A 57,671-nucleotide genomic window follows, 5' to 3' on the forward strand; every position below is an offset into this window, starting at 1 on the left:
GATGGAGCTTATCAACAACATCGCCAAAGCCCACTCAGGTCTCTCTGTATTTACCGGTGTTGGTGAGCGAACTCGTGAAGGTAACGATTTCTACTACGAGATGAAAGAAGCTGGCGTATTAGACAAAGTTGCCATGGTTTACGGTCAAATGAACGAGCCACCGGGAAACCGTCTACGTGTTGCGCTGACTGGCCTGACTATGGCTGAACGCTTCCGTGATGAAGGTCGTGACGTACTGTTGTTCATTGATAACATCTACCGTTACACGCTCGCGGGAACAGAAGTATCAGCACTGCTAGGTCGTATGCCATCAGCAGTGGGTTACCAACCAACATTGGCTGAAGAGATGGGTGTGCTTCAAGAACGTATCACATCAACCAGACAAGGTTCGATCACATCTATTCAAGCGGTATACGTACCTGCGGATGACTTGACCGATCCATCGCCAGCAACAACCTTTGCTCACTTAGATGCAACCGTTGTACTGTCGCGTAACATCGCTGCATTAGGCCTCTACCCTGCAATCGACCCATTGGATTCAACATCTCGCCAATTGGATCCTCTTGTCGTTGGTCAAGAGCATTACGACATTGCACAAAAAGTCCAAACAACGCTGCAACGCTACAAAGAGCTAAAAGACATCATCGCGATTCTTGGTATGGATGAGCTATCGACTGAAGACAAACAGACGGTATCTCGCGCTCGTAAGATTGAACGTTTCTTAACTCAGCCTTACCACGTAGCCGAAGTGTTTACAGGTCAGAAAGGTGTATTCGTACCGCTAAGCGAAACACTAAGAGGCTTTAAAGGCCTGTTAGGCGGTGAATATGACGATATCCCAGAGCAAGCATTCTTGTACTGTGGTTCTATCGACGAAGTGCTTAACAAAGCAAAATCACTCTAAGAGGCAGGTGCACCATGGCTATCGGAATTACAGATAATACATTTCAACTTAATATTGTAAGTGCGGAAGGTACGCTGTTTTCAGGTCCAGCGTATGCCCTAGCTGTTTCTGGCGCTGATGGTGAGCTGGGGATCCGCCCCGGTCACTCCCCGCTTCTCAGTAAAATAAAGCCGGGCGTCACAGTGTTTGTCACAGACCCTAAATCAGAAGGGCAAGTGCTTTATGTCTCTGGCGGGATGCTGGAAGTTCAGCCAGATGTGGTAACGGTGTTAGCCGATACTGCCCTGCACGGCCAAGATATTGACCGCGCTCGCGCAGAAGAAGCGAAATATGCAGCTCTAGAAAATATCAATAAGGGCAATGTAGACATCAACTTTGCACAAGCTCAGCTTGAACTCGCAAAAGCCGTTGCTCAGCTTCGCGCATCAGAACTGACGTCTTCTCGCACTCGTCACTGAGAACAGACTTAGAGGCTTGATGCTTAGTGCTTAGTGCTTAGTGCTTAAATAGTCTACCCACTTAAACATGATTTAAGTGGGTAGACTACATCAGGAACCCTTCTCTCCCTTCCAACCTCCCCTCCCTTTCAACCGTCTCTAGTGCATCCTTTTTCACCAGCGCTTACACCATTATTTCTCAGCAAAACGCGCTTGGTGCGGATCAAGTTCATGACCAAGAGGTTGTGTGAGTGAATGATATAACTCTGGCTTACGTCCACGAATCCAGCGTCTGCCAGTACACATATCTAACTCTTCTGTTTTTAGATCTGCAATCACCATATCGTTATCAACACTATCGGTCTCAGTAATGATTTCACCATAAGGGCTGAGGATCATCGCATTACCTGTTCTTACTTCATCCATATCAACACCGACACCATTACTAAACACCACGAACATACCGTTGTCGTGTGCTCTTGCAGGCAACCAACGCATTAACCACTCGCGGCCATTCTTGCCCTGCATTTCAGCACGAATCGCTTCTGGGTTTTCATCTCGGTTAAACCATAACTCTGGGTCAATACGCTTCATCGCATTCGGGCTTCGTGAATGACAACCGCCCGTTTGATGTGGCGCAATCAATATATCAGCCCCTTTCAAAGCAGTGATCCTGACATTTTCGACCAAGTTGTTATCCCAACAAATCAAGATACCGACTTTGCAGCCATGTGGCGTATCGAACACCGTGTATTGGTCGCCGCTGCTCATGTGTGGGCTAACGAAGGTATGCAGTTTACGATGCTTCTGAACTCCTCCATTTGGCATCGCGAACACATAAGTGTTGTATAACTCGCCATCCACACCCTGCTCTATCAAGCCTGCGCCAACACTGATTCCAAACTGTGTTGCCAGTGCAATCAGCTGTTGAGTGGATTCACCGTTCGGTACAGGTTCCGCTAGCACTTCAATTTCATCGCGAGACAAAGCAGACACATGCCAGTAGCCAGTGATGCACATCTCCGGGAAGCTGATGATCTCCACGCCACTCTCCGAAGCTTGTCGAACATATTCTTCTATCACAGATAGGTTATACGCCTTGTCACCTGCATGGTGGTTGAATTGAACCGACGCTACTTTAATATCTCTCTTCATGATTCGTCCTCAAACTTCGCTTTTTCTGATTTGGTCTGGACTCAGTATAAAAAATCGATTCAATTCCATATAATGAAAGATATTCTTAGTTCAATGAGCATTTGGAATGGAATTTGATCTACTGAAGGCATTTTGTCAGCTCGCTAAATCGGGCAATTACCGTTTGGCATCAGAGCAGCTCTACATCACTCAATCGGCACTCACTAAAAAGATTCAACGACTTGAATCCAACATTGGGGCATCTCTGTTTTCTCGTGGCAGGAATGGCGCAGAGCTCACGCACGCGGGGAAAACGTTACTAGCAGAAGCACAACGTTTGGTTCATTCAATGCAAGCGTTTGAGCAGCTGTCAGGCTCTGTGGTCAAAGGGACTCAGGGACATTTGAACATTGGCTTTGGCGTGTCTACTTATCATGAAGCACCCAAGCTTATTGCGGCTTATAAACAACAATACTCAGACGTTCATATCACGTTAAATGACACACCTTCCAAGCAACAAACAGATGAACTGTTAAACCATGAACTCGATATCAGCTTCAATCGGATACCAGAATCATCGGATTTAGAAAGCCTAACACTGTTCAATGATTCGCTTGTGGTCGCGATACACAAAGATCTTCTCAAGCAAGCTCCCGAGTTGAGTTCTAACCCAAATCAGGCAATATCTGAACTATCGAAATGGCCTTATCTAAAGCTCGCCCAACATCGTGGCCCCGGACTAGACAAGCAGATCCAACAATATTGCCTCGCCAATAATATCGACCTATCCAAGGCACAAGAAGCCGATGATATTCTCACCCTACTTGCCTTGGTTTCTGCCAATATCGGTTTCACCATTGTACCCAGCAGTGCGCAGTTCATTAGTAATACCGATGTGGAATTCATTGCGTTAGAAGGTGAATACGCCACTTGGCCAGTCGGCCTGATATGGAATGGAAATAGCGAAAATCCACTCAGGGATCGATTTGTAGAGTTTGTTGTCGAACAGAAAGAAAGCTAATCGTTAGTTGGCAAAGGTTTTCATGTTTAAGTAGAGTGACAAGACACTCTACCCATGAAAAACCTGCTTCTACCGTTAACTATAAAGATTCAGGCAGACTTGCTTCGAACCAGCTACAAATATGACGAGCGACAACCTTAGGCTGTTCCATTGTCGATAGATGGCCACAATCAGGAATGACGTGAAGCGATACCTGTCTAATGTGTTTTGCCATCAATAAATGGTTATCTATCGAACACAACAGATCGTCTTTACCTGTGATGATCAGAGTGGGCACCTGAATATCACTCAGTAACGGCCTCGCATCAGGGCGAGTCGCTAATGCTTGAGCATGCGCTTCAAACCGTTCAACACCAATGTTGTTCGCCATTTGAGTGATTTTCTGGGCCAGTTCTTGATTCGCTAACTGGTTAGGATGAATGAGAAGTGGCATCAAAATATCAGGGGTTATCGACTCAAACTCCCCTGCTTTTGCCTTATCGACCAACGCGTTTCTTTTTTCGGAAACCTCAGGCTTTTCATCAGCGGCATTGGTATCCATTAAGATCAAGCCTTTGACCCGCTCAGGAGCTTGCCTAAAAACTTCAAACGCTAGAATTCCGCCCATGGATAATCCACCCAGTACAAAACTCTCAGGGGCATTTTCTAAAACATTACTTGCCAAAGCTTGCATGGATGTTTGCGTTCCTAAGTCACAAGTAAAAGGAGCCACCCAGTTGGGCAGCTCTTTATTCACGTCTTGGAACAACGTTTCATCACACAACAAACCAGGTAGCCATAACAGTGGTACTTCTGGTTTCATCATTCGTTATCCTACAAAGCTTGTGGCTGGTCAGAACCAAGAACGACGTAAGTAAAGCTAGTACCACGTAGGTTTTCAAGGCTGTATGACGCACCATCTGGCACACTGAACACATCACCAGTGGTCAGGACGACTTGCGCCTGCTCACCGTCTTGGACGATGTTTAACAACGTATCACCTTCGAAGTTAATCAGTACCTGCTTTTCACTGCGTTTGTGTACTGGGATGCTCTCACCCTCAGTAAGTTCATAAGCCATGATACTCACGTCATCTACACTTTTAACTTGGAAGTCATAGCCAGATGATGGGTGTCCTGTTAGCGCAAACTGCTTAACGCCAGGCTTGTCAAAATCACCCGACACTTCTCGGTAATCCTTTTTCAGCGCAACAAATGGCATCATCTGTTCGGCCGTGTAGGTATCAAATTGACCAAGCTCATCAACCGTTAACAGTGGCATCAGATCAGAGTCATTTGGAACCGTATCACCGTCAATGGTATCAACCAGTGTGCCGTCTGCTTTCAGGTACAAACCGTAACCTTGGCTATCAGTAATCACACTCGGGTGCCAAACTACTCCACCACCGGAGTTATCACCACCTAACACAGAATACATAAAGCCGTAATCGCGCCCTACCACCTCAAAGCCTCTGAAAAGGTTAGTAGGAATAGAGATAACATCACCATGCGACAATACAGCTTCATTTTCACCCTCATTGCCCCAGTAAAATCTGAATTGACCTTTGAAGACAACGAACAGTTCTGCGGTATGGTGTGAATGCAGAGAGTTCTTGATCCCCGGAGGCTGACCAGCTGCGCCGATGTTAAAACCAGCCGTTTCACGAATATGAACATGTTGACGACTGCTTTCCGCGACTCCTGCCCCAATAATGCAGAAGTTATCTTTTAGATCGCTGCCTGGCGTACGCGCATCGATGAATGCACTGGTACCAGGAATCAGTTCCATGTAGCGGACTAAATTGTTATTAATTTTATGTTGTAGGGTCATTCTAAATTCCTTCTTACCTAACCTACGCTCTAGTTAATTCCCCCCAAAGCGCTGATGTTAGGTGCGTAAGCCGCGAACCGCAGCTTTACATTAATTACCTAACGGCCTGCCACCATCGACAGCAATGGTGTTTCCGGTTGAAAATGTCAGTAGTTCTGCTGCTGCATAAACGGCATTCGCAACCTCGAGATCACTCGCCAATCGTTTTAGCGGTGTTGATTGCTCTTGCGCGTTACGCCACTCATCATCGAGACCTTTAACAAATTCGGTGTCCACTAGGCCTGGAGCCACTGCAAGCACACGAATATCGGGAGACAAAGCGCGTGCTAAAGATCGTGTCATATTCTCGACTGCAGACTTACTCGCGCAGTAAGCCACGTTACTGCCCATTGCCGTTTGTGCCGCAATCGACGTGATGTTCACCACGCAGCCTTTGCCGCTTCGAAGTAAAGGTTCGAATGCGCGTACCATTGCAAATGGAGCTCGCACGTTTACACGGAAGATTTTGTCTATCAGCTCATCATTGAGTGACTCTAAATCATTGTGTGCAACAAACTTAGTCATACCAGCACAGTTCACTAACAAGTCTAAAGAAATAGAAGACTCTTTAACTTGTTCAGCTAACGCACCAATTGCTGAGCTGTCTTCAACATTCAGCTGATACATAGCGTGGCCTGAGCCTTCCAATGTATCTAAGATCGTTTGAGCTGCACTTTCGTTGCTGTTGTAGGTAAACACGACACGGTAGCCAGATTGCGCGAGCTTGTGACATATGGCGGCACCAATGCCGCCACTGCCGCCTGTAACTAAGGCGAGTTTTGTCATGTTATGCCTCTACCAATTTTTCTTTGTAACGACGAACACGGATATCAGCTTGCTCTTTATGGCCAGCGAAGCCTTCTAATGCACATAAGCGAGAGCAGTATTCACCGACTTTCAACGAAGCTGATTCCGTTACGCGCTGGTAAGTACATGTTTTAATGAATTTACCGACCCAAAGACCGCCCGTGTAACGTGCCGCTTTATTCGTTGGCAATGTGTGGTTAGTACCGATACATTTATCACCGTAAGAAACATTAGTCTCACGACCTAAGAACAACGCACCGTAGTTAGTCATGTTGTCTAAGAAGTACTTAGGATCTTTTGTCATAACTTGTACGTGCTCAGAAGCAAGATCATCGGCCACTTCAACCATCTCTTCATAGCTGTCACACAGGATAACTTGTCCGTAATTTTCCCAAGCCTTACCTGCGATTTCAGCGGTAGGAAGAATAGTCAGCTGACGTTCAACTTCTTTTACTGTCTCTTTTGCAAATGTTTCACTGTTCGTCAAAAGAACCGCTGGAGAGTTATAACCGTGCTCAGCCTGACCCAATAGATCCGCTGCTGCTAATTCAGGGTCACAACCTTCTTCATCAGCAATAACCAATGTTTCTGTCGGACCAGCAAACAAATCGATACCAACACGACCGAACAGTTGGCGTTTTGCTTCTGCAACAAAAGCATTACCTGGACCAACAATCATATCGACTGGGGCAATCGTCTCGGTACCAAGAGCCATCGAACCCACCGCTTGAACGCCACCGAAGCAGTAAATTTCGTCCGCACCCGCCATCGCCATCGCAGCAACAATCGCAACGTTTGGTTGGCCATTAAAAGGAGGAGCGCAAGCAATAACGCGTTTCACACCAGCAACCTTTGCAGTAAGAACACTCATGTGCGCAGAGGCTACTAGTGGGTATTTACCACCTGGGATGTAACAACCAACACTGTTTACCGGAACATTTTTGTGCCCTAGTACCACACCTGGCATCGTTTCAACTTCAACATCATGCATTGAGTCACGTTGGATCTGTGCAAAGTTACGTACTTGTGTTTGTGCGAATTCAATATCGTGCTTAGTTGATTCATCCAATGCGTCCACACATGCCTGAATTTGCTCATCGGTTAAACGAAACTGCTCCGGAGACCAGTTATCAAATTTCTCTGAAAGTTCACGAACTGCACTGTCACCTTTCTTTTCTATGTCAGAAAGAATGTTCTCAACCGTTTGACGTACTTGCGCGTTGTTTGATGCCGATGCTTCTTCAGTGATGCCGTGTTTTAGAATGCGAGCCATGCGTAATTCTCCTTGTGGCGTATGCCGAGTATTTGTTAATTGCTATTAATTTCAGAGGTTATTTTTTGTTTTTGTATACTTTTGGATACGAATGCAAAATAAACATAAACATTTTTTTAACACTTGGCAAATCACTATTTAACATGAATAAGTAATTACTAAGCACTTGTTTTAACGGGTTAAAATCACAAAAAACGATTAAATCACTACATGGTCGGGTTGAAAAACAATTAATTAATGCCGTATTGATCACATTGTTTTTACTCTTTTTTTACAACAACACATGTTAAGTTTTGCATACCTTTGCAATGGAGAGTAAAACAAATGGATAACTTCAAAGACATACTGAAAAACACAGACCGACTCGGAACGTTCGTCAAAACACCCCATCCGCACATCATTGAGGTGCTTGCATTAGCTGAGCTGCCTTTCGTTGTTTTGGATGCTGAACACGCACCGTTTGATCGAGCGTCATTGGATAGCTGTATTCTTGCCGCTCGCGCCAATCAACTGCCCTGCATAGTTCGAGTTCAAGATAGCCAGCCATCAACCCTATTGAATGCTTTAGATTGTGGTGCGACGGGGATTCAAATCCCTCATGTGTGCAGTGCCGAACAAGCTGAGAAGTTAGTGAAGATGTCTCATTATGGGGAAGGAGGACGTGGCTATGCAGGCTCGAGTCGCGCTGCGAAATACGCAACCAAACCGATGGCTAACCACCTAAAAGACAGTAAGAAAAACACGGTGGTGATCGCCCAAATTGAGGACCCAGAAGGCGTGGTCAATGCTGAATCGATAGCAAAAGTAGAAGGCATTGATGCACTGTTTATTGGACAAGTCGACTTAGCCGTGTCTTATGGTGCTGAGAGCGTAAATGACGAATGTGTGCGAGAAGCAAGCATAAAAATAATCAAAGCAGGTCAACAAGTTAACAAACCTGTAGGCATGTTTGTTGCGAATGCTCAAGCCGCTCGCAATTGGAAAGAGCTCGGAGTCAGTTTCTTTTGTGTGGGCTCTGAACACAAAATGATCATTGATGGCTTTCGAAATGAGCAAAGCGTCATGAATTCATAAATTTTCGTTGTGATTTCAAATGTTACACGTATTGTAATTATCAAACCGAGCTCATTAAGTATCGTGCTGCTCTTGGATTTATCGCGATATAAGGAGATTCCCCATAAAAGCGAAAGTTACCTCTATTGATGTCGCCAAAATGCTCGGCGTTTCTCAATCTACCGTTTCTAGGGCATTTAGCCCAACCGCAAGTATTAGTGAAAAGAAACGCAAAATGGTTATGGATGCTGCAACCAAACTTGGTTACACACCGAATGCCATCGCTCGTGGGCTCATTTCCAATCGCTCAGGATTGGTCGCAATCGCACTTGATAGCGAGTCGAACCCAATGTACGACTTGCAATCGCGTGCACTTGCAATGGAAATTCAAAAGCGCGGCGGTCAAGTTGTACTTTGCCCTATCGACAAAGATGACTTAGATCTCGCCATCTCACGAGCGATTGAGTACCAAGTTGATGGTTTGATCATCGCCACCAGCCGACTGACTTCACGTGCGTTTGCACAATGTGAGAAGTTTGGCGTTCACTTGAGCCTAATTAACCGATATACCGAAGGCATCAACGCGAATAGCGCTGGCTTAGATAACCAAAAAGCCGGCATGCAAGCCGCAGACTACTTACTTGATAAAGGCTATAAACAATTAGCTTACGTGAGTGGCGATGCCGGATCGATGACCAGTGACAAGCGTTGGTTAGGCTTTGCTGAAACCGTGAAATCACGTGAGGCAGCTTCACCTATCTTCATCAATTCCAAGTACAGTTTTGAAGCAGGATTAGAAGCGGCCAAAGAGTTGATAGAACACACGTCAAAACCTGACGCAGTCTTCTGTGCCAATGATATCCTCGCGATGGGCGTCATGGATGGCCTAAGACAATTAGGCTTTAGTATTCCTGGGGACTTTGCTGTTATGGGTGTCGACGATATACCAATGGCATCATGGCCTAGCTATGATCTCACCACCATCGCGCAACCAATCGACAAAATTGTTCAGAGTGCCGTTGAAGACTTAATGCAACGTATTAATGATAATGAAGATGCGAAGGGCGAGTACCTACTTGAACCCGGCACCATTATAGAGCGAGGAAGTACTGCACTTAGCCAATAAATCCTTTCTCGTTCACACCAATTAAATCCGATGCGATTGGTGTGCTATACAGCTTGTTTTTCGGCATGTTTGTCGACAAAGAGCTAGGTTACAAAAAAGGTCGTGATACTCGTCAACCTAGCTATAGGGTTTGTCACTCCCCCACTCGTCGCCAACTTATTTATGGCAAGCCAAGTGGTTAATGTGCCCATTGAATCCTTGTCTTGAGCCATAATAAGATGGATAGACGCTCTACTCGTAGCTTTGATGCCCATCACCTTTATTACTGTATCTTCCAGAGTTATTGTCTTAAGCGTTCCCATGAACAAAGCCACTTGATATTCACCTTTGAGTGGCTTTTTCAATCCAACCATTCCCAAAATTATTGTTGCATGCGAACCCATTAGAAGCCAAACAAGTTCGAACAAATAATTAACAATTCAAATCAAACCCCATCGTACAAGAATCATTACTCTAAATTTTCTCTCGTCATCACTTCGACATGACAAATCGTCACAGAGTATTCTCTGATTTCACACACTTCTCCTCAAATTTAAATAAATAACAATAAAACAATAACTTAAACAATAAAATACTATCTTCAAACCCAATCATGTTGTTCATATACACTCGATAAATAGTGAACCATCACTTAATCACCTTAAAGAGAACCGTATTTGGAGAGTTGTTAAAAAACAGATCTAACCCACAATAAGGAAACATATGCAAAACACCTCATTGACACGGTCGTAACAAAAAGCAATATTGGATACGTAACCAAAAATAATCCAATAACTAATTTTATGACGCATCAGGAGATGATTAATGGCTATGGTTGGCTTTGATTCAAAATGGCAAGATTTTCCAGACTACATATTAGGTATCACTAAAGAAATTTGGGAAGATCGAGGTCTAAGTACCCTACATAATTATTACTCACCTGACATTATCGTCCGTACACCACTCTCCATCACAAAAGGAAACGAACAGGTCATCAGCGCGACCATGGGCACGCTAGCTGAGTTCCCGAACCGTACTTTATTGGGTGAAGACGTTATTTGGTCAGGAACTCCTGAACAAGGCATGCTTTCATCACATCGAATCATTTCAACGGCCACTCACACTAATGATGGTGTATTTGGTAAAGCCACGAATAAAACACTTAAGTTTCGAATTATCGCAGACTGCCATGCCATCAATAACCAAATCAATGACGAATGGATGATCCGAGACATCGCTGCGATTTCAAACCAACTAGGTATGACGTCAGAAGAGTACGCTCGTCAACAAATTGAAATGGAAGGTGGCGTTGAACAATGCCCATACCCTTTCACTCCCCAAGTCGACATACAAGGCCCTTACCTTGGCGTGGGTAACGACAATGAATACGGTCAGCGCTATGAAGACATACTGCGACGTGTAATGAGTGCTGAGTTCTCAGTAATCCCAAAGGAATATGACCGAGCTTGTATCGGTGAGTACACGGGTGGTCAAACTGCGCTCTCTCATAATGAGATCGACCAGTTTTGGATGTCACTACGATCTTCCTTTCCGAACGCTGAGTTCAAAATTCATCACCGTATTGGTCGCAATGACGAAATGATGTCCCCACGTGCTGCTATTCGTTGGTCGCTACAAGGCAAGCATGAAGGTTATGGCATGTTTGGAAAGCCTACAGGAAAAGACGTCTACATCATGGGAATCAGCCATGCAGAGTTTGGGCCTTGGGGCCTACGCAGAGAGTTTACTCTACTTGATGAAAGTGCTGTCTGGAAACAGATTTTAGTCCAAATCGGTTAACTATATAAGGAAGTATTATGTTGAACAGCTTGATAGAAAATTTCTACAAAACCTATTTTAACGCTCACTCATCAGAACGGACTCAAGTAGCCCATGAGATGCTAAATGCTAACGTTAAATGGTGTGTCGCTCATCCGATAAACGACGTGTCTGGTATCGGTGCGACTGAGCAAGCATTTCTATTGCCGCTAATAAACTCGCTACCTGATGTTGAACGACGCCCTTCAATCAGTATGCAAGGTGAATACGAAGGCCGCACTTGGGTAAACTCTACGGGTTATTTTGTTGGCACATTTACACAACCGTTATTTGGTATCCCAGCAACAGGAAAAACGCTCTACTTGCGCTACACCGAAATGGTCTGCATCCAAGATGGTCAAATTACTGAATCCTATTTAATACCTGATTTTATTGATGCAATGAACCAAGTTGGCGTTAATCCGTTACGAAAAAGCCTAGGTCATACAGGATTAGTTCCAGCTCCAGCGACTCAAGATGGAATACAGACAGGTAGCATCGAGACGGAAGAGAGTGAGAAAAGCCAAAAGCTAGTACTAGACATGCTGGCTTGCTTGGGTCGATTTGACGGCAAGCGTCTTGATTCAATGGATCTAGAAAACTACTGGCATGACGATTTTATGTGGTACGGACCTGCTGCGATTGGTACGACACGTGGTATCCAAGGTTTCCGAGACCACCATCAAGGACCGTTTGTCTTTGCCTTCCCTGATCGGAGTGTCGATATAGAGCTCAATATTTTATCCAAAAATGACTACGTATCCACAGGTGGTTGGCCACACATGCACGGTACACATACTGGCACCAGTGGCTGGTTAGGATTAGCACCTACAGGCAAGCACATCGAGCTTCGTGTTATGGATATCTGGCGACGAGAAGGAGAGTTACTTAAGGAAAACTGGGTCGCTATCGATATAGCACACATATTGAAACAGCTTGGTTACGATCTGTTTGAGCAAATGGAAGAACAATTAAAAGGACGTGAGCATGTATGAGTTTGGAGCTTTAAACTGGACAATTCTCGGTACTTATATCGTCCTTACTTTAGTTATGGGTGCGCTAGTTGGTAGACGTGTTACTTCCGCTAACCAATTTGCATTAGGCGATAGAAATATCCCATGGTGGGCCATCGGTATTTCCGTTGTGTGTACCTATGTCAGTGCTATGTCTTTCTTGGGTGGGCCGGCTTGGTCTTACAAAGAAGGCTTGTCGGTGATCGCTATTCACCTAAACTACCCTTTAGTGATTTTCTTTATCGTTGCTGTGTTTATGCCGTTTTTCTACAACAACGGTCTAACTTCAATTTATGAATATCAAGAACGACGCTTTGGTAAAGCCTCGCGTATCACTCTGTCTTTAATTTTCTTAATTAAACAGGCGATAAGCTCAGCGGCGGTCTTATATGCGACCTCATTAATCCTTGAGTTCATTACGGGTATCGACGTTACTTATTGCATCGTCATTGTCACTGTTATCGCGCTGATCTATACCGTAATGGGGGGAATTGCCGCCGTTATTTGGACAGATGTAATTCAAGCGGTCATTTTGTTTCTTGGTGCATTCATCATCATCGAAGCCGTTTGGAATGGCATGCCACAACCCATGACCGAAGTGATGCAAGGTCTCAAGTCACAAGGCATGACGAATGCATTACAAACTAATTTAGATTTGAGCCAAGTTACCACCGTATGGGCTGGCGTTATCGCAATGACAATGTTCCACACTACTGTGTATGGCGGTAACCAAATGATGGTTCAACGCTGTATGGCGGCTAAAAGTATGGGTGATGCGAAAAAAGCGATGTTAATGATGGGTTATGTTGCTTTCTTCATCTACTTCGTATTCATTCTGTTAGGCGTGTTATTTAACGCTTATTACGATGGTAAAGAGTTTGAAAACGGCAACACCATTATCCTGCACTATGCCAGCGAATATGGTATGCCAGGGCTGATGGGTATCATCGCTGCGGCTATTCTTGCAGCAAGTATGTCAAGCCTAGATTCCGCTTTTAACTCTATGGCTACCGTCTCTGTTACTGACTTCTATAAACGCTTTTATAAGAAAAACGAGTCAGAGGAACATTACCTCAAAGCATCGCGTTTCTTCACGGTTATGTGGGCGTTATGTATCATCATTCCAGCCTTCATGTTTGCGACCAGCACCGGCTCAGTTTTAGAAATATTAAGTAAAGCGGGTTCATATTTCGTGGGTGCAAACTTCTGTATGTTCGTGCTTGGCTTCTACTCTAAACATATAACAGAAAAGGGGCTATTAATTGGTGTCGCTGCAGGCTTCTTGGCTATTTGGTATGTTGCTGTTGCGACTGATATTGCTTGGCCTTGGTACTGTGTTATCGGTGTCTTAGTTAATGCTATTGTCGCGTACGCTGCAAGCTTACTGCTTACCGGTAAACAAACAAAAATGCACCTCTACACAATCAAAGGTCAACAAGCAGAATATGCACGTTTGAACAAACCGCTCAAAGAAGATGGTTGGTATGTTGTTCCGGGTAAAGTCGATGCACCTTGTTGGGGGCTACTCGTCATGTTTGTATTCTCTCTCGTTTTACTTTGGGGGATTAACGAGTTTATTGAAAACGCACCGATGTTGATTAACTTTATCCGAATCTGCTCTGTTATTGTTGCGGCAAGTGTCATCGGTTATATGATTTACTCATTCAAGCGATCTAAGACGTCAAATGAAGTAGAACAAACCAGCTAGAGTTACCCTCAAATTAAACTAGCTCCAACAAAAAAGGCCCACTAGATAGTGAGCCTTTTGATATCTGCTTAACGCAAAACCGAGATTTAGCGCTGCTTGATTTTCAAACGAATAGTTCTAAAAGAATAGTTTTAGAGCAGCAGTTTAGAGCTGTAGTTTAGAAGAATTCAATCGAGTTACGGCCGCTTTTGTCATCACGTTGTGGCTTAGGCGTATCCGCTTTCTTTTTCGCTTTGTTATCTTTCTTCTTCTCTTTTTTCTCTTTCTTCGGTTCAGCCTTCGCACTCAACATTTCTGCCATGCTTTTCTTAGACTCTTTCTTTTTTGAGTCCTTACTTGGCTGGTCTTTTTTAGCTTGCGATTTTTTAGACTGAGCTTTCTTCGCCTTGTTGTCTTTTTTAGGCGCATCTTTCTTTTTCGGCTTGTCTGATTCTTCCTGTACTGGCTGATCACACACCACTACATAGTACTCTTGATTGAATTCAAAGAAGTCACCATCGTACATTTTACGACGTTTACGAGTTTCTAATTCACCATTAACCGCGACATAACCTTCAGAAATGATGTGCTTAGCTTCACCGCCACCACTCACTAGGTTAGCAATTTTAAACACTTTGTAGAGCTCGATTGGCTGTGATGAAACATCGATACCAATTGCTTCAATCTCAATCTCTTCGCCTTCTTCTCCAAGCTCTTGGCCTTCGTAGTCAGCGTCTTCGTAATGTTCTTGGTCCATGGTGACCTCTACCTAAGTATGTACTTCTGAAATATTGGGCGCAGTGTAATCTTAAAACAACAAAATGACCATGTTGAATTTATAACTCCAACCTAGGAAACGACAACGCAAAACACGCACCGTCCATGTAACTTTCTCCAACCGTGACGTGTGCTTGGTGTCGGTCACACACTTGTTTGACGATAGCCAACCCTAGGCCATGACCCGTTTTTCCCTTATTCCTAGCGGCATTAGCACTGTAAAAAGGATCAAACAAATAAGGCCAATGTTCCGCTTCAACACCTTTACCATCATCATGAACTTCAATGACAAATTCGTTGTCGGTATACCATAATTCAATCACGATTTTGGTATCAGCAAACTTAAAAGCATTCCGCACAATGTTATCCACGGCTCTATTGAATAATTTTAGATCGACATAGAAAGAAGCGGGAACTTTTAATGGAACCTTGATGATATCTAGTTTTGTCTCTTTTTCCCAAATACTACAACGCTCATTTAACCATTCATTAGCATCAATAGGTTGTCTGAGTAACTCAAAGCCACCCCTTTCCAAACGAGCGTAATATAATAACTCATCAACCATGTCTTCCATTTCTTCCGTATCTGCAAGAATACGAGCTATCGCTTTAGATTGTTGTTGAGTTGGCGCTAAATCACTCAGCAATTCCGCTTGCCACTGAATCCGAAATATTGGTGTTCTCAATTCATGCGCAACAGCATTAGTCAGTGATTTATTACTATTGATTAAGTCCCTTATCTTGTCTGCCATGACATTAAAACTACGATTCAACGTGCCCAATTTTATGCTATTTTTCTCAGATGCTCTCTCTAACAACTCACCATGAGAAAATGCAACAGTCGCCATTTCAAGGTTGTTTAATCGCCGCTTAATTCTCCAAACTAAAAATAGGCCACTAAACGCAAAACCAGTTATGGCAAAAACCCAAATAAGCCGGTTTTCAAACTTAATTTGCTTCCTCAGATAGGAATCTTTGTTCTTAGATAACTCATATAACTCATCACTTCCAACCAACCTTAACCAAAGGAAGTATTCGTCATGGTAGTAAACATTTCGGCCTTGTTGCTGAAACGCTTTTCTCACTAATTCGGGAGCGTTATCAAAAGGCATGATTCGTAGGTTCTGCCGAGTCTTGTCCGCATAACTTTTTAATAGATTCTGCGTTTCAAGCAAACCTTTTTCACGGTAAACCACATCAATCAATTCTTGATAAGCTTCTGCTTCATGGTCTCGTAAAATATATTCATAGTCAGTGCTTAGCTTGTAAACAATAAAGGCGTAGGAATATATACTGACTAAGAAAATGACAGTAAGTCCAGCTAGGTATTCAAAATAGATACGTCGCATATTATTTATTCAGCTATCGTTACCAACGTTCTGGTACAAACAAATAGCCTTTGCCTCTTACAGTAATGATCTTTTTAGGTGGGATGGTTATATCATTGAGTTTCTTTCGTAATACTACGATTTTGTTGTCGATAAAACGGTCAATACCATCATAGTCGACACCTCTCAATTCTTGAGTAAGAAAGTTACGAGAAAGTACTTGCTCAGGAGAAGATGCTAACAACCAAAGTAGCTCAAATTCGCTTTCAGCAATTGAAATATCCTGATCTGCATGTCTACAACTTTTAGTCGTTCGATTTAAACTCAACTTACCAAAAACCAACTCATTTTTACTACTCACCTCAGCGCTTATTGAACTTTCAGGAGAGCGGCGCAACAACATTCTCACTCTTGCAAGTAAGACTCTTTGACGAATTGGTTTGCTAATAAAGTCATCGGCGCCAGTTTCTAATGCGGCAACATGGTCAAAATCATCATCACTAGCTGTCAGAATGAGTATTTTCCCGTTAAATTGACTTCGAACTTGCCTGCAAATAGTTAACCCGTCAACCTCGGGGAGCATTAGATCTAACAGCACAATGTCAGGCTGAATCGTTAAAATTTGCTCGCACGCTAATGCTCCATCAGAAATAGTGACGACTTCAAAAGATTGGCTTTCAAAGTAATCCTGTAACATCTCTCTTAGGATGGGATCGTCTTCTACGATCACGAGTTTCGGGTTGGTCATAAATCCTTTTCACCATGCCTTCTGCTAGCTTGCGAACCGCTTCTTTATATCAAAATTCAGCACATTCTTTTTACATAGCTTCTATTTATAAAAATAACAAAAACATCTATATAACATATAAATAAAAGATAATGCAGCTAAAAATAGATTAAATACTCTTAATTTTATACTCAAAAAAACCGATTACCTTAACAAGGTAATCGGTTCGATTTACGAGTTTATCTAAGCGTTGCCTGTTTAGTCATCGTAAACGGGAAACTGTTCAAATGCGCGACGATAGTTTGTGTATTCGTTCGTACTCCAAAGTCTTAACTCTTCAGGGTCATAGTTGTACACTTCTTTGTGAGCAGCGTTCGTTGAACTGGTGTTGTTATCCGCTATCTGATCACCAAAGATTTGTGCCAAATTAAATATACGATCGTGATCTTCATCTTCGAATTTACCAATCGAGTTATTTTTTACCGTCTCTAAGCTAGATTGCGGGTTACACTTACGTTTCATGTGATCTTCAGTGGACTCTCCGTCTACTTTAAATCGTAAACATTTCTTACCATCTACTTCATATTTTTCAAACTGCTGATTAAATATAAACCAACTTGTGGTATCTCGAAGAGCTATAAGCGCCTCTCTATCACCGACGGCAATAATACGAGCTTCGTTGCGATCTCGCGTATTCTTAAACACAGATAGCGCGTTACGGACTCGGTACGGCAAACCGTTCAGTTTCTCTACACGCGCTTTCTGTTCTTCTGTATACAAAGCTCGTGAAGCTAAAGCATTTGCAAGTGTATTACGTGAACTCAACGAGTAATTTGTCCCTTTCCAAGTAAAGTTAATCCCATCTTCGTCGGCATAACTACTATTCGCATAGTTGACATGGATAGAGTCGCTAAACCCAGATACAGAGTCACTCAAACCATATTCATTTGCACGGTTATACTTATTTAGGTTAGCCAATAAGGTTCCAAAGTACGGCACCTTCGTATCTTGGCTGGCTCCCTCAGTCCAATACACAAATGCTTCATTACCACCCATTGAGAAATAACGCTTCATTGGCCACAGATATGAAGGCGTCGCTTCAATTGTTTCAGTAATGTCTTGTTTGTACTTCAGAACCGTCTCTATGTAACCCCCTTTCCCATCAACAAAAACAGCTTGGCGAGCTTCTGCTCTACCCGTTAAGTCGGATAGATACGTATATAAATGTGAAATTTTGTCTGACATATCAACCAACGCTAAGCTCGAATTCTCTGTTGATTTGAAAGGTGTATCACGTTTAACTAACATCTGCGCTGCTAACAGTTTGTCTGGCCATACGCCTAACAAATCAACAGAAGAAGACGATGTTTGATAAGGGTTATTCGCTTTTAAACTCGCCCATACTTTTCCATCTCGAGTTTCAGAACGAATGACGATCTCGTTAGCTTGGCTTGCTAACATCTGAACTAATTCCTCATCAAAGCAACTGGTTGGAACATCACGATTTTGCGACATGCCGCCTTGGTATGTTAACCAAAGATCAGATAACTTGGCGAAACGGTAGCGGTTAGGGACTCCATCCACACCACTCAATTCTTCAAGTTCACATACCTTATCTGGTGCTGTTAGCACTTCTAAGAAGAAATCTGCCGCTAAATTAGCTGCATTGTAGGTATCACAAATTGGACGAACACCTGCAGACAAATTATCTAATGGAATAGCATTACCTCGAAAATCCACGCAGTTGTTTCCCGCTATTTCTTCGAAAACTTGCCCTTTGTTATTCGTTGTATTTGCGCCTAAGTAACGAGCAAACATGAAGTCAATTTCACCAACATTTTCAACGATATCTCGAATTTGTTGGAACTCTCCCATTCGATATAAGAAGTAATTATATTGATGGTACTGTTCAAATCTCTCACGTCCATTTCTTTGGTTAACCGTGTCATAGCTATCTTTGTATCGCTGAATTCTAAACTCAGTAGCTTCTTGAAGGCTTGTACCTTCATCAAAACGATCACATAACAAGTTAGTGGTCGTGTGTTCATCTGTACAATAGCGATAGCTCACTAACGAATCTGGAATACCATTTTGACCAGCGTTAGCTCTCAAGTGTGCAATAACACCCGTTGGATAAACCTTATAGTCATTAGATAACTGACGGTCATACTCAGCCAAAGAATAGACTTTACGCTTTTGAGCTCCAGTGGCATCCACTACAGCGACATCATCACCCTCGCTATTTGTGTTAACGATGAGCTCATTTGTTTCAACCTGACGAGCATAAGCAAAACGCAAAGCGGCCTTGTCGTACTTACCAAACGTCAGCAGTTCATCAAATATTGATGCACCGTAATCCATGATCGAACTGTAAGCCGCTGGCTTATCAAGGTGCCCAATTTTGCTTTGTGCAAGCTCAGCCTCTGTATAAAAATGGCTTTCGTCCGTTGACCCCATAAAGTTATGACGTAAGCCAAGGTTATGCCCAAGTTCATGAATCAATGTAGATTTAAACATATGCTTTGAAATCGCTTGGCTTGCTAACTTCTGTTGATCAATCGTTAGCTCTTCCCACGTTTTCATGTTGCTTTGATCAGCGCCGGCAAAATAACCACCTTGGGCATAATCTAAGCCCTTCACTAAGCCCTTTGACTGGGTACTTAACCACATCGCATCAACGCTATATACATTCTGCTCAGAGAACCGCTTCAACATATCTTGGCGTTTATAGAATGATTGCAACGCAAGATCTTGATTGCTGGTATCGTATTTGAAATCCAAATCGGCTTCAGGAAGTGAATCGACTAGATTATCTTTGCCCACCAAATTAATTTCACGTTCACTCAACACTGGAACATTGACCGAAGGCCCTCGATCTTCCTCTATCATTTTGTTGAATAATTCGATCTCGGTCGGCTCCGCATTCGATGGCGAAGCACTGCTTTTAGCAGCTTTAACAACAGGCTCAACTTTTGCAATTTCTTGGCGGTTGTAGCGTTTCGCAAGGTCATCCCATGTACGACGACTTGCTGAGCGAATAACGCCTAAGTATTGGTTAACATGCGCATGAATAATTTCACCCGTTAATGGGTTAGTCGCAGAAGGGCCATAGCCAAGTAGTCCGTTGTCTACCGGATCCGCGATCAAGTTGAATACGTTGTAACGTAAGTCACCAGTTTGCACACCCGCTTTTTTATCACTATTAACAATGTTAATGCGAGGAACACCCGTGCCTTCTAATGACTGATTTACCTCTTTCATAGTATCAAGCGTAAGCTGCAGGTAAGCTTCATTGCCACCATCGAAGTAGCTGTCACTTAAGTAGTAATCGATCGACTCTAAATCGGGATTGAATCGGTTAATATAAGAAAAACGAGAACCCTGTACGTTACTTTCACCAGTGTGAGTTTTTACTTCTTTGCTATCGTTGAAAAACCCAAAGTATGCGCTGTCTTGGCCTTGATAATAAATAGGTTCGTAATTTTCACTTGCTAACTTATCGAGCTTAACAAGAGAATAGAAAAAACGTGTTTTGAATGATAAGTCTTTAAGCTCGCCACCAAACTGGTATTGATCTTCCGCTTCTGCAGTAAAGGTTCGTTCTACTTCAACGTTAATTACCCCACCCTCAGGATCGTATTCATATGAAATTAAACGAGGCTCTGCAGATTCCGTAACATTACTGGAGGTATACCAAGCTCTAATTGTGTCTTGAGATAGTGATTTAATCTCTTCATACTTAGGTACAAAGTGCGTCGCCTGACTCCAAGGTACGTCTTCATCGGCGTTGATTTCTTCTTTATTTGTACACTCGCCGTAGCTATTTTCAGCACAACGATACTGGCGGAATTCTCCAGGAATTTTAAGTACAGGGGCACGGTTTATCTCCGTATCCCAACGACTTTCATCTGTCGCATTGACCTTATCGCGATCAACTTCTTCGACATAAATACCATTAGTTTCATCAAAACGAAGCGTTACTAACTTTGGATCGCCTTGGAAAAAGCCACGCTGAGTCATAGCATAGCGAGGAGCTTCGCCAGTCGACGGCATGTACATCCAAAGTGATTCCGTATCTAAAGATTGAACAGAAATCTCTTCGGTTGGTTTTTCATAGGTGTCATAGGCACGATCTTCGGCCCCACACCCACTGAGGATTGCGGCAATACTTGCTGCGATAATTGCGTGTTTAAACATAATTTACCTATATTTATAATTATATTACATTTTTATTTCTAACTATCTAAATTCAATGCGAACGGAGCAATATTAGAATTGATAGTTAAGCACTGCGTAATAAGTTGTTTTCTTTAAATCGACTAAATCATTAAGAGGATTTGAACCTCTTTCTGGGTTGTAATAACTAATACCGTTAGTTAAGCCCGCAGAAATAGAGACACTTTTAGTTATCTGGTAACCAACCTCTTCACCATGTAATAGAGTTGGATCAAACGTGCCTCCGCTATAATCCCATGACTGTCTAGGCATTACGAAAATGTTAAAATAGAAGTCTTCTGCAAAAATATAATCAAGAGAAAATTGGCTGCTCAATTGGTATTCAATAAGTTGATTACCACCGGCTGTTTTATATTCGTGAAAGTTCTTTCTAAGTAATAACGTATTACTCAATGAAAGCCCCTCAATCCAATTATCGAATGGAGCGCTCCACCTAACTTTCAACCTAGTTCCTAACGTTAAATCGTTCCTCCTTGACCATTTGGACGTCGGCAATATTATTCTCACCTCACCACTCAGTGATGAACCATCAGTTGGTTTGAATAATCCATTACGCCCCCAAGAAATGGACGTATCGTTCCAGAACTGCCCTCTAGTGCCATATTCATCACCATCGGATAAGTGATAACCTGACGCCACAACTTGGAGTCGAGATTTGTCTGAAAACGAATATCGGACAACGCCCGTTGCAGAAGCCGAACGATTTGCTAAAGACGCACTGTCTTCATATCCGTTTCGAGAATAATCAGCACTGATGTATCCAGACCAAGGATTTTCATTGTTTTTGGACTCCCACTCATCTTGCAAATTATTTGCTAGGGCGAGCGAAGGCGCCACTAGCATTAACGCTGGCAACATAATTGACTTATTCATATTGTCCTTCTTAAGTTTTACTTCCGTATTATATCTATCTATGCCTAATCAAATTCTGCTTGATAGTTTTAGTCATTTTTCTAATTATTTTTAAGCCTGCTTAGCTAACTTCGTTGTTGTTATTTTCTTCCTCTGAGATGGGTGCGTTATTGGAATAGAAGACAACAGAGACTTTGTATATTCTTCTTTTGGATTTTTATAAACATCTTCCACACTTCCAAACTCAATTATTTTCCCTTTCTTCATCACGACTACATTATCTGAAATGTGTTTAACTACCGAAAGGTCGTGCGAGATAAATATAATGGAAAGGTTCATCTCTTTTTGTATTTTTAATAACAAGTTCAATATCTGTGCTTGAACAGAAACATCTAATGCCGATACTGACTCATCGCAAATCAATAACTTTGGCTTTAATGCTATTGCTCTTGCTATGCCTATACGCTGCCTTTGCCCTCCAGAAAACTCGTGCGGATAACGGGTTACGGCGGAGTGAGGTAATCCGATCTTATCGAGTAGATCTAAAACCCATTGCCTTCGTTCTTTCTTTGAACCAATACCATGGATAATAAAAGGTTCTTCAAGTATGCCGCCTACTGTATGCCTCTGATTCAATGACTCGAGAGGATCCTGAAATACAATCTGCATTTCTCTACGAAGTGGGCGCATTTTTTTCGTGCTGAAATGGGTAATATCAACACCTTCAAAAAAGATTTTTCCTGCTGACGGCTCATAAAGTTTCAGTAATGTTCTGCCAAGTGTGCTTTTTCCACAACCAGACTCTCCTACTAAACCCAATGTCTCGCCTTGGTTGACTGAAAATGAAACGCCATCGACCGCTTTAATTACGTAGCCTTTCTTAAATAAACCTTTACCTGATAAAAAGTGCTGTTCCAACCCTTCAATTCTAATGACTTCTGACACGCTCAACTCCCCTTATATTCTGGGAATTCATTCAAATCAATTGGGTTAATTTGAATGGTTTGTTTTGGCTCAACGTTAAGGTCAGGGATTAAACTCAATAACCTCTTCGTATAAGGATGTTGCGGATGATCAAAGAGCTCAAAAATCTCTGCATGCTCAACAATACGACCGTCATACATCACAGCAACCTCATCGCAAATTTCCGCAACGACACCCAAATCATGAGTAATAAAGATCACAGCCATCCCGGTTTCGTCTTGAAGCTCTCTTATCAACTTCAAAATTGAAGCTTGAACAGTGACATCTAACGCTGTCGTAGGCTCATCACATATTAAAATATCCGGCTTACAAGCAAGCGCTATCGCAATCATGACCCTTTGTCGCATTCCACCCGATAGACTATGTGGGTACTCTTCGAAACGAAGCTTAGGCATGGGAATTTCTACTTTCTCAAGCAAACCTATCGCATAAGCGAATTTCTCTGACTTAGACATCTGGCTATGGTGTAAATCAAGAACTTCAACAATCTGTTTCCCGATAGTCTGCACAGGATTCAAGGCAGTCATAGGATCTTGAAAAATGATTGAGATACGATTTCCACGCATTTTATGCATCTCGTGTTCAGGTACATTAGTAAGATCCGTATCGCGATAAACTATCTGCCCCGCCGTAACCTTTCCATAAGGCTTTGGTAACAAACCCATAATGGACATCGAAGTCACGCTCTTCCCACTTCCAGACTCTCCGACTAAACCTAAGGTTTGCCCCGATTTCACATCAAATGACACACCTTTTAGTATTTTTACGATGCCGTCATCAGTACTGAATTCAGCTTCTAAGTCACGAACTTTTAGCACAACATTTTGGTTCATTAATCATTGGCCCTTAGAGCTTGTATCGATCATCAATAACAGTGATTGGCGGATACGCCTTACCTTCTTTATAAGCCACCAGAGTCTCTTTTTTAACGTCGGTATCTATCCAAAAATTACTGGTATCTAAAATATTGAACATGGCACCAGTCTTCTTTGTCATCGGGTTAGACGGAAACTTAAGCCAACGCCAATGAGCATCGCGTGTATAAGGCACCATGTAGCCAGGTACAATCACGTAAGCTTCTTTTATTTGTCTTTGAATGCTATGAGATAGTTGTTGTTTTCTTTCAACATCAAACTCCGAACTGAACGCCTCAATTTGTTCGTCTAACTCCGGCGAACTGAAGTTTGTATGACTGTTTGTTTGAGGACGGTTAGCGTTGATCGAGTGAAAATATTCTTTATAGGCCGGTATCTCACCTCCTCCCATATTCAGAAAAGCGAGTTGATGCTTCTTCTCTAGAATAAATTTGAACGCAGCAGAACCATCTACTAGGTTGAGATCTAGCTCTAGGCCAGCTAACTTGGCTTGTTCTTTTAGGTAGGCAATTCTTGGTGTCCAGATATTGTAGCCATAGGTGATCTTAAAGCTCAGGCGGACACCTTGATCATTCATACGAATGCCATCAGAACCAATAGCATCGAAGCCTGCAGATTCAAAATAACCAATAGCAAGTTCAGGCCTGAATGGTGGCGCCTCTGCGCCTTCTAAGTCGTACTTACCGTGTCCAAACCCCAAAGCATGAGGTTTCCTAGAATAATCACCTCTTAATACATTTTTGATCATGCCATCGAAATCCGTAGCGTAAGTGATTCCTTTTCGAACATTAATGTTGTTCAACAATGGCATCGAGGTATTAATCCATAAGCCACCAGCGCCTTGAGGCCTTTGATTAAAACCCCAAAATTTCTGAATATAGCCGTTGGCAAAGGGTTCTGAATTTGTTTTCTCATGCCATAGTTGAGGTTGAACCATCGTAAACGTGTCCAATTTTCCTTTTTCAAAGTGCTTTCTGGCTATATCACTATCGCGAATAACCTTGATGCGAAGCTTTTCCACATTAAAGCGATTCTTATAGTATTTATTTCCGTAGCCCCACCAATTATCACCAACATGCGAAAACGTTATGCTTCGGCCTTTATTTACTTTGGAAATGTAATATGGCGACGTTGTTGGTTCTGATTTGAAGTTGTATTTACGGACGAAGTTATCATCCATGCCATCCTGATTTTCGTCATTAATATCAAAAAAATGGTGCTGTGGGCGAGGTTGAACGCCATGACTCGGCATATTAATAAGCGCCATCAGTTCATCATTGCTTTTTGGCTCTGCCATCGTGATACTGATGGTGTAGCTGTCGATTTTTTGGACAGCTGTAATGCTGTTAAGGAAAAAATCGTTATACCAAGGATCGATAATGTCTTTCGAGCGATAGTAAGTAAGCATGAACAGGTAGTCATCAGCCGTTACGTTCTCTCCGTCAGACCATTTCGCATCGGGATTCAGCTTGAAATACACTGTCTTGTGATCGTCTCCAAATGCCCATTCATTCGCCAATTGAGGAATCCAGTTGTCAGTGTTTGGATGACGTTGTGCCAATTTAGGTGTGCCATCCATTAAATAGAAACGAATACCAGAGTTCGCATCAGGGCCAACTGAACGCAGTGTTTGCGGGAAGCTAGGCATGAAACTACGTAAGGTTCCTCCACGCTTAGCCTCATCAGAAGCAAACACTGGGTCGTTCCAATTACTGTGCCATTCCAAATGACTCGGTGTTTGTTGCGCTTGAGCTAAGAAGCTCAACAACAATGCGAATAGTCCATATTTGTACATCATCACTTCCTAGTGCTTATCTATAAACTGTATATTTCTTGGGATCAAAGGCCGTTCTTATCGCTTCACCAATAAAAGTAACCATGACTAAAACACCTACAATTGCTGTCACAACGGAACCAACAATCCATGGGGAATCAAGGTTTGACTTACCTTGCTGAAGAAGCTCTCCCCAACTAGGGGTTGGCGGAATAAGCCCTAAACCCAAGTAGTCCAGAGCAGTGAGCGCCGTAATATTTGCTGCAATAGTGAAAGGAGCCAAAGTCACGATCATTACCATGGTATTGGGCAAGATATGGTGAAAAAGGATTCTTGCTGTTGATGCGCCTAACGCCTTTGCTGCCAGCACATACTCTCGAGCGGATTCTCTGTACGTCATGGTCCGCATATACCAGGTAATGCCCATCCATCCGAAGGTCACATTTATTAATACGAACAACATGAAAGTTGGTTGAGCTATCGAAACGAGAATCATAATCACGTAGAGAAACGGCACCATTGACCAAGTTTCAATGATTCGTTGAACGATTAAGTCAAACTTTCCACCAAAGAAACCCATCGCACAACCAACCGTGACACCAATACTGTATGCAATCACCATGGTTATTAGAGAAAACCCCATTGCTGTACGAAATCCGTAAACCAGCCGAGCCAAAATATCCCGACCAATAATATCTGTACCTAAGTAATGTTTTGTTTGAGCACTTGGTGCATGTGGAGGATATTCACCCGAAAAGTCTTGTTCATACGGGTTCCAAGGCACGATAGGCAAAATCGCAAAATCACCACTATTTTCATCTTGAAGTGCCAATTGGAGTAATCGATAGTTCGCTTCTCCTGACGATTCCAGACCAAATGTCTTACCTGAATAAACATCAGATACAATTGGAAAATAATAATCGCCTTGATAGCGAACAACTAACGCCTTGCTGTTAATCAACACTTCTGCGATTAGTGACAAAAACAACATCGCGGACAAAATAATCAGCGACCAGTACCCACGTTTTATTTGTTTAAATCGCTTGAGTTGCTTTAACGTCAACGGGTTCAATTTAATCATCATCACGCTCCAAATTTCACTCTAGGGTCGACCAATGCAACGCAAACGTCTGACAAGATATTGCCGAGTAATAATATGCAGGCGTTGATTGCGACAATACCCATAACCACTGGGTAATCTCTTTCTACAATTGACTCGTAACCAAGCAGGCCTATGCCATTAATATCGAAAATGACCTCAATTAAGAAAGAGCCCGTCATGAAGAAAAGAAGAGAGTTGCCAAAGTGGCTAGCGATTGGAATTAAACTATTGCGTAGTGCGTGTTTACGAATCGCCTCTCTGAAAGGCAAACCTTTAGCGATAGCGGTGCGAATGTAATCTGACGATAAGTTTTCCATCAAATTATTCTTCATGGTCATGGTTAACGTCGCAAAGTCACCTATCAGGTAACAAAGCAAAGGTAAGACCGCATGCCACAAAATATCAGTAATTTGCTCTGAGAAAGTATTGAAGTCGTCAAAGTCATCGTCAACAAAGCCCCCCATTGGGAACCACTCTAAGTGATAACTGAAAAACGTAATAAGAAGCACGCCGACCACATATCCCGGTAAGGCATAGCCGACAAAAATCATGATTGATGAAACAGAATCAAAAACGCTGCCGTGCTTCATCGCCTTAAAATAACCAAGAGGAATAGAGATAAAATAACTAATGAAAAAGGTAACACCACCATACATAACAGAGACTGGCAGGCGCTCAAAAATCATGTCACTGACAGGTTCGTAGTAGCGCGTCGACTCGCCTAGATCAAAATGAACAAGTCGAACTAACCATTCGAGATACGCTTCCGTTACCGGTTTATCTAATCCATAAAATTTATTTAGATCAGCAAGCTGATCTTCAGACAGAGCTGAGTTTTGGCCAACGAGACTAGACGCGCCACCACCGTCCCCCTGAGGCTGCATGTTTGCCAGCATCCTCTCAACAGGACCACCAGGGACAAAACGCGTGATCGCGAATATCAAAATCGTAATACCAAGAAACGTAGGTACGACTAAAGCAAAACGTTTCAGTAAATATGCAATCATTCTAACTAGCCAAATTCCATTTAAAGCAATATTCCATCAATTTAATCAATAAAATAAAGTAGTCAAATGGTTACATTCACCTACATTTGCTTACAAATACATTTAACCTAAAACCATCCAAAATTTTGATTTTAGTAATTAAAATCAATGTATTAATGACAATACAAGAAAGAAGTTTTGATTGAGAAAATGTAGAAAAGATTAATTTGTAACCTAGGAATAGAACCATCACGGCAATTCGAACATGTTTGTAAGTTATGTAGATCTGAAGACTTAACGAAATTCAGTGTCTACAAAGAAAAATCGCCTCTGCAGAACAGAAGCGATTTATTGGTATTCACAAGATAGGTGCTAATTCGATGGGTAATCCACTAACCTAAACACCACCGACATTCGAAAGACTCACAAGTTGCTTGGTGTACTCATGCTGTGGATTGCCAAACAAAGTTTCCGTGTCACCCTTCTCTATTACTTCTCCTGCTTTCATCACAATGGTGTAATGACACAAGGATTTCACGACATTCAAATCATGGCTGATAAACAAATAGGTTAAGCCATACTTTTCTTGAAGTGACTTCAGCAAATCCAACACTTGCGCTTGGACCGTTCTGTCGAGTGACGATGTTGGTTCGTCTAGCAAGATAAACTCTGGTTTAAGAATCAGTGCGCGTGCAATCGCGATACGTTGCCTCTGCCCGCCAGAAAACTCGTTAGGGTAACGATGACGAGTTTCAGGGTCTAGGTCGACCTCTTTCATTACGTCACAGATGCGTTGGTCGAGTTCAGTGTCATCCAATTGTTGATGCACCAATAAACCCTCACCAATCACTTGAGCAACTGACATTCTTGGGTTCAATGCCGAGAATGGATCTTGAAATACCACTTGCATACGGCTTCGAAACGGTAGCATCTGCTGGCGGTTTAAGCCTTGAATTTGTTCATCTGCGTAGGTAATCGAGCCTTCACTTTCAACCAATTTGAGAATTGCCATACCGGTTGTCGATTTACCAGAACCACTTTCGCCAACCAAACCGATTGAGTGCCCTTTCTTCAAAGTGAACTCCATGTCTGTTACGGCTTTGACATGAGAAATGGTTCGCTTGAATAAACCGCCCGTAATCGGGAACCAAACACGAAGTTGGTCCACATCAAGCAAAGGCTTACTGTCAGGAGAAACAGGTACTGGTAACCCTTTTGGATCAGAGTTAATCAGCTTTTGCGTGTAGGGATGAGTAGGAACATTGAATAGTGTTTGGCAATCGTTGCTTTCAACTAGCCGCCCATCTTTCATTACCGCGACTCTATCAGCAATTTTACGAACAATACTCAAATCATGGGTGATAAAAAGCATCGCCATACCCAGTTCTTGTTGAAGGTCATTCAGAAGATCGAGAATTTGCGCTTGCACCGACACGTCCAACGCAGTTGTAGGTTCATCTGCGATAAGTAGCTCTGGTTCGTTGATTAATGCCATCGCGATCATTACACGTTGACGTTCACCACCCGATAACTCATGAGGGTAAGCCGATATTTTTTGTTCCGGGTAACGAATCCCAACCTTTGATAGCCATTCTATAGCCAAGGCTTGCGCTTTGTTGGTTCGCATTCCTCGGTGAATAGATAGAGTTTCAACCAATTGCTTTCCGACTCGATGAAGCGGATTCAATGAAACCATTGGCTCCTGGAAAATCATGCCAATGCGGCCACCACGAATCCCGCGCAACTGTCTTTCTGAACAGCTCAGGATATCGGTGCCAGAGAAATTGATCTTACCGTTTAAGTAATGAGACGAGCCTTTAGGTAACAGTTTTAAAATCGAGTTAGCCGTGACCGACTTACCTGATCCACTCTCTCCTACTAGTGCTAGCGTTTCACCTTTGTAGATCTCTAGAGAAACATCTTGCGTCACTTGTTCTATCGAATCTTTTCGGCCGAAACCGACAGACAGTTTATCTATGGTCAGAACTGGAGATGCATTAGAAGCCTCTGCTGTTGACCTTGAAGTAGGAACTGTATTTGAAGTCATAACCTATCCTTACTTCTGTTGATGTGGGTCGAAGGCATCACGCACCGCTTCACCAACGAAGACGAGTAACGTAAGCATCAGAGAAAGTACGACAAAGGCAGAAATACCAAGCCAAGGCGCTTGTAAGTTAGCTTTACCTTGTGCCAAGAGCTCACCTAGTGAAGGTGAACCCGCAGGAAGACCAAAACCCAAGAAATCTAATGAGGTTAACGTGGTGACCGAGCCAGAAAGGATAAATGGCATCATGGTGAGTGATGCGACCATCGCATTGGGTAACATATGGCGAAGCATAATACGCTTATCATCAACGCCCATCGCTTGCGCGGCACGCACATAATCGAAATTACGGCAGCGCAAGAACTCGGCCCGAACAATCCCCACAAGACTCATCCAACTGAAGAGAACCATAATACCCAACAACCACCAGAAATTAGGCTCGATAAAGCTAGAGAGGATAATCAGCAAGAACAAAGTCGGCATGCCAGACCAGACTTCGATAAAACGCTGCCCGAGCAAATCGATCCAACCACCGTAATAGCCTTGAGTCGCGCCAACCACTACACCGACAACACTCGATACAATCGTCAGAATAAAACCAAATAACACGGAAATACGGAACCCATAAATAATGCGAGCTAACACATCTCGCCCTTTATCATCGGTTCCTAACCAGTTCACCGAATCGGGTTCCGATGGCACCGCGCCTGAAATATCGAAGTTTATCGTGTCGTAGCTAAACGGAATGATTGGCCACACGATGTATCCATTGTCTTCGATGAGTTCGATAACATACGGGTCTTTGTAGTCGGCTTCAGTTTCAAACTCGCCACCAAACTCAGTCTCGGAATATTCATTGATAACGGGTACAAACCACTGATTGTCATAAGAAACCAAGAGTGGTTTGTCGTTGGCGATGATCTCAGCGAACAGGCTCAATCCAAACAAAATGGTAAATATCCAAAGGGAGACAAAACCACGCCTATTTGCTTTAAAACGTAACCAACGAGCTTCAGCTAAAGGGTTATTAAACATTTAATATCAATACCTTGTTATTCGTTCGCCATTAACGCGCTTCAAAATCAATTCGAGGATCAACCCAGGTGTAAGTCAGGTCAGAGATAATGCTCAATACCAAGCCAAGCAAGGTCATGATATAGAGAGAACTGAACACCACTGGGTAATCTCGTTGAATGGTCGATTCAAAACCAAGTAGACCAATACCTTCGAGTGAAAACATCACTTCAATCAACATAGAACCCGTGAAGAAAATACTAATAAATGCGCTCGGGAAACCCGCAATAATGATCAACATCGCGTTACGGAAAACGTGCTTATAGAGAATACTGCTCTCGTCCAAACCTTTTGCTCGCGCCGTCACCACATATTGCTTATTGATTTCATCAAGGAAGGAGTTTTTGGTCAGCATGCTGAGTGTGGCAAAGCCGCCAATGACCATTGCAAAAATAGGCAACGCTAAGTGCCAGAAGTAGTCGCCAATTTGTTGATACCAATTCAGTTGGTCGAAGTTACTCGACACTAATCCACGCAATGGGAACCAACTGAAGTAGTTACCACTGGCGAACAAAATAATCAGAATGATCGCAAATAGGAAGCCCGGCACGGCGTAACCGACAATCACCACCGCGCTTGACCAAATATCAAAGCGAGATCCGTGATGTATCGCCTTCATGATGCCTAAAGGTATCGAAATCACATAGATGATTAAGGTACTCCACAACCCTAGAGAAATGGAGACTGGCAGCCGTTCGATGATTAAATCAATAACGTTGCCGCCTTTAAACAGGCTTTCTCCAAAGTTAAAGGTCGCGTAGTTTTTCAGCATATCGAAGTAGCGAACATGAATCGGCTTATCAAAACCAAACTGCTTTTTGATCTCTTCAACCACTTCAGGATCAAGCCCGCGAGAGCCTTTATAGCCGCTTGCAGACGCTTGGTCACTTTCGCTCAAATCAACTTCTTGTCCACCACCGGAAAAGCGTTCCATGATACCAGAGTTGTGCCCTTCTAATTGAGCAACGGCTTGCTCTACCGGACCTCCGGGCGCAATCTGAATAATGAAAAAGTTGATGGTGATGATCGCCCACAGCGTGGGGATCACCAACAATAAACGTCGAAATATATACGCGGCCATGCTAACTAACTCCTAGCGACGTTTTTCAGGAAGCAAAGCCGCCTTCTCTTCTGAAATCCACCATGTATCAATGCCTAAATCGTATTTAGGTAATACATCTGGACGCTCAAACTTGTCCCACATTGCTACGCGGTATTCACCAACGTGCCATTGCGGGATGTTGTAGAAATTCCACTGCAATACACGGTCAAGTGAACGACCTAACGTAAGCAGCTTTTCAGGATGCTGTTGGTTACGCGCAATTTCTTCTGTTAATGCGTCAACCACCGGATCCATCACACCCGCAGTATTGTAAGTAGAATCAATATAGTTAGAGTTCCAAACGATCATTAAGTTCGGGCTAGGATAAGGGTTTGCGGAAAACGATGAAGACACCATATCGAAATCGCGATCACGCAGTCGCTTGATGTACTGAGTCGTATCGATAGTACGAATCTTCATCTCGATGCCCATACGCTTGAGGTTCTTTTGAACCGGCGTTGCAATACGTTCCGTAGTTGGGCTGTAAATCAACAACTCAAATGACATCGGCTTGCCGGTCTTTTCGTTGGTCATTACTTTGTCTTTCAGCACCCACCCTGACTCTTTCAATAACTTGAAAGCGGTGCGCATTTGGCTACGAATACGGCCGCTGCCATCGGTGACTGAAGGTTGAAATTCTTCAGTGAAGACTCTCGGTGGGATTTGATCTTTGTATTGAGACAGCAATTCAACTTCAGCTTCACTTGGTAAGCCTTTCGCTTCATAGTCTGTGTTTTGGAAGTAACTACGAGTACGTTTGTACTGACCATAAAACATGTTCTTGTTCATCCACTCAAAGTCCATCGCGTACGTTAACGCTTCACGCACTTTAGGATCAGAGAACACAGGAGATTGAATGTTGAAGACGAAACCTTGAGTCGTTTCAGGCTTCTCGTGGTTGATCTCTTCTTTAATGATGTAGCCTTTATCGAAGTTTGCACCCGTGTAAGAGTTTGCCCAGAACTTAGCCGAGTTTTCGGTTCGTAGATCGAACTCCCCTGCTTTGAAGGCTTCAAGCATTACCGTGTCGTCTCGGTAGTAATCGTATTGCACTTGTTTAAAGTTATTACGGCCCACGTTAACTGGCAGGTCGGCTGCCCAGTAATTGTCATCTAGACCGTAGGTAACGCTTTGACCCGATTTATAGCTGATAATTTTGTAAGGGCCACTTCCTACTGGTGGCTCACTCAGCGGCTCAGACAGCTTTCTGTCTTGCCAGTAATGTTTTGGCAGTACGCGAGTGCTTTGTGCAAAGCTAAACAGCTTCTCACGGTTTGGCTTACTCATCTCAATACGCACAACCAAATCAGAGACAGCGGTTACTGATTCAATTTCTTTGTAATACACGCGATATTGAGGCACACCTTCTTTTGAAAACTTATCAAAGGTGAAGGCAACATCGTGAGCTGTGATTGGCTTGCCGTCTTGGAATTTAGCATTTGGGTTGATATCGACTTCCATCCAAGAAAAGTCACTCGCGTAGCGAATGCTAGAAGCGATCAATGGATAGTACGCATCAATCTCGTCGCTCGGAGAAAACATCAAGGTATCGTAGATTTCCCCTGTATAGCTGGCTGCAACGCCGCGGGAACCGAATCGATTAAAGCTATCGTACGTACCAATGCTGCCATAGGTCACTTTACCTTGCTTTGGGGCATCAGGATTAACGTAATCGAAGTGAGAAAAGTCGGCAGGATATTTTGCTTCACCAAAACCGACCAGTTGAGTGGTTTCAATAACAGTGACAGCAGGAGTTGATTCGGTATCGGAAGCGTAAGTAACAGAGGGTTGTAGAGCAATAAGCGGCAACATGACTGCACATGAGGCTAAGTTAAACCTGAATAACTGAGTGCGCTGCGAGGCTTTGCGTCGAAAAACTGTTCCCATTTGACTCTCCCTTCAAATGTATAAATTCGTTGTATCGCTATAATATCGGTTTTATACGAAAGTCATTATCAGCTTTGTATGCAAGTCGATAAAACAAGTATAGGTTCAAATCTAACATCATGTAATAACTAATAAAACCATCAGCGCTGTATCTCTTACCGTTTATTTACAATTACTCGCCCCCACTCGAAGCAATTGAGTGGCACGGTCTAAAAGAAGAGCGCTATAATTTGTCTATCTGTTACGGCATAAAGTTCCGTTGTTATGGGACGTTCAATTAAACTAACTTTACCGACAAGTGATATTTAGCCCACGAATTGATCAACAATCAGTGCTTTAGTGGAGTATCCTTATCGCCTTGGTCTAAATGGAATGACACTTTGAACAAACCAAACCAAATAACATTCGCAACGTTCAACCTTTTGAACTACCTAGAACCACCGAATGCTTATTATGATTTTGAGAATATCTACAGCTTCGAAGAGTGGCAAAAGAAGCAACATTGGATGGCGGAAGCGATTGGTTCAATAGATTGCGATGTGATTGGTTTACAGGAGATATTTAGCCCGCAGTCTTTAGAGCAATTGATGAAGGAACTTGGTTACCCGTACTTTGCTGTCATTGATAACGCGCATGTTGAAGATGATTACCTGTATACCTCGCCTGTCGTAGGTATCGCCTCTCGCTACCCGATTGAAAAAGTGCAGCCGGTTAAACCCGATTTAGAGTTGCTTTCAGCCTTCAATCTTAGTGACAGTTTCTCATTCAACCGAACGCCAGTACACGCCACAATTACCTTACCCCATTTAGGCTCGACTGATTGTTATGTGGTGCACTTCAAATCTCAGCGACCTACTGAACCAAAAGGGCAAACTCCGGATAACGCTGATGGCTCTAGAGCCTCGGGCAAACACAAGCCGAAAAGTGACACGTTGACTAGACTTCACCAAGAGCAACTCGGTTCTTGGTTATCAAGTGTCCAGCGTGGTCTAGAAAGCCAGATGCTCCATCAATACATCACCAATCAGCGTTACCAAACCGATCAGCCTGTGGTGTTAATGGGTGACTTTAACAAACCACTGTTTCACGATGAGTTCAAAGGGCTACTAAGTTATTCAATAAACCGAGACGAAAACAGCAAGCATTGGCTTTCCCACTTTCGCTTGAAAGACAGCTGGGATCTCTATCATCAACTGCACGAAGAGGACTTACTAGAGCAACGCAAACCGACCCACTATTACGGTGCATCAGGTTCGGTATTGGACTATATTTTGATGTCGAACGAATTTGACTGCCAAAATTCATCGAGCTTAATGGAGGTCTCGGATTACACAGTCTTAGACCATCATCTCATCAATCCAAGTTTTGAAAACGATCAATTCAGTACTGACCATGCCATCGTTTCTGTGACCGCTCATATCCGTGAAGCCTAGGTGCCCAATTGATATTCGCTTTAAACAGACGTCTCACCCGCTCTTGCTAAAGCAAATCAAATCAAATCAAATCAAATCAAATCAAGGCCTAACAAAACAGATCGAAAAAAGCCGCAGTTAAAAACTGCGGCTTTCCACTTTAGCTAAACGAGTTGAGCCAACCGACGCCCCATTTAGAAACCGATTTATCGTTTAGCAAAGTGTGAAACTTAAAAGTTGTATGTTGCACCAACATAAAATGAGTCCAATACAATGTCTCTTTCAACTTTTCTTTTTTGAGCAAAAGCACCCTCGTAAGTTTCTATAGTAAAGGCATCGGCTTCATAACCAAGTCTTAAGCTAAACTCAGAGAATTTTGGCGGCGTGTATTCAACACCGACTCCCAAACGTAGACCTGTACCAGAATCGTCGAAATCAGAACTCGAAGGACGTGAACCATCTGAATATTTCATATCTAGATCGATTGAAGAAAGGCCAATGGTGCCAAATGGACGCACGCCATTATCGAATGTGTAACCAAGATTTGCAGCAACCGAAAAAATTTGAGGAGTCCAAGTAAAGCCATCACCACTTAGCGGGTTTTTAGCTACTACATCACCAAAGTCTGTGTACTGCAGTTCAAGTGAAACGATGCGATTAAACTGGTAGCCAGCAATGATTCGGTAAGTGTTATCTTCTGCTTCAAAGCTAATTGGCTCTCTAGATGATTCAAATAAACCACCATCATCAATACCAGATGAGCCGATTGCGCCGCCTAGGTAGAAACCACTGTCTGCTGCTATTACATTGTTTGCTGCAAATGCTGACATCATCGCGATGCTTAGAATAAATTTGCTGTTCATTACTGCTTGACCTTACTTAGTGCAAATCAAGATTGTTACGCCTTCCACTGCTGCACAATCTTGTTAGAGTTATCCGACACCCCGTCGAATTGGCAAGCAGGTTAATCTCACAGAAAACAAAAAAATAAATAAAAATATAATCACTTTGTAATTTCAAACAACACAATCAGTGAAAACAAAATAAACATCTGAATAATAAGCAAATAAAAATTCATCCATTTCTAGACCAGACCTCCCCTTATTTTTCAAACTATCCGATTTTTATATTTTATTGGTAAGGACTTACGAAGGCTTACTTTCAAGAGTGACGTTATTTTGCATAATCCGTCCGCTCTAATTGGCATCCCAATACCCATCCCCTCCCAAATGAAATATGAGAAAGATAGAAACACAATGAATAATGAAATCCACCTTGGTGACCTAACTCTTGACGTGACAACTCGGAATGTTACGAACAAACAAGGAAACAAAATCCATTTGCGTCCACACCTGTTTGCAGTGCTTTGTCTATTGTCAAAAAGCCCCGGACAACCCATTCCTAGAAAAGATATAGTAGAAGGCTGTTGGGATAACCAACCCATGCCTGCGCAAGCTCTGACCAATGTCATCTATTACTTGAGAAATGTACTTATTCGTTTAAGAGTCTCAAACATCAAAATTGTTACGATTCCTCGATATGGATATACGCTATTCATCATCCCAAACACCAATGAGTCAGATTGCTTAACATTAGAAAAACACCCTAAAACATCCCCTAATGAACTTTGTTAAGAACTTTCAGGTGAGTAAACCTTAGCTCGTTTTTGCATTAACCCCCCTGTCGATGAAAGTGATTACGATCACCAAAAAACGCCCCATCGAAACGTTTCGATGATCGTCATCACACTCTAAGAAAGCGAAGGGTGCAAATGATAAATCACACACTATTATCACTATCGAAACGTTTCGATGGCTTTTCTTGAGTTGTTCTCAACCCATTAAACGTTATTTTTCGATAGGTCGTGATATGAAAAAAAGTACTCTAATTAATTCTGAACTCTCTTACTTGGTGGCGACTCTTGGCCACACAGATGAAATCACGATTTGTGACGCGGGCTTACCGATTCCAGACCATGTAACTCGCATTGATCTTGCATTGACTCACGGTGTTCCAAGTTTTCAGCAAACAGTAAAAACCATGTTAGATGAATCTCAAATTGAAGGCGTCGTGATTGCAGAAGAGTTTGCGAAAGTAAGCCCAGAACACCACGCAGCACTTATTGATTTAATCAAGACAGAAGAAGCGCGTTGCGGCAAACCTCTTTCGATTACTTACATCACTCATGAAGAATTTAAGCAGCGTACACATGAAAGTCGCGCGGTTATCCGCACAGGTGAATGCACACCTTACGCAAATGTCATTTTCCAAGCTGGCGTAACGTTTTAGCTCAAGCGAAACGCAACGACAGTTCAGCGTCATTGCTGAACCAAACACAATACATATACAGAACAATCAAATACAACTGGCCCCGAGTAAAGGAACCGACATGACTCAAGCCATTTTAGAACTTAGCTCAATTGAGAAAGCCTTCCCTGGTGTTAAAGCATTAGATAAGGCAAGCCTCAACGTTTACCCAGGACGCGTAATGGCGTTAATGGGTGAAAACGGTGCAGGTAAATCAACGCTTATGAAAGTGCTTACGGGTATCTACCACTTGGACAGCGGCACTATCGCTTATCAAGGAAAACCGGCTGCATTTAAAGGACCTCGTGACTCACAACAAGCCGGTATTAGTATCATTCACCAAGAGTTGAACCTAATACCAGAGCTAACCATTGCAGAGAACATCTTCTTAGGTCGTGAAATCACCGGAACCATGGGCCGCATTCTTTGGAACGAAATGTACCAAGAAGCGGACAAGTTACTTAAGCGCCTTAACGTTAAACACAGTTCAAAAACACCTTTGGGTCAGTTAAGCCTTGGTGAACAACAAATGGTAGAGATCGCAAAAGCTCTATCATTTGAGTCTAAGGTCATCATCATGGATGAACCAACAGATGCGCTTACCGATACCGAAACTGAATCTCTGTTTAAAGTAATTAACGAACTGCGCGCTGAAGGCTGTGGCATTGTTTACATCTCTCACCGCTTAAAAGAGATCTTTGAGATTTGCGATGACATCACCGTGCTTCGTGACGGTAAGTTCATTGGACAGTGTGAAGTAAAAGACACAGACGAAGATGGCCTCATCGAAATGATGGTAGGTCGTAAATTAGACGAACAATATCCACGTATCGGCCAGAGTCACGGTGAAACCTGCCTTGAAGTGATTGGCCTGACCGGTTCTGGTGTTCATGACGTGAGCTTTACGCTAAAACGCGGTGAAATCCTTGGCGTATCTGGCCTAATGGGCGCAGGTCGTACCGAACTGATGAAAGTGATTTACGGTGCACTTCCGAGTGAGCGCGGCGTCATCAACTTAGAAAACAAAACCATTAACCCTGTAAGCCCGAAAGATGGCTTGGCCAATGGCATTGCTTACATCTCTGAAGACCGTAAAGGTGATGGCCTTGTCCTAGGGCTTTCAGTGAAAGAAAACATGTCGTTATGTGCACTGGACCTCCTGACTAAGAAAGGTCAAATCCAACATAAAGATGAAGTGATTGCAGTTGATGACTTCATTAAGCTTTTCAACATCAAGACCCCGACTCGCGAGCAAATCATTGGCAACCTTTCTGGTGGTAACCAACAAAAAGTGGCCATCGCTAAAGGCTTGATGACCAAACCAAAAGTACTGATTCTCGACGAACCCACTCGTGGTGTCGATGTTGGTGCGAAAAAAGAGATTTACCAACTCATTAATAAATTCAAAGCCGACGGCATGAGCATTATTTTGGTCTCATCTGAAATGCCAGAAGTGTTAGGAATGAGTGACCGCATCATGGTGATGCATGAAGGCCGCATCAGCGGTGAATTTGATGCTAAAGAAGCAAACCAAGAATTATTACTGGCATGTGCGGTCGGTAAAAAGATTAACGAGGACGCAGCATGAGTACTAAAACCATGAGCAAAACAACTGAAACTGAAGCGCCAAAGAAGAAGCCGTTAATCAGCAAAGAATGGCTGATTGATCAAAAATCATTGATTGCTTTGATCTTCCTGATTGTTGTCGTTTCTTTCTTAAATCCAAACTTTTTTACCGTCGATAACATCCTGAACATTCTGCGCCAAACCTCTGTGAATGCAATTATCGCAGTGGGTATGACACTGGTTATCTTAACTGCGGGTATCGACTTGAGTGTCGGCTCTGTACTTGCGCTTTGTGGTGCTTTCGCTGCCAGCATGATTGGCATGGAAATCCCGGTCATGATCGCCGTTCCAACCGCTCTAGTAGCAGGTGCAGCACTGGGTGCTATCAGTGGTGTGATTATCGCAAAGGGTAAAGTTCAAGCTTTTATCGCAACGCTAGTAACCATGACTCTATTGCGCGGCGTAACCATGGTTTACACCGACGGTCGTCCTATCTCAACAGGCTTCACTGAAACAGCAGACGCATTTGCTTGGTTCGGTACAGGCTACGCAATGGGCATCCCTGTTCCAGTATGGATCATGGTCGTGGTATTCGCAGCGGTATGGTACCTACTGAACCACACACGTTTCGGTCGTTATGTTTACGCTCTAGGTGGCAACGAATCAGCAACTCGCCTATCCGGTATCGATGTAGACAAAGTAAAAATCGGCGTTTACGCAATCTGTGGTCTGTTAGCAGCAGTGGCAGGCATCATCGTGGCATCTCGTTTGTCATCAGCTCAACCTACCGCAGGTATGGGTTATGAGCTAGACGCCATCGCCGCGGTAGTACTTGGCGGCACGAGCTTAGCTGGTGGTCGTGGTCGCATCATGGGTACATTGATTGGTGCTCTGATTATCGGCTTCCTAAATAACGCCCTAAACCTATTAGACGTATCTTCTTACTACCAGATGATTGCAAAAGCAGTGGTTATTCTTCTGGCGGTATTGGTCGACAACAAAAACAAGTAACACAAATTAATTTATTCAGTAAACGCAACACCTATTCAAAACAAGACGTAACAATTAAACCAATAAATAATGTAACAACGAGCTAGGATTATCCAACCTAGCTCACCCTACATAAAGGACTTACACCATGAAAAAATTAGCGACTCTTATTTCTGCTGCTCTTCTTTCTACAACGGTATCTGTGTCTGCACAGGCGCAAGATACAATGGCAATCGTTCTGTCTACATTGAACAACCCATTCTTCGTAACCATGAAAGATGGCGCAGAAGCGAAAGCTGAAGAGCTAGGCTACAAGCTTATCGTTCTTGATTCTCAAAACGACCCAAGCAAAGAGCTTTCGAACATTGAAGATCTAACCATTCGTGGTGTTAAAGCAATTCTGATTAATCCTACAGATTCAGATGCAGTATCTAACGCGATTCGCATTGCTAACCGTTCAAACATCCCAGTACTAACGCTAGACCGTGGCGCGAGCCGTGGTGATGTAGTTAGCCATATCGCTTCTGATAACGTTATCGGTGGTGAAATGGCAGGTCACTTCATCATGGAAAAAGTCGGCGAAAAAGCGAAAGTAATCCAACTTGAAGGTATTGCTGGTACATCTGCTGCTCGCGAACGTGGTGAAGGCTTCATGAACGCAGTAAACGGCAGCGACCTTGAGCTTCTTGCAAGCCAACCCGCGGATTTCGACCGTACTAAAGGTCTGAACGTAATGGAGAACTTACTTGCTGCTAACCCTGACGTACAAGCGGTATTCGCTCAGAACGACGAGATGGCACTAGGTGCACTTCGCGCAGTTCAAGCTTCAGGTAAAGACGTATTGATCGTCGGCTTTGATGGCACTGAAGACGGCATTGCGGCTGTTGACCGTGGCCTATTAGGCGCAACGGTAGCGCAACAGCCTGACCAAATTGGTTCTCTAGGCGTTGAAATGGCAGACAAAGTACTGAAAGGCGAAACTGTAGACGAGTACGTACCAGTACCTCTAAAAATCATCGCTAAGTAATTGAATCCAATATCGATTAAATAAAGAAAAAAATAGAGCGACACATAGGCAGGGATTCCCCTATCCCTGCCTTATTAAACCAACCCAGACAGTGCATCGCTGTTTCTCATGCCGCTTACAAACGAGAGCGCAGTCAACACCATGAGAAAGACCCATGCATTTTCAAATACGATATATCATAAGGCTCGTATCATGACTCAACTGATTGTTTTAGGTAGCGTTAACGCTGACCACGTACTGCAAGTTCCTTCGTTCCCTCGTCCGGGTGAAACCTTGATTGGCGGTAACTATCAGGTCATCCCTGGCGGCAAAGGCGCAAACCAAGCGGTGGCCGCAGCAAGACTAAACGCAGACATTGGCTTTATCGCCTGTGTTGGTGACGACCCATTTGGGAGCAATATCCGTCAAGACTTTGCCAAAGATGGCATCAACATCGACGGTGTGATCGTTGCAGACAACACACCGACGGGCATTGCGATGATCCAAGTATCAGCAACAGGCGAAAACAGCATTTGTCTCTCTGCGGAAGCCAACAACAAGCTGACTTGCGACCAAATCGAACCGCATCTAGAGAAGATTCGCGGTGCTAAGTACCTGCTGACTCAGCTTGAAACGCCAATTGAAGGCATTGAATACGCGGCAAAAGTAGCAAAAGAGAGCGGCACGCAAGTGATTCTTAACCCGGCTCCTGCTCGTCCATTATCGGATTCACTGCTTGCTTGTGTTGATGTGATCACACCCAACGAAACCGAAGCAGAAGTGCTGACGGGCATTACCGTGACGGACAATGCATCTGCTCATCAGGCAGCTTTGGCTCTGCATGCTAAAGGCATCGAAACGGTAATGATCACGCTAGGCGCGAAAGGTGTGTGGGTGAGTCATCGCGGTCAAGGTAATGAAACTAGCGAAGGTGAATTAATCGCAGGCTTCCGCGTTGAAGCTACGGACACAACCGCTGCTGGTGATACTTTCAATGGCGCATTAGTCACAGGCTTGCTTGAAGACATGCCATTAGAACGCGCGATTAAGTTTGCTCACGCTGCCGCTGCCATTTCAGTGACTCGCTTTGGCGCTCAAACGTCGATTCCAAGCCGTGCTGAAACCGATGCGTTTTTGGCAGAACAACTGTCGGCTTAGCTTGATACCTATTTGACGGGTTAACTCCTGAGCTAAACCGTAGTTAACGGATGTAAGCCTTCAAATTCGGTAACAACAAATATCAAGCATAATCCCCTGTTTTCAGGCAGAATATCGCCCAACGTGGAAAAGTGATTCCCACAAGGATTTTATATGGCAACAATGAAAGACATCGCTCGGGTTGCAAAGGTTTCAACGTCTACCGTGAGCCATGTGATGAACAAATCACGTTTTGTCAGTGAAGAGATTGCTGAGCGTGTTAACAGTGCGGCCAAAGAACTCAACTACGCGCCGTCTGCATTAGCTCGCAGCTTAAAAATGAAGCAAACCAAAACCTTGGGCATGCTGGTTACCACCTCTACCAACCCATTCTTTGGTGAAGTAGTGAAAGGTGTTGAACGTCGTTGTTATGAGAAAGGCTACAACCTTATCTTGTGTAATACAGAAGGCGATAGCGAACGCATGAAATCCTCTATCGATACCTTGCTACAAAAGCGTGTCGATGGCTTGATGCTGATGTGTTCAACGCTTGAAGGTCAACATATCGATGTGTTCGAGCGCTACCCAGAGTTGCCTGTCGTGGTAATGGACTGGGGTCCAATGCTGTTCGCAAGTGATAAGATCCAAGACAACTCGCATCAAGGTGGCTACATGGCAACTAAGCACCTGATCGATAATGGTCACTCGGATATTGGCTGTATTACTGGCCCACTGCATCGCAACCAAGCCTCTTCTCGTTATCAAGGCTATAAACAAGCAATGGAAGAAGCGAATTTAGAGATCAACCCTAAGTGGATTGTTGAATCAAACTTCGAATGCGATGGTGGCTTCGATTCTTACCAAACATTGAAAGCTCGTGGTCAAATGCCTTCGGCCTTGTTCGTTAGTAACGACATGATGGCGATGGGTGTGATTCATGCGGCAGCTCAAGATGGCACATTGATTCCAAATGACCTGTCTATCATTGGCTACGATGACATCCACTTATCTAAGTACATGACACCCGCTTTAAGCACAATCCACCAGCCAAAGCACCGTTTAGGTAAAGCGGCGGTCGATACCCTGTTAAGCCGACTACAAACGCCAGACGCCTACCCGCAAGTCGTTGAACTAGAACCGACTCTTGTAGAGCGAAGCAGCGTAAAAGCGATTTAGGGCTCAACCCGCCCATGATACAGTTGAAAGCTAGCTTATTCGGGCTAGCTTTTTTGTCTTTGAAACATAATAACGCCGCTTAATCGCCCCTAAAATGCCGTTAATATGCGAAACTTACACGCTAAAATATGTATTTACACACTCAGCAACTATTTGCGCACTTAACGACTGATTATCATCTACACTAACAGTGAATAACAACGACATGGAGAGCGCTGTTTTATGATCGCGGGTTGGTTTGACAATATATCCCTACAGAAAAAGCTATTAGTCAGCTTTTTGATTCCTATCGCTTTGATGCTTATCGTGGCTTTTTCTGTCCATGAAAACACCCGAACGGTTGTAAAAGACAATAGTTGGGTTGTACACACACATAAAGCCATCGCTCGGGCTCAAGAACTTCTCAGCTTAACAGTCGACATAGAAACGGCTCAACGTGGTTACTTGATCACGGGTGATCCTGTTTTTTTAGAACCCTACCATTTAGCTCTTGATGTATGGCCTCAAAAACTCCAAACCCTTGCGAATCAAGTGAGTGATAACCCACCTCAAGTAGAACGCCTATATAGAATCGATGATATTCATAAAACATGGCTGAATCAGTCTGGAGAGAAAGAGATCAATCAACGCAGCCTTGTCAATAAAGGCGAAGCTGAAATACAAAGTGTCATCGACCTCACTCAGCAGCAAACCGGAAAAAAATTGATTGATGAGATCCGCCAAGAGATTGCTCAATTCATTGAAATTGAACAACAACTTATTATTCTCAGGGTCGAAAAATCGGAGAGCTCAGCCAATCAAACCAGCTACATATTAATCCTCGGAACACTGTTTTCCGTGTTCATATCACTCCTTGTTGCTACGTGGTCGTCCAAGCGAATTAAACGAAGATTACACACTCTACTTAAAGCAGCGAACCAAGTTGCCGCTGGCCATTTGAAACAAGGCGCTGCGACTCTCGAACTTGGTTCAAAGAACGACAGCCAAGACGAAGTGGCTCTCCTCACACAAAGCTTTCAAAAAATGACAACAAACCTCGTAAAAAATGACAGCGAAATGCGAGAGAAAAATCAGGAGTTAATCGAAGAAAGAACCAAAGCAGAAGCGGCGGTAAGGGCTAAGAGCGAGTTTCTGTCGACTATGAGCCACGAGATTCGAACGCCAATGAATGGAGTACTTGGTATCTCCCAGATCATTGCCAGCCAAACCCAAGAGCCGGAAACAAAAGAGAACATCGATCTCATTCTCGATTCTGGTCACCACTTGATGACGATACTCAACGATATTCTGGACTTCTCAAAAGTCGAAGAAAACAAGCTTGAGCTAGACGTAGCTCCCTTTAACTTTGTTCAAGTCATGCAGCCTGTATGCAGCGCTCTAAAACCCTTAGCCGATGAAAAAGGCATTCGCTTGTTGATCGAAAATAACATACCGAAAAACATCCAACTCGTCGGAGACTGTGCAAGGCTACGTCAAATCATGTTCAACTTGGGCGGCAATGCGACCAAATTCACCAAAGAAGGTCATGTGTCCATTCAAGCTGATCTCAATCGCCCCAACAACCAACTGATTCTCACGGTAACAGACACCGGGGTTGGTATCCCGAAAGATAAGCACGAGCAGGTATTCAATTCGTTCGAACAAGCCGACACTTCCACAACAAGGAAGTTTGGCGGAACAGGGCTTGGCCTCGCAATCGTCAAGAACCTAGTCAACCTCATGAATGGAGAAATCACATTAACCAGTGCTGTTGGGCTTGGTACAAAATTCCAAGTCTCTCTGCCTATCACATGGCAAGAAAGCAAAGCGAAAGACATCGCAACTCATGTAGTCGATGCAGAAACCCTCAGTTATGACTCGTTAAGTATCCTGTTGGTGGAAGATAACCGTATTAATGCCATTGTTGCACAAGGCTTCTGTGAAAAACTCGGCCATCATGTCGATCATGCAGAGAACGGAAAATTGGCGATTGAACGCCTCAAAACCACTCAATATGACCTTATCTTGATGGACAATCATATGCCTGAAATGAACGGGGTCGAAACAACGCATCACATCCGTGAAAAACTGAAACTCGATACCTTGATATTCGCTTACACGGCCGATGTATTCCGTGAAGCGCATGACAACTTTATTCAGGCGGGTGTCGACCATATTCTGACCAAGCCTCTGCAGCAAGAGAGTTTCTTCGATGCCCTACAACAGTTCTCGAGTCGATTACCGAAACAAACCGCAACCGAAGGTTCGAGTGAGAATGAAAATATTGTCGAACTTCATCGTAAGCCTATTGAAACGTTAAGGTTAACGGAAGAAGAGATCAGCCATTCAGAAGTGATACACATACTGAAAGACGATACGGAAGGGTTCAGCTTACTTATCGACTCAACCATTATTGAGTTCGAACAGTCGGTTGACCGCGTCATCGAATACTATTTGGCGAAAGAATTGGAGCCACTTTGTCGTACTCTGCACTCCATTAAAGGCATGTCGCTGAACTTAGGCCTTAACATGCTTTCTAAGCAGGCATTGGAGCTAGAAGTCGAAGCCAAAAATCAACAACTGCCGGATATTGAACGACTGCAAAAGCTGCTCAATCGTCTTATGGTCAATATCCATCAAGCGCAGCGGATGAAAAACGCCCATTCAGTCGAGCATCTGAACCAAATGAACGATCAAGCTTAAGAACGCTTCGTTCCCAAACTAAAACGCAAGGCTTAATCACCTTGCGTTTTTCGATCTTATGTCGCTCTAGTCTTTGTTCTAACGATTTAACGGTCTAACGGTTTAACAGGGCGGTTATTTGCTGGATCTCATCTTCGACATCAATACCATTGTATTGCGGCGCAATCGAGAGATCTTGAATACTCACAGTTTCTACAGATTGCTTGTCGTTGAGCTGAATCATTAACTCCCCTTTGGGTGAGTAGATTCTGCTTCCACCACAATAAGTCGCAGTAAACGCATCAACCACATCCTGTCCAACCCGATTACATGTCACGACATGACACCCCTCTTCTAAAGCTCTCGCTTGAGCAATAGCAAAGCTATGATGACCACCAAAATTCGCGGGATGGAGAATAACGTCGACCGACTGATACGCTCTCATGATCTCCGGGAACCAAATATCAAAGCAAATCGCAACACCAAACTTTAAGCCCTTGAGCTCAAATGTAAGGAGCTCACACCCACGTGAAAAATACTGTTTGTCGAATTTGGTTTGACTGACTTTTCTGTATTTATGAAGTAAACCTGAACCATCAACCACCACGGCGCTATTGTAATATTGGCCGCTATCTTTCTCTGCAATACCAGCAACAATCAAGGTGTGATGCTTCGCTGCCATCTGAGTTAATGAATCAATAGTAGTACTGTCGTTGCAGTCTTCAGCCAGTTCATGAATTTCTTCAGCATCGTTAAAAATATACCCAGTAGTGAACAATTCAGGCAACAGAGTGATATCCCCGATTGTCGATTCCGCTTGCAAAAGATCAGAGACCGACTCGATATTCTTTTGTTTGTTTTTGTATTCAACTTCAAGCTGAATAAAGGTGATACTGACATTATTCAAAATCGAATCCTTGCTAGGTAATACTTCAAACTGTAACGCTTCAAGCTTTAATACTTCAAACTAGAGACTAAGAACGACAGAGTAAGACAACTCCCTATCGCTTTCTTATTAGCACGCCAAAGGTTGAAGCAGGAGCACAGTCCTGTACGTATTTTAAACCTGCCTACGGCGCTAATTTAGGCTCTGGTAAAACCGGAGGCGTGCTGTCCATATAGGTTAAGAAATTCGCCCACACCTCATGCGTGCGCTGCTTGGTTAACCTTGTCTTGCAGGAAAGCGCCATAACCCCTCGAATAGAACCATCACGCCATTGGGTGTAAACAGAGTTACAATGAGCCGACATGTACGCCTGCCAGCTCTCCTGAGCCTTCTTAATTGACGCCACCAGCTCAGCATCATAAGCATTGTGCTCAAAGCTGGCTGCAAGGTATTTATCCAGTTCCGCTTGTGCGGATTCCAACTCAATTGCGGCACAGTGATTAATCTCTAGCGTGTTCATAGCATTCTCGCAATCGACTGTCTTTTCAACAGCGAGCACAGAGCACGAGAAGTAAGCCAAACCGAACAGTGTTATCACTCTTTTCATAAAAATCCTTGATTCTGTCATCAATAAATTTGCGACATGTTTCGATTAACTGAAACACAGGTTATTGAGTCAATTTCCTTCAATATCCCAATCGTATATAACTCTAGTCTTTATAGGGTTATAAATATCTTTTATTCGTATTAGTACGGCAAAGCCAAGTAAAATCCACAAAGAAAAATCGGATAAACATCAATATGTTACTGGTAAAATCGAAAAAACATTATCTTTATCAATAATTCATGCGTTCATTCACAATATTTATTATTTTCCTTGCTACCTAATCGTTAAATTTATAAATTAACTTGAATGCTCACCCAAACCGGTAACGCTTCTCCAACTATGGATATCAAGTACCAACATTTTGCCAAGACTTCGTTCTACTTTGCCATTTCTTTCTTTTTTTCTATGGCATTGCTTATCCCTTTTACACCGTCTCACTACCAGAATTTAACGGAAGACACATCGAGGCTTGTCGAAACAAGGCTTGAGAGCATTCAATCAAGGTTTGACCTTTTTCTATCAAGCATCACACCGGACCACACTTGCGACGCGATGGTTAGGCAACTTCGCCAAAACGTTTTTGATGCCGATTGGGTAAAAGAAGCGGCGGTATTCAATAAAGACGATCGTTTTTACTGCTCGACTACCGATGGCGAAGTCTCATTTCGCCTGTACAGCACCATCAGACAAAGACTCCATGACGCCCCGAACTTAACAACCTTGTCGTATTCAAATTCAGCGATCACTCAAGTGCAATCCATCATGCTGATTTTCTCTAACAAGGAAGAAGCGGGAGTGAGCCTGATGATCCCACCACATTTCATCTATGACATTGTAGAAACAAACCTGAGCAAGCACGGAATTCAGGCCAAAGTTGAGGTGATTAAAAAAGATATTCACCCTTCTGATACAGCACCGTCTATTGCCAAAGTACGAATACAATCGAACGCTTACCCGCTGACCATCACGTCATATATTGGCTATCAGTATTATTGGAACTTCCTGTTGAACTATTTATGGTTTGGCTTTCTGATGGCCGGAATCACCACCATTATTATCCTTTCCATCAAACATAAGAAGCAAAGCCAGCGTAGCTTAGAATACTCACTGTCTAGCGCACTCAAAAACAAACACTTACATGTTCACATGCAGCCTATCGTCAACCAAAACACAACTGAAATTGTAGGCTGCGAGTCGCTGCTCAGGTGGAATGACCCTATTGAAGGTAATGTATCCCCTGCTATTTTCATTCCGCTTGCTGAAAGCTTAGGGTTGATTGAGGAGCTCACCTACTTCGTGCTACGCAAAGTATTAGTGACGTTGAAAAGCAATCAAGACGTGTTCGAATCAAAATACATCAGCGTCAACATCAGCCGCAACGTTGTGTCCAACAGTAACTTTTCTAACAAGGTGATCAGCATCTTTAAAAGACACCCTGAGATTCTCAAACAGGTGGTTTTTGAAGTAACCGAAGATGGTGAATGTTCTGATGCCGACATGGTCAAAATCAGAGGCAACCTAACCAAACTATCGAATATGGGCGTAAGAGTCGCGATTGATGATTTTGGTACGGGCTATGCGGGCTTAGACTTTGTGAGACAATTCCCGTTCAGCATTCTCAAAATCGATCGCGTGTTTGTGAAAAACATTTCAGACGAATCAAGCCTTGGTATCCCTTTGCTGGAGTCCATGCTTCAGTTGTCCCGCACCTTAGGTATGCAAGTCATCGTCGAAGGGGTTGAGTACGAATCCCAAGTGAACATCTTGTCTAAACTGGGCGTCGACTATATCCAAGGCTTCTATTTTTATAAGCCGATGCCAATAAGCCTGACGATAAGTTTGCTCAGACAGCAACATATGGCTGCAGATAATGAAGACAAACTCTCATCCACCTCAACGCCAGAATGGGAACAAGTCTAAGCAGACTCATTGATGGCAGCCTGCCTCACAATATTTTTACTTCGAGTTAGGACACTCGAAGCGTTTCCAATGAACATAAGAGCGTAGTTCACGCCCCTAAAATATATGCGTGTTATCTAGATACCACGCATGTATCTGAGAGTGAGCGGTTTCTTTCAATGTTACGCTTCACTGTTTACTCATAATCAAAACATTGCTGTTTGAGCCAATGACCTAACGTTCTAATTTCAAACTGCTTGGCTCTCGAATTTTTGTAGACAAAGTACATATTGTCGCCAGTCGGTAAGTCGTGCATTGGGATACGAACCAAGTTTTGTTGAAGATCTTGGTCATTAAGAAAGTAGTCGTTCAGGAACGCGATACCTTGATGGTATTTCACGGCCTCAGCGGCCAGTACCATGTGGCTGAATTGGCTAATTTTCACATCCTTTGGCAGGCTGAAACCACCGAGTTCACACCACTTAGCCCAGTCTTTCGCCTCACCGCCTTCCTTGAAGATTGAATTTACTGAAAGTAACTGCTGATCCCATAGTGCCTCTGGCAAAGGTTTATCTTCAATTCTCTGCCACACCTTTTGGCTACAAAACGGATATAGCTGCTCTTTATATAAGAAGTCACTAACGTAGTTTTTCTTTGGCGGATTAGCAGTGATAAAGCAGTCGGCAACTTGATCCGAGAACTCTGGCTCATCGGCCACCATACTTAACGTTAAATCGATTTCTGGATGCTGTTGGCGTAAGTTTTCGAGCCTAGGCACCAACCATTTAACGGCCAAAGAACTGTACATTGCAATCCGAATTTTCCCACTTTCACCCTCGCGGATTTGGTAGCTGGCTTGCGCGATATTCTGCAATGAATGAGACACCTCTTCGTAGTAACGCTCTCCTATCGGGGTGAGCGATAAACGCCTTCCCTGACGCACAAACAAGGTTTCACCTAAGTATTCCTCCAGCAAGCGAACCTGATGACTCACCGCACTTTGAGTAACATGAAGCGCTATCGCCGCCTGAGAAAAGCTATTAAAACGAGCGACCGACTCGAAACATTGTATTGCTCTTAAAGGTGGTAATTTCATTATTAGCTCAGCTCATACTAAATGAATTTTTATCATTATATATGAAACGATTTTATGCATTAAGATTACGCCATCACACTTCTTCATTTTCTTTTAACTCACACTGAACACGCGTCAGTCAATGATAGGAGCTTCATCATGCCTTCAATGTCTGTTGGAATGGCAATGAGTTTACTCATTGTCGGTAATCTAATTGCGGTTTTCTCTGATGCCTTAATTAAAACCTTGGGCGAAGACATTGCTGTATTTCAATTTGTCTTCTTCAGACAGCTAACTGCAGTGTTAATCCTTCTGCCTTTTTGTTTTGGCGTGAGTAAAAAGAGCTTCACCGACGGGCTGAAATGGCATGCCTTGCGCGCGCATATATGGTTACTGGGTGCGATCTTTATGGTGTTTGCCATCAATGCCATGCCATTAGCCACCGCCAACGCGATTTTCTACGCCGCACCTTTAATGATGCTGCCGTTAGCCTTGGTATTTTTCAAAGAGCAACTCAGCCGCTACTCTATTGCTGCTGGAATATTTGGCTTTATGGGCGTTCTGGTCATCATTCGCCCGACAGAGATCGATTGGGCGGCCATTGCAGCGCTTATCGTAGCGTTAACCATTGCCAGTAATAACTTATTGATCCGCAAACTCCCGAAGCACCAAACCGTGGCACAAACGTTGTTGTTAACCAATTTAGCAGGCGTTCCGGCATCACTTGGACTCGCCATTTGGGAAGGCCGTGAATGGGATTGGTCGCCACTTATCACTGCCGCAGGTTCAAGTGGCTTTATCCTCATCTACGCAGCGATATGTGTCGTCACTTACCGATCGGCAGAAAGCAATAAAATCGCCAGTGCTGAATACAGCGGCTTACTCGGAGCGGTGGGAGTTGGGTTGGTCTGGTTTGGTGAAATGCCTGATATTGCAATGGCGATTGGCACTGCAATGATCATATTGCCACTCATATGGCTGGCTCGAAATGAAAAGAAGCAAAGATAGCGAAACGTATTGATACCAGGCCCTGAATACCAAGCGAAATGAGTAAGATACCACTTCAGACATGAGCTTTAATTAATATGAACAATGTGAAGCCGTAACGGTAAAAGCCACGGCTTCACATCTTCGTCTCTTCGAGCTGAGCTTAAAGAGAAATAGAAAGCGAACAAAGGGATGAGTGAGTCAGCTAATTAGACTAGTTCGTCGCTTTTGAATTTGATGAATTGGCCGCTTTCGTCGCTTCTTCAGCGGTTTTCTTACCAAATACCGTATCCATCATAAAACCAATACGCTTAGATGCATCACCGAACTTGTTCGGGTTAGCTGTATATGGAACTTTAAACTCTACTTCACCGACTCTTTGCCCGTTCTGATAAGCATTGATCTCCGCTTGCTTTAAGAACAACGCTAAGTCCCAGCTCCAATGGCCTTCATACTCCAATGTTAGCTTATCAAGATCGTGCTTCGACTTATCAGGTACGACAGTGTAGGTATAATCGTTATCTTGCAGCCACGCTTCCATGGTATTCAAGAACCCTTCACGTGTTTCAGCGTCTTTAACAATAACAACATCCACTTCAGTCTTAGGTTCTGGAATCGCGCTCCCTGTGTAACGAGGGGCTCCACAACCAGCCAAAATTAAAACCGAAAGTGATAATAGTAGGTATTTTTTCACGTTATATATCCATTAACAATTAACTGCGTAAATGATACCACATCAAAAAATGACATATTATATAAGCAAAGGTTAATCAGACATTCATTGTTACATAAGGCATTGAAAAATAGCGAAAGAAAAACCAACGGCCATGGGTCTCCTTTGATGGACATTTAACTTCATCGCATCGTTGAGTGCATTAAAAGGAATATCATGGAAAAGACACTTCAAACCAAACTGGCGACTAGCCTACTACTGCTGCGAGTCGGCATTTTTATCGTCTTCTTGTTCTGGGGATTGGATAAGATTCTGGTACCAGAGCACGCTACAAAAGTACTGTCAGGCTTTTACGGCATCGACATCTCCGACAACGCAATAATGGCTCTGGGTGTCGCGCAGCTCGGATTTTTAGGCGCGTTCGTCGTCGGCATGTGGAAGAAGTACACCTACGGTGCCATTTTAGTCCTACACGCAGGTTCAACCTTCGCCTCTTTTGGAAAATACATGGACCCGTTCAACAACCTACTGTTCTTCGCCTCTTGGCCAATGCTCGCAGCCTGTATCGCACTCTTTTTACTGCGCGACTACGACACTTACAGCGTTTCCAACTAACACAAAGGGCGCCTGTTAATGGCGCCCTGTTTGGTTAGCTTGATTTTTAAATGCTTGTTATGCGTATGCTTAAAAGCCCAACAGATCTTTTAATGAAAACCCATCAAGCGTATCTACGGTTACCATGCCAGTAGCAATTGACACTAAAAACACTGCGCTAGTCAGAAACACAGGCGTTTTTAACCACACAATAAAGAACATATATATACGTCCTTTATAGCGTTCCAGTCTTTCAATATGTCGCCTCACATCTCGACTCTTCGCCAAACTAAAAGCTAGTATTAGGAAAAAAAGAAGTGAGATCGTAGCGATTTCATCAGCTTGCTTAGGAAACTGAAGGGCCCCAATACCGGCAGTAAAAAACAGCGTGCTAAACGCTTTGTCCATGTGGTTATACCAACCATAAACCACATCTTCAGAAATTTTCTCTGGATCATTCATAAATAGCCTTAATTTTCAGTAATTTAATTAACTTAACTGTATCATGATGTATCTCTGGAAACACATAACGAATGACAGAGATTCCCCCTACCGAGGATCTGCCAAACTTATGTGGTACTTATTCGCACCGAACACACCATGTCTAATTGAATTGCAGGCTAAGAGGCTAATCCATTGGTATCGCGCGCTTAATAGCTTCAGCTAGCCCATCGGCGTTTTCCCACGCCATTGAATGCCCAGCATCAGAAACCACGCTGATCGCTATATCGTGGATACTCAGTTCTTCGGTATCGCGGTCTGGTAAAGATTCACTACCAAATATATAAGTTCTGTTTACGTTCAAAGAGTACAACCTATCACGCCAACTTGGGTGCTGCCCTTCTATCAAGGAGACGGCTTGCCTGTGCGTACCTATCGCTAAATTCACGGCTAAACTGGCAGCCCATTGAGTATTTTGGTCATCGATACTGTGTTGCACTATCTGAGCGTGACCGTGATTGGCATCTTCAAGTTCGGTGTAGCTCGCAATCTTCTTGCTAAAGAACCCGCCACCGGAATCAAGGTTAGCCTCATTCAACACCAAAGCCTGTAGTTGTGGTTGAACTTTTTCAGCCAACACAACCGACACAGAGCCACCCATGCTGTGACCGTAGATGACAAACTTATCCAAACCCAAAGATTGAATAAACGCCTCAAGATAAGCCGCGTGGCTACCGATGGAATAATCGAAATCCTCAGGTTTATCACTAAACCCAGAACCTAATAAATCAACAAGAATGCGTCGATGAGGAAGCAACCAATCACTAGACGCAACGGCCGGATAATCAAACGAGGAAGCACAGCCAATACCGTGTATAAAAATAATAGGCACTTCCGAACCGGGAAGATCATGATACCTGAGTATCGCGTTGCTCCCCTTAACCTTAAACTCTTTCATTTATTCCTCTGAAACCAACTGAACACGACACTGAACTTATGCATGGTTAAAATGCCAAGCGTGTAGAATCATTACCTAAGCATTGTTATTTTTTCTCAACAGCCTTGGTCGCTAAAACAGTTAAACCACCTAAAGCTAAGGCACCACCAAGGAATTTAGCAAACTTAGGATTTTCAGAGCATAAGCCAACTAAACTTGCGCCTAAAACAGCACCTGTCGCGCCCGCAACAACTTGGGTCGAAGACATTTTTAACCCCGTAGCCCATTTAGCAAAATGCTCACAATTTCTGTCAGTCAAAGAATATTTCCACTTTCCAATTTCAGAACGCGCCACTTCAAGTACCTCTGGCACAGGTCGGTCGTATGTAACTTCCGTTAAGTAAGTATGCTCACCCTTAGTGACTATATCCCAGCTTTCTTCTTGGACTGTGCCGTTTCGCTGAGTTGCAGAAATTAGCATAGGTAGCCCTTTCTCACATAGTGCGTCCGAGACCAAAGACCAGTGCTGATAAACACCAAAGTTACTGACAACAATATCGCCAGCATTCAGGTTTTTAATTGACATGTGTATCCCTACATCTAATTGATTGACGGTATCAATATGTAGGCATATTTTTAAATCTCAAGTGGTTGCATATCCCAATGCTTTATAAAAATAGCAACAACCGACATCGGATCTACTAAAACCGCCTTAAACACTAGGCACTACCAACCAACACAAGGGGCGCCTGTAATGGAGCCCTATTTGGTTGTCTTGATTTTTAAATGCTTGTTAGCTTACAACCTCAACCACATCAGGCATATTTTCTAACATCTTAACTACTGACATGAGTTGCTCTTTGTTCTCCGGATAAGCAACAATGTCATTCTGATTATGCTCAAATTGTTTAACGCCCGTATTCATAAACAAGCTCTCAATCAACTCATCCCGAGTATCTTTGTTGCTTTTAGCTTCTCCACCTAATACAGCTATAACTTTATACTGTTTTCGTGCTATTTGCTTACGGTCATTTTTTGACTGAGAACTTTGTAATAAAGACTCAAAACGATCTAATTAATTCAATATATAGGACTGAAAATCGTCTTGAGGATGCAAGTCCTTCATAACCTTATTCTTAGCTGCTCGGTATACGGGATTATCCACTTCTTTGTCATCTAGAGCTTCAAGTGCCATTTTCTTAAGTATAAGTTTTAGCTTTTGAACTCCTGCCATATCATTTTCATAGAAAATAGTTCGTTCATCAGAGATATCGAACGGAAGAACAGTTCCATTTTGCGCAAGGCAAATTACAGGTAACTTAGCTGCATGACGCACAGCTAATTCATACATTACATTTGGGTTAAGTGTGGTTAAATTAGCAATTACCAGATCATCATTAAGTACATGTTCTATGACCTGAGTTGTAATTGATCCTGGTGTATCTATACGATGAGCAACGAACATGTTTAATTCAAGTTCCTTGCAAATAGGCTCAATTACTGCGTCAATCAACCCATCAGCAGAACGTCGTATTTCACTACCATCATTCCCAATGGGGGTTACTACAAAACAATTTTTCATCAAAACCCTCTTAATTCGCTCGTGTAAGCTAACGAATGACATGGATTCCCCCTCCCGAGGATCTGCCACACTTATGTGGTACTTAAATGCACCGGAGGCACCATGTCTGATTTTTCTTATTTCTGCGGTATCGACCTAGCTAAAAACCACTTTAGTCTTCATGCCGTAGACCAAAATGGTAAGGTCATACTTCATAAGTCGGTAACTCGCTCTAAACTACTGACTACAATAGCAAATATGCCACTCATGCGTATAGGCGTTGAAGCGTGTGGTGGTGCACATTATTGGGCAAGAACACTCAATAAACTTGGGCACGACGCCCGCATTATGGCCGTTAAATACGTAATTCCTTATCGAACTAAAGGAAAGAACGACCTTAATGATGCTGTTGCCATATGCGAAGCTGTTCAGCGTCCATCAACTCGCTTTGTACCCGTAAAATCCCCCGAGCAACAAGCCATCTTATCGGTACATAGAATGAGAGAGCGTTGGGTTCGTGAACGCACCGCGCTTATGAATCGCATGCGCGCCCTACTCTCTGAGTTCGGGTTAATCATTCCTGTTGGCCGCTCTTCATTAATGAAACACGTTCCCTTAATGCTTGAAGATGCAGAAAATGAACTGCCACATCTCGCAAGAACGGTGATTGCCGATGCTTATCACCACCTTGGAGAGTTGAATCAACGTATCGCCGATACTGAACAAGTCTTCGAGTCTTTTGCTAAGGTCAGCGCTAATGTTCAACGAGTGATGAAGGTTCGTGGCATTGGACCGCAAACCGCTACTGCGATACTTGCTTCGATAGGCAATGGTTCTCAATTTGATAAAAGCCGTGATTTCTCTGCTTGGCTAGGACTCGTACCAAAACAATATTCGACGGGAGGAAAGCCACGCTTAGGTCGGATAACCAAACACGGCGATAAATACTTACGAACACTATTAGTTCACGGAGCAAGGACCGTGATTGCCAACCTTGGCGACAAGCAAGATAAGCTAAGTCAGTGGTGTCGAGGCGTTCTAGAACGGAGAGGAATGAACCGAGCAATAGTGGCACTTGCTGCGAAAAACGCACGAATTATATGGTCGCTTTTACACAATCAAACAGAATATGAAAACTATGCTGCTTAAGTAAAAACCTAAGCAACATAAAGAGTTAAACCCACCGGGTCATTGCAGACGCTAATGATGGAGATAGGTTAAGACTACTTGCGGAGAGCCTGTTAATGCGGCGGACACACTAGATGTCATCTAACGAATAAGGCACCGCAGTCGCGCAAGTCATCAGGGCCACGACGTATGCGAATCGTCGATAAGTAGGCCGAATGTAGAGCGGCAGTCCAAAACCCATCAACATAAGCTTAGCGGATGTTTGACAACCGGGGGAATCCATGTAGCCGCGTTAAGTAGTGAGCAACGCTACCATCCTACCTAAAGCCTTACCACCTTAAACACAAAACCCAACGATAGAATGAAAAATGCCATGCGTTGGGAATCTGTCTTAAACGCTTTTCTCACAATCTAAAGTGAAGCGTATATCAAGCAAGCTAAAGCTCACAATAAATGCGGCTCATACCACGGTCACCGCGCTTATAGCCTTCGGCAGCTGAATCAAAGTGCGTGGTAGCCTTTAGACCAACCATTTTGTTTACTGTCATCAAATGCCACCCCGGAACTGTACCCGAAGCACTGCCGCCAGAGATCTGATAACACCGAACGGCATCATTACCAGCAGTAGTCATGCCATAACAATGTGGTAAAACTTCTCTCGGGTATCCGTCGTAAGTAAACTCAAGTTTTAACTTCTCTTGAATTGCACGAACAATTAGCTCATTCATAACTATACACTCATATTTAAGTAACTAGAGAGCAAGAACATACTCACTCTAA

The 57,671-nt window shown here is 43.3% G+C and carries 51 protein-coding genes (1 of these 51 running past the window's edge); 21 read left to right on the top strand and 30 right to left on the bottom strand.

Features of this window, described 5'->3' with window-relative positions; all coding sequences use genetic code 11:
- A protein-coding gene (gene atpD, locus AACW75_RS11145; RefSeq protein ID WP_145568688.1) for a F0F1 ATP synthase subunit beta crosses the window boundary here: on the top strand, positions 1 to 904 show its 3' portion. The gene continues 482 nt to the left of window position 1, outside the view; the window shows 904 of its 1,386 coding nt (coding positions 483-1,386); its start codon lies off the left edge, out of view; its stop codon occupies positions 902 to 904.
- A 14-nt stretch (positions 905 to 918) separates the two neighbouring features.
- A complete protein-coding gene (locus tag AACW75_RS11150) occupies positions 919 to 1,362 on the top strand; it encodes a F0F1 ATP synthase subunit epsilon (RefSeq protein WP_004730391.1) in 444 nt (147 codons plus the stop codon).
- 171 nt (positions 1,363 to 1,533) lie between these two features.
- On the opposite strand, the gene AACW75_RS11155 is transcribed toward AACW75_RS11150, so the two are convergent.
- Complete coding sequence (locus tag AACW75_RS11155) at positions 1,534 to 2,496, bottom strand: nitrilase family protein (protein WP_145568686.1); 963 nt, start codon at positions 2,494 to 2,496, stop codon at positions 1,534 to 1,536.
- A 106-nt stretch (positions 2,497 to 2,602) separates the two neighbouring features.
- Here AACW75_RS11155 and AACW75_RS11160 point away from each other — a divergent pair, with 106 nt between their 5' ends.
- The gene (locus tag AACW75_RS11160) at positions 2,603 to 3,496 is read left to right on the top strand and encodes a LysR family transcriptional regulator (RefSeq protein WP_145568684.1); all 894 of its coding nucleotides are present in this window, start codon (positions 2,603 to 2,605) and stop codon (positions 3,494 to 3,496) included.
- Between the two features lie 79 nt (positions 3,497 to 3,575).
- Here the strand turns inward: AACW75_RS11160 and AACW75_RS11165 are convergent, their stop codons facing one another.
- From AACW75_RS11165 to hisD, 4 genes are all read right to left on the bottom strand, one after another.
- Entirely contained in the window at positions 3,576 to 4,298 is a 723-nt protein-coding gene (locus AACW75_RS11165; RefSeq protein WP_445329520.1) for an alpha/beta fold hydrolase, read from the bottom strand.
- An 11-nt stretch (positions 4,299 to 4,309) separates the two neighbouring features.
- Entirely contained in the window at positions 4,310 to 5,305 is a 996-nt protein-coding gene (locus AACW75_RS11170; RefSeq protein ID WP_145568680.1) for a cupin domain-containing protein, read from the bottom strand.
- Between the two features lie 90 nt (positions 5,306 to 5,395).
- On the bottom strand, positions 5,396 to 6,130 hold the full coding sequence (locus AACW75_RS11175) for an SDR family NAD(P)-dependent oxidoreductase (protein ID WP_145568679.1): 735 nt from the start codon (positions 6,128 to 6,130) through the stop codon (positions 5,396 to 5,398).
- 1 nt (position 6,131) lies between these two features.
- The gene (gene hisD / locus AACW75_RS11180) at positions 6,132 to 7,424 is read right to left on the bottom strand and encodes a histidinol dehydrogenase (protein ID WP_145568677.1); all 1,293 of its coding nucleotides are present in this window, start codon (positions 7,422 to 7,424) and stop codon (positions 6,132 to 6,134) included.
- 324 nt (positions 7,425 to 7,748) lie between these two features.
- On the opposite strand from hisD, the gene AACW75_RS11185 reads away from it, so the two are divergent.
- The 5 genes from AACW75_RS11185 to AACW75_RS11205 all read left to right on the top strand — a co-directional run bounded on the left by AACW75_RS11185 (position 7,749) and on the right by AACW75_RS11205 (position 14,121).
- The gene (locus AACW75_RS11185) at positions 7,749 to 8,498 is read left to right on the top strand and encodes an HpcH/HpaI aldolase family protein (RefSeq protein WP_145568676.1); all 750 of its coding nucleotides are present in this window, start codon (positions 7,749 to 7,751) and stop codon (positions 8,496 to 8,498) included.
- 139 nt (positions 8,499 to 8,637) lie between these two features.
- The gene (locus AACW75_RS11190; protein ID WP_145568674.1) at positions 8,638 to 9,603 is read left to right on the top strand and encodes a LacI family DNA-binding transcriptional regulator; all 966 of its coding nucleotides are present in this window, start codon (positions 8,638 to 8,640) and stop codon (positions 9,601 to 9,603) included.
- Positions 9,604 to 10,407: 804 nt separating this feature from the next.
- Entirely contained in the window at positions 10,408 to 11,382 is a 975-nt protein-coding gene (locus AACW75_RS11195; RefSeq protein ID WP_145568672.1) for a nuclear transport factor 2 family protein, read from the top strand.
- 17 nt (positions 11,383 to 11,399) lie between these two features.
- Positions 11,400 to 12,395, top strand: coding sequence for a nuclear transport factor 2 family protein (locus tag AACW75_RS11200; RefSeq protein WP_145568670.1), 996 nt, complete (start codon positions 11,400 to 11,402; stop codon positions 12,393 to 12,395).
- On the top strand, positions 12,388 to 14,121 hold the full coding sequence (locus AACW75_RS11205; RefSeq protein ID WP_145568668.1) for a sodium:solute symporter family transporter: 1,734 nt from the start codon (positions 12,388 to 12,390) through the stop codon (positions 14,119 to 14,121). The genes AACW75_RS11200 and AACW75_RS11205 overlap by 8 nt, the downstream gene beginning before the upstream one ends.
- Positions 14,122 to 14,278: 157 nt before the next feature.
- On the opposite strand, the gene AACW75_RS11210 is transcribed toward AACW75_RS11205, so the two are convergent.
- The 14 genes from AACW75_RS11210 to AACW75_RS11275 form a co-directional block, all read right to left on the bottom strand.
- Complete coding sequence (locus tag AACW75_RS11210; protein ID WP_108111903.1) at positions 14,279 to 14,857, bottom strand: RNA-binding S4 domain-containing protein; 579 nt, start codon at positions 14,855 to 14,857, stop codon at positions 14,279 to 14,281.
- Positions 14,858 to 14,936: 79 nt separating this feature from the next.
- Entirely contained in the window at positions 14,937 to 16,226 is a 1,290-nt protein-coding gene (locus AACW75_RS11215) for an ATP-binding protein (protein WP_017074019.1), read from the bottom strand.
- A gap of 19 nt (positions 16,227 to 16,245) precedes the next feature.
- Positions 16,246 to 16,953, bottom strand: a complete 708-nt coding sequence (locus AACW75_RS11220) for a response regulator (protein ID WP_017074020.1) — start codon at positions 16,951 to 16,953, stop codon at positions 16,246 to 16,248.
- A 237-nt stretch (positions 16,954 to 17,190) separates the two neighbouring features.
- On the bottom strand, positions 17,191 to 21,129 hold the full coding sequence (locus AACW75_RS11225; protein WP_145568666.1) for a zinc-dependent metalloprotease: 3,939 nt from the start codon (positions 21,127 to 21,129) through the stop codon (positions 17,191 to 17,193).
- Positions 21,130 to 21,201: 72 nt separating this feature from the next.
- Positions 21,202 to 22,041: a hypothetical protein gene (locus AACW75_RS11230; protein ID WP_145568665.1), complete on the bottom strand. Its 840-nt coding sequence runs from the start codon at positions 22,039 to 22,041 to the stop codon at positions 21,202 to 21,204.
- Positions 22,042 to 22,131: 90 nt separating this feature from the next.
- On the bottom strand, positions 22,132 to 22,965 hold the full coding sequence (locus tag AACW75_RS11235; protein WP_081324440.1) for an ABC transporter ATP-binding protein: 834 nt from the start codon (positions 22,963 to 22,965) through the stop codon (positions 22,132 to 22,134).
- Between the two features lie 2 nt (positions 22,966 to 22,967).
- Positions 22,968 to 23,837 (bottom strand): ABC transporter ATP-binding protein, encoded by an 870-nt coding sequence (locus tag AACW75_RS11240; protein ID WP_145568662.1) that lies wholly within the window; start codon positions 23,835 to 23,837, stop codon positions 22,968 to 22,970.
- A 13-nt stretch (positions 23,838 to 23,850) separates the two neighbouring features.
- On the bottom strand, positions 23,851 to 25,674 hold the full coding sequence (locus tag AACW75_RS11245; protein ID WP_135456736.1) for an extracellular solute-binding protein: 1,824 nt from the start codon (positions 25,672 to 25,674) through the stop codon (positions 23,851 to 23,853).
- 16 nt (positions 25,675 to 25,690) lie between these two features.
- On the bottom strand, positions 25,691 to 26,734 hold the full coding sequence (locus tag AACW75_RS11250; protein ID WP_029224919.1) for an ABC transporter permease: 1,044 nt from the start codon (positions 26,732 to 26,734) through the stop codon (positions 25,691 to 25,693).
- Positions 26,735 to 26,736: 2 nt separating this feature from the next.
- Positions 26,737 to 27,762, bottom strand: coding sequence for an ABC transporter permease subunit (locus AACW75_RS11255; protein ID WP_017074025.1), 1,026 nt, complete (start codon positions 27,760 to 27,762; stop codon positions 26,737 to 26,739).
- Between the two features lie 376 nt (positions 27,763 to 28,138).
- Positions 28,139 to 29,788, bottom strand: coding sequence for a microcin C ABC transporter ATP-binding protein YejF (yejF, locus tag AACW75_RS11260; protein WP_145568660.1), 1,650 nt, complete (start codon positions 29,786 to 29,788; stop codon positions 28,139 to 28,141).
- A 9-nt stretch (positions 29,789 to 29,797) separates the two neighbouring features.
- Positions 29,798 to 30,820, bottom strand: a complete 1,023-nt coding sequence (locus tag AACW75_RS11265) for an ABC transporter permease (RefSeq protein WP_145568658.1) — start codon at positions 30,818 to 30,820, stop codon at positions 29,798 to 29,800.
- Positions 30,821 to 30,851: 31 nt separating this feature from the next.
- Positions 30,852 to 31,940 carry a microcin C ABC transporter permease YejB gene (locus AACW75_RS11270; RefSeq protein WP_004730359.1) on the bottom strand — a complete coding sequence of 363 codons (1,089 nt, stop codon included), beginning with the start codon at positions 31,938 to 31,940 and terminating at the stop codon, positions 30,852 to 30,854.
- Between the two features lie 12 nt (positions 31,941 to 31,952).
- Positions 31,953 to 33,848 (bottom strand): extracellular solute-binding protein, encoded by a 1,896-nt coding sequence (locus AACW75_RS11275; protein ID WP_145568655.1) that lies wholly within the window; start codon positions 33,846 to 33,848, stop codon positions 31,953 to 31,955.
- Between the two features lie 380 nt (positions 33,849 to 34,228).
- Between AACW75_RS11275 and AACW75_RS11280 the strand changes: the two genes are divergently transcribed.
- On the top strand, positions 34,229 to 35,281 hold the full coding sequence (locus tag AACW75_RS11280; protein ID WP_145568653.1) for an endonuclease/exonuclease/phosphatase family protein: 1,053 nt from the start codon (positions 34,229 to 34,231) through the stop codon (positions 35,279 to 35,281).
- Positions 35,282 to 35,490: 209 nt separating this feature from the next.
- Here the strand turns inward: AACW75_RS11280 and AACW75_RS11285 are convergent, their stop codons facing one another.
- Positions 35,491 to 36,123, bottom strand: a complete 633-nt coding sequence (locus AACW75_RS11285; RefSeq protein WP_145568651.1) for a porin family protein — start codon at positions 36,121 to 36,123, stop codon at positions 35,491 to 35,493.
- Between the two features lie 393 nt (positions 36,124 to 36,516).
- Between AACW75_RS11285 and AACW75_RS11290 the strand changes: the two genes are divergently transcribed.
- The 8 genes from AACW75_RS11290 to AACW75_RS11325 all read left to right on the top strand — a co-directional run bounded on the left by AACW75_RS11290 (position 36,517) and on the right by AACW75_RS11325 (position 46,124).
- On the top strand, positions 36,517 to 36,894 hold the full coding sequence (locus tag AACW75_RS11290; RefSeq protein ID WP_145568650.1) for a winged helix-turn-helix domain-containing protein: 378 nt from the start codon (positions 36,517 to 36,519) through the stop codon (positions 36,892 to 36,894).
- 235 nt (positions 36,895 to 37,129) lie between these two features.
- Positions 37,130 to 37,549 (top strand): D-ribose pyranase, encoded by a 420-nt coding sequence (rbsD, locus tag AACW75_RS11295; RefSeq protein WP_029224920.1) that lies wholly within the window; start codon positions 37,130 to 37,132, stop codon positions 37,547 to 37,549.
- Between the two features lie 100 nt (positions 37,550 to 37,649).
- On the top strand, positions 37,650 to 39,155 hold the full coding sequence (rbsA, locus tag AACW75_RS11300) for a ribose ABC transporter ATP-binding protein RbsA (protein ID WP_135456724.1): 1,506 nt from the start codon (positions 37,650 to 37,652) through the stop codon (positions 39,153 to 39,155).
- Entirely contained in the window at positions 39,152 to 40,144 is a 993-nt protein-coding gene (gene rbsC / locus AACW75_RS11305; RefSeq protein WP_017074034.1) for a ribose ABC transporter permease, read from the top strand. The genes rbsA and rbsC overlap by 4 nt, the downstream gene beginning before the upstream one ends.
- 127 nt (positions 40,145 to 40,271) lie before the next feature.
- Positions 40,272 to 41,150, top strand: a complete 879-nt coding sequence (rbsB, locus tag AACW75_RS11310; RefSeq protein ID WP_017074035.1) for a ribose ABC transporter substrate-binding protein RbsB — start codon at positions 40,272 to 40,274, stop codon at positions 41,148 to 41,150.
- Positions 41,151 to 41,342: 192 nt separating this feature from the next.
- Positions 41,343 to 42,287, top strand: coding sequence for a ribokinase (rbsK, locus tag AACW75_RS11315; RefSeq protein WP_145568648.1), 945 nt, complete (start codon positions 41,343 to 41,345; stop codon positions 42,285 to 42,287).
- 153 nt (positions 42,288 to 42,440) lie between these two features.
- Positions 42,441 to 43,442, top strand: a complete 1,002-nt coding sequence (locus AACW75_RS11320; RefSeq protein WP_004730338.1) for a substrate-binding domain-containing protein — start codon at positions 42,441 to 42,443, stop codon at positions 43,440 to 43,442.
- Positions 43,443 to 43,664: 222 nt separating this feature from the next.
- Positions 43,665 to 46,124 carry a CHASE3 domain-containing protein gene (locus AACW75_RS11325; RefSeq protein WP_145568647.1) on the top strand — a complete coding sequence of 820 codons (2,460 nt, stop codon included), beginning with the start codon at positions 43,665 to 43,667 and terminating at the stop codon, positions 46,122 to 46,124.
- Between the two features lie 94 nt (positions 46,125 to 46,218).
- Here the strand turns inward: AACW75_RS11325 and AACW75_RS11330 are convergent, their stop codons facing one another.
- Positions 46,219 to 47,010: a carbon-nitrogen hydrolase family protein gene (locus tag AACW75_RS11330; protein ID WP_102576163.1), complete on the bottom strand. Its 792-nt coding sequence runs from the start codon at positions 47,008 to 47,010 to the stop codon at positions 46,219 to 46,221.
- Between the two features lie 163 nt (positions 47,011 to 47,173).
- Entirely contained in the window at positions 47,174 to 47,596 is a 423-nt protein-coding gene (locus AACW75_RS11335) for a lysozyme inhibitor LprI family protein (protein ID WP_145568645.1), read from the bottom strand.
- A 339-nt stretch (positions 47,597 to 47,935) separates the two neighbouring features.
- Between AACW75_RS11335 and AACW75_RS11340 the strand changes: the two genes are divergently transcribed.
- Entirely contained in the window at positions 47,936 to 49,516 is a 1,581-nt protein-coding gene (locus tag AACW75_RS11340; protein ID WP_102576161.1) for an EAL domain-containing protein, read from the top strand.
- Between the two features lie 175 nt (positions 49,517 to 49,691).
- Here the strand turns inward: AACW75_RS11340 and AACW75_RS11345 are convergent, their stop codons facing one another.
- Positions 49,692 to 50,591 (bottom strand): LysR family transcriptional regulator, encoded by a 900-nt coding sequence (locus tag AACW75_RS11345; RefSeq protein WP_017092010.1) that lies wholly within the window; start codon positions 50,589 to 50,591, stop codon positions 49,692 to 49,694.
- Between the two features lie 138 nt (positions 50,592 to 50,729).
- Here AACW75_RS11345 and AACW75_RS11350 point away from each other — a divergent pair, with 138 nt between their 5' ends.
- Positions 50,730 to 51,578: a DMT family transporter gene (locus AACW75_RS11350; protein ID WP_102462830.1), complete on the top strand. Its 849-nt coding sequence runs from the start codon at positions 50,730 to 50,732 to the stop codon at positions 51,576 to 51,578.
- Between the two features lie 193 nt (positions 51,579 to 51,771).
- On the opposite strand, the gene AACW75_RS11355 is transcribed toward AACW75_RS11350, so the two are convergent.
- Positions 51,772 to 52,251: an Sbal_3080 family lipoprotein gene (locus AACW75_RS11355; protein WP_237297421.1), complete on the bottom strand. Its 480-nt coding sequence runs from the start codon at positions 52,249 to 52,251 to the stop codon at positions 51,772 to 51,774.
- Between the two features lie 195 nt (positions 52,252 to 52,446).
- Between AACW75_RS11355 and AACW75_RS11360 the strand changes: the two genes are divergently transcribed.
- A complete protein-coding gene (locus AACW75_RS11360) occupies positions 52,447 to 52,845 on the top strand; it encodes a hypothetical protein (protein WP_237297422.1) in 399 nt (132 codons plus the stop codon).
- A gap of 69 nt (positions 52,846 to 52,914) precedes the next feature.
- Here AACW75_RS11360 and AACW75_RS11365 read toward each other — a convergent pair whose 3' ends face one another.
- The 5 genes from AACW75_RS11365 to AACW75_RS11385 form a co-directional block, all read right to left on the bottom strand.
- A complete protein-coding gene (locus AACW75_RS11365) occupies positions 52,915 to 53,286 on the bottom strand; it encodes a hypothetical protein (RefSeq protein WP_237297423.1) in 372 nt (123 codons plus the stop codon).
- Between the two features lie 166 nt (positions 53,287 to 53,452).
- A complete protein-coding gene (locus tag AACW75_RS11370; protein ID WP_237297424.1) occupies positions 53,453 to 54,223 on the bottom strand; it encodes an alpha/beta fold hydrolase in 771 nt (256 codons plus the stop codon).
- Between the two features lie 85 nt (positions 54,224 to 54,308).
- Positions 54,309 to 54,788 (bottom strand): lecithin retinol acyltransferase family protein, encoded by a 480-nt coding sequence (locus tag AACW75_RS11375; RefSeq protein WP_237297425.1) that lies wholly within the window; start codon positions 54,786 to 54,788, stop codon positions 54,309 to 54,311.
- Positions 54,789 to 54,995: 207 nt separating this feature from the next.
- Complete coding sequence (locus AACW75_RS11380; protein ID WP_267134899.1) at positions 54,996 to 55,127, bottom strand: hypothetical protein; 132 nt, start codon at positions 55,125 to 55,127, stop codon at positions 54,996 to 54,998.
- Positions 55,128 to 55,277: 150 nt separating this feature from the next.
- Positions 55,278 to 55,784 (bottom strand): hypothetical protein, encoded by a 507-nt coding sequence (locus AACW75_RS11385; RefSeq protein WP_237297426.1) that lies wholly within the window; start codon positions 55,782 to 55,784, stop codon positions 55,278 to 55,280.
- Between the two features lie 102 nt (positions 55,785 to 55,886).
- Between AACW75_RS11385 and AACW75_RS11390 the strand changes: the two genes are divergently transcribed.
- Positions 55,887 to 56,912, top strand: a complete 1,026-nt coding sequence (locus AACW75_RS11390; RefSeq protein ID WP_237297427.1) for an IS110 family transposase — start codon at positions 55,887 to 55,889, stop codon at positions 56,910 to 56,912.
- Between the two features lie 416 nt (positions 56,913 to 57,328).
- On the opposite strand, the gene AACW75_RS11395 is transcribed toward AACW75_RS11390, so the two are convergent.
- Positions 57,329 to 57,619 (bottom strand): hypothetical protein, encoded by a 291-nt coding sequence (locus tag AACW75_RS11395; RefSeq protein WP_029865849.1) that lies wholly within the window; start codon positions 57,617 to 57,619, stop codon positions 57,329 to 57,331.
- Between the last annotated feature and the right edge of the window lie 52 nt (positions 57,620 to 57,671).

The sequence above is a fragment of the Vibrio sp. L3-7 genome, assembly GCF_963898195.1.
Classification (GTDB): Bacteria; Pseudomonadota; Gammaproteobacteria; order Enterobacterales; family Vibrionaceae; genus Vibrio; species Vibrio echinoideorum.

Bases quoted from the DNA above. Each gene is read 5' to 3' on its own strand.
- AACW75_RS11150 (WP_004730391.1), top strand. From the start codon at position 919: ATGGCTATCGGAATTACAGATAATACATTTCAACTTAATATTGTAAGT.
- AACW75_RS11155 (WP_145568686.1), bottom strand. From the start codon at position 2,496: ATGAAGAGAGATATTAAAGTAGCGTCGGTTCAATTCAACCACCATGCA.
- AACW75_RS11160 (WP_145568684.1), top strand. From the start codon at position 2,603: ATGGAATTTGATCTACTGAAGGCATTTTGTCAGCTCGCTAAATCGGGC.
- AACW75_RS11165 (WP_445329520.1), bottom strand. From the start codon at position 4,298: ATGAAACCAGAAGTACCACTGTTATGGCTACCTGGTTTGTTGTGTGAT.
- AACW75_RS11170 (WP_145568680.1), bottom strand. From the start codon at position 5,305: ATGACCCTACAACATAAAATTAATAACAATTTAGTCCGCTACATGGAA.
- AACW75_RS11175 (WP_145568679.1), bottom strand. From the start codon at position 6,130: ATGACAAAACTCGCCTTAGTTACAGGCGGCAGTGGCGGCATTGGTGCC.
- hisD (WP_145568677.1), bottom strand. From the start codon at position 7,424: ATGGCTCGCATTCTAAAACACGGCATCACTGAAGAAGCATCGGCATCA.
- AACW75_RS11185 (WP_145568676.1), top strand. From the start codon at position 7,749: ATGGATAACTTCAAAGACATACTGAAAAACACAGACCGACTCGGAACG.
- AACW75_RS11190 (WP_145568674.1), top strand. From the start codon at position 8,638: ATGCTCGGCGTTTCTCAATCTACCGTTTCTAGGGCATTTAGCCCAACC.
- AACW75_RS11195 (WP_145568672.1), top strand. From the start codon at position 10,408: ATGGCTATGGTTGGCTTTGATTCAAAATGGCAAGATTTTCCAGACTAC.
- AACW75_RS11200 (WP_145568670.1), top strand. From the start codon at position 11,400: ATGTTGAACAGCTTGATAGAAAATTTCTACAAAACCTATTTTAACGCT.
- AACW75_RS11205 (WP_145568668.1), top strand. From the start codon at position 12,388: ATGTATGAGTTTGGAGCTTTAAACTGGACAATTCTCGGTACTTATATC.
- AACW75_RS11210 (WP_108111903.1), bottom strand. From the start codon at position 14,857: ATGGACCAAGAACATTACGAAGACGCTGACTACGAAGGCCAAGAGCTT.
- AACW75_RS11215 (WP_017074019.1), bottom strand. From the start codon at position 16,226: ATGCGACGTATCTATTTTGAATACCTAGCTGGACTTACTGTCATTTTC.
- AACW75_RS11220 (WP_017074020.1), bottom strand. From the start codon at position 16,953: ATGACCAACCCGAAACTCGTGATCGTAGAAGACGATCCCATCCTAAGA.
- AACW75_RS11225 (WP_145568666.1), bottom strand. From the start codon at position 21,129: ATGTTTAAACACGCAATTATCGCAGCAAGTATTGCCGCAATCCTCAGT.
- AACW75_RS11230 (WP_145568665.1), bottom strand. From the start codon at position 22,041: ATGAATAAGTCAATTATGTTGCCAGCGTTAATGCTAGTGGCGCCTTCG.
- AACW75_RS11240 (WP_145568662.1), bottom strand. From the start codon at position 23,837: ATGAACCAAAATGTTGTGCTAAAAGTTCGTGACTTAGAAGCTGAATTC.
- AACW75_RS11245 (WP_135456736.1), bottom strand. From the start codon at position 25,674: ATGTACAAATATGGACTATTCGCATTGTTGTTGAGCTTCTTAGCTCAA.
- AACW75_RS11250 (WP_029224919.1), bottom strand. From the start codon at position 26,734: ATGATTAAATTGAACCCGTTGACGTTAAAGCAACTCAAGCGATTTAAA.
- AACW75_RS11255 (WP_017074025.1), bottom strand. From the start codon at position 27,762: ATGATTGCATATTTACTGAAACGTTTTGCTTTAGTCGTACCTACGTTT.
- yejF (WP_145568660.1), bottom strand. From the start codon at position 29,788: ATGACTTCAAATACAGTTCCTACTTCAAGGTCAACAGCAGAGGCTTCT.
- AACW75_RS11265 (WP_145568658.1), bottom strand. From the start codon at position 30,820: ATGTTTAATAACCCTTTAGCTGAAGCTCGTTGGTTACGTTTTAAAGCA.
- AACW75_RS11270 (WP_004730359.1), bottom strand. From the start codon at position 31,940: ATGGCCGCGTATATATTTCGACGTTTATTGTTGGTGATCCCCACGCTG.
- AACW75_RS11275 (WP_145568655.1), bottom strand. From the start codon at position 33,848: ATGGGAACAGTTTTTCGACGCAAAGCCTCGCAGCGCACTCAGTTATTC.
- AACW75_RS11285 (WP_145568651.1), bottom strand. From the start codon at position 36,123: ATGAACAGCAAATTTATTCTAAGCATCGCGATGATGTCAGCATTTGCA.
- AACW75_RS11290 (WP_145568650.1), top strand. From the start codon at position 36,517: ATGAATAATGAAATCCACCTTGGTGACCTAACTCTTGACGTGACAACT.
- rbsD (WP_029224920.1), top strand. From the start codon at position 37,130: ATGAAAAAAAGTACTCTAATTAATTCTGAACTCTCTTACTTGGTGGCG.
- rbsA (WP_135456724.1), top strand. From the start codon at position 37,650: ATGACTCAAGCCATTTTAGAACTTAGCTCAATTGAGAAAGCCTTCCCT.
- rbsC (WP_017074034.1), top strand. From the start codon at position 39,152: ATGAGTACTAAAACCATGAGCAAAACAACTGAAACTGAAGCGCCAAAG.
- rbsB (WP_017074035.1), top strand. From the start codon at position 40,272: ATGAAAAAATTAGCGACTCTTATTTCTGCTGCTCTTCTTTCTACAACG.
- rbsK (WP_145568648.1), top strand. From the start codon at position 41,343: ATGACTCAACTGATTGTTTTAGGTAGCGTTAACGCTGACCACGTACTG.
- AACW75_RS11320 (WP_004730338.1), top strand. From the start codon at position 42,441: ATGGCAACAATGAAAGACATCGCTCGGGTTGCAAAGGTTTCAACGTCT.
- AACW75_RS11325 (WP_145568647.1), top strand. From the start codon at position 43,665: ATGATCGCGGGTTGGTTTGACAATATATCCCTACAGAAAAAGCTATTA.
- AACW75_RS11335 (WP_145568645.1), bottom strand. From the start codon at position 47,596: ATGAAAAGAGTGATAACACTGTTCGGTTTGGCTTACTTCTCGTGCTCT.
- AACW75_RS11340 (WP_102576161.1), top strand. From the start codon at position 47,936: ATGGATATCAAGTACCAACATTTTGCCAAGACTTCGTTCTACTTTGCC.
- AACW75_RS11345 (WP_017092010.1), bottom strand. From the start codon at position 50,591: ATGAAATTACCACCTTTAAGAGCAATACAATGTTTCGAGTCGGTCGCT.
- AACW75_RS11350 (WP_102462830.1), top strand. From the start codon at position 50,730: ATGCCTTCAATGTCTGTTGGAATGGCAATGAGTTTACTCATTGTCGGT.
- AACW75_RS11360 (WP_237297422.1), top strand. From the start codon at position 52,447: ATGGAAAAGACACTTCAAACCAAACTGGCGACTAGCCTACTACTGCTG.
- AACW75_RS11365 (WP_237297423.1), bottom strand. From the start codon at position 53,286: ATGAATGATCCAGAGAAAATTTCTGAAGATGTGGTTTATGGTTGGTAT.
- AACW75_RS11370 (WP_237297424.1), bottom strand. From the start codon at position 54,223: ATGAAAGAGTTTAAGGTTAAGGGGAGCAACGCGATACTCAGGTATCAT.
- AACW75_RS11375 (WP_237297425.1), bottom strand. From the start codon at position 54,788: ATGTCAATTAAAAACCTGAATGCTGGCGATATTGTTGTCAGTAACTTT.
- AACW75_RS11380 (WP_267134899.1), bottom strand. From the start codon at position 55,127: ATGAATACGGGCGTTAAACAATTTGAGCATAATCAGAATGACATTGTT.
- AACW75_RS11385 (WP_237297426.1), bottom strand. From the start codon at position 55,784: ATGAAAAATTGTTTTGTAGTAACCCCCATTGGGAATGATGGTAGTGAA.
- AACW75_RS11390 (WP_237297427.1), top strand. From the start codon at position 55,887: ATGTCTGATTTTTCTTATTTCTGCGGTATCGACCTAGCTAAAAACCAC.
- AACW75_RS11395 (WP_029865849.1), bottom strand. From the start codon at position 57,619: ATGAATGAGCTAATTGTTCGTGCAATTCAAGAGAAGTTAAAACTTGAG.